The organism is Nocardia sp. NPDC057668, assembly GCF_042799795.1.
GTDB lineage: Bacteria > Actinomycetota > Actinomycetes > Mycobacteriales > Mycobacteriaceae > Nocardia.
In genome coordinates this window covers 1,398,535-1,455,318 of record NZ_JBHVIC010000001.1, presented here as the reverse complement: position 1 = coordinate 1,455,318, position 56,784 = coordinate 1,398,535, and the positions used below count along the sequence as shown (strand labels likewise).

General features: G+C 69.2%; 52 protein-coding genes and 1 tRNA gene (2 of these 53 cut by a window edge). 23 read left to right on the top strand and 30 right to left on the bottom strand.

Going from position 1 to position 56,784, the window contains the following annotated elements; genetic code table 11:
- The 4 genes from ACFVBH_RS06715 to ACFVBH_RS06700 form a co-directional block, all read left to right on the top strand.
- Positions 1-52: the final stretch of an amino acid adenylation domain-containing protein gene (locus ACFVBH_RS06715; RefSeq protein ID WP_379000413.1), read on the top strand. Its footprint begins 4,373 nt before the window's first position; 52 of the gene's 4,425 nt are visible here — the last part of the coding sequence; its start codon lies beyond the left edge, outside the window; it ends in the stop codon at positions 50-52.
- A gap of 150 nt (positions 53-202) precedes the next feature.
- Positions 203-1,189: an SGNH/GDSL hydrolase family protein gene (locus ACFVBH_RS06710; protein WP_354984202.1), complete on the top strand. Its 987-nt coding sequence runs from the start codon at positions 203-205 to the stop codon at positions 1,187-1,189.
- Between the two features lie 54 nt (positions 1,190-1,243).
- On the top strand, positions 1,244-2,785 hold the full coding sequence (locus ACFVBH_RS06705) for a glycosyltransferase family 39 protein (protein WP_354984201.1): 1,542 nt from the start codon (positions 1,244-1,246) through the stop codon (positions 2,783-2,785).
- Between the two features lie 92 nt (positions 2,786-2,877).
- Positions 2,878-3,897, top strand: a complete 1,020-nt coding sequence (locus ACFVBH_RS06700) for an SGNH/GDSL hydrolase family protein (protein WP_379000410.1) — start codon at positions 2,878-2,880, stop codon at positions 3,895-3,897.
- Here the strand turns inward: ACFVBH_RS06700 and ACFVBH_RS06695 are convergent.
- The 4 genes from ACFVBH_RS06695 to ACFVBH_RS06680 form a co-directional block, all read right to left on the bottom strand.
- Entirely contained in the window at positions 3,894-4,817 is a 924-nt protein-coding gene (locus ACFVBH_RS06695) for a cytochrome c oxidase assembly protein (RefSeq protein ID WP_354984237.1), read from the bottom strand. The two genes, ACFVBH_RS06700 and ACFVBH_RS06695, sit on opposite strands and share 4 nt — an antisense overlap.
- A gap of 82 nt (positions 4,818-4,899) precedes the next feature.
- The gene (locus ACFVBH_RS06690) at positions 4,900-5,631 is read right to left on the bottom strand and encodes a DsbA family protein (protein WP_379000407.1); all 732 of its coding nucleotides are present in this window, start codon (positions 5,629-5,631) and stop codon (positions 4,900-4,902) included.
- Positions 5,632-5,857: 226 nt separating this feature from the next.
- Positions 5,858-6,304 carry a hypothetical protein gene (locus tag ACFVBH_RS06685; protein ID WP_379000404.1) on the bottom strand — a complete coding sequence of 149 codons (447 nt, stop codon included), beginning with the start codon at positions 6,302-6,304 and terminating at the stop codon, positions 5,858-5,860.
- A 57-nt stretch (positions 6,305-6,361) separates the two neighbouring features.
- A complete protein-coding gene (locus ACFVBH_RS06680) occupies positions 6,362-7,102 on the bottom strand; it encodes a TetR/AcrR family transcriptional regulator (RefSeq protein ID WP_379000401.1) in 741 nt (246 codons plus the stop codon).
- 101 nt (positions 7,103-7,203) lie between these two features.
- On the opposite strand from ACFVBH_RS06680, the gene ACFVBH_RS06675 reads away from it, so the two are divergent.
- Positions 7,204-8,166 carry an ATP-binding cassette domain-containing protein gene (locus tag ACFVBH_RS06675; protein ID WP_379000398.1) on the top strand — a complete coding sequence of 321 codons (963 nt, stop codon included), beginning with the start codon at positions 7,204-7,206 and terminating at the stop codon, positions 8,164-8,166.
- Positions 8,163-8,981: an ABC transporter permease gene (locus ACFVBH_RS06670; protein WP_379000396.1), complete on the top strand. Its 819-nt coding sequence runs from the start codon at positions 8,163-8,165 to the stop codon at positions 8,979-8,981. The genes ACFVBH_RS06675 and ACFVBH_RS06670 overlap by 4 nt, the downstream gene beginning before the upstream one ends.
- A 7-nt stretch (positions 8,982-8,988) precedes the next feature.
- Here the strand turns inward: ACFVBH_RS06670 and msrB are convergent, their stop codons facing one another.
- The 4 genes from msrB to ACFVBH_RS06650 form a co-directional block, all read right to left on the bottom strand.
- Positions 8,989-9,432 carry a peptide-methionine (R)-S-oxide reductase MsrB gene (msrB, locus tag ACFVBH_RS06665; protein WP_354984194.1) on the bottom strand — a complete coding sequence of 148 codons (444 nt, stop codon included), beginning with the start codon at positions 9,430-9,432 and terminating at the stop codon, positions 8,989-8,991.
- Between the two features lie 38 nt (positions 9,433-9,470).
- Complete coding sequence (locus ACFVBH_RS06660; RefSeq protein ID WP_354984193.1) at positions 9,471-10,772, bottom strand: glycosyltransferase family 87 protein; 1,302 nt, start codon at positions 10,770-10,772, stop codon at positions 9,471-9,473.
- Between the two features lie 113 nt (positions 10,773-10,885).
- Positions 10,886-12,448, bottom strand: a complete 1,563-nt coding sequence (locus ACFVBH_RS06655; protein ID WP_379000393.1) for an alpha/beta fold hydrolase — start codon at positions 12,446-12,448, stop codon at positions 10,886-10,888.
- A 36-nt stretch (positions 12,449-12,484) separates the two neighbouring features.
- On the bottom strand, positions 12,485-13,255 hold the full coding sequence (locus ACFVBH_RS06650; RefSeq protein ID WP_379001617.1) for a pyrimidine reductase family protein: 771 nt from the start codon (positions 13,253-13,255) through the stop codon (positions 12,485-12,487).
- 35 nt (positions 13,256-13,290) lie between these two features.
- Between ACFVBH_RS06650 and zapE the strand changes: the two genes are divergently transcribed.
- Positions 13,291-14,316, top strand: a complete 1,026-nt coding sequence (gene zapE, locus ACFVBH_RS06645; RefSeq protein WP_354984190.1) for a cell division protein ZapE — start codon at positions 13,291-13,293, stop codon at positions 14,314-14,316.
- A gap of 44 nt (positions 14,317-14,360) precedes the next feature.
- A complete protein-coding gene (locus ACFVBH_RS06640) occupies positions 14,361-15,188 on the top strand; it encodes a tyrosine-protein phosphatase (RefSeq protein ID WP_354984189.1) in 828 nt (275 codons plus the stop codon).
- Positions 15,189-15,302: 114 nt separating this feature from the next.
- Here the strand turns inward: ACFVBH_RS06640 and ACFVBH_RS06635 are convergent, their stop codons facing one another.
- A complete protein-coding gene (locus ACFVBH_RS06635) occupies positions 15,303-16,253 on the bottom strand; it encodes an oxygenase MpaB family protein (protein ID WP_379000390.1) in 951 nt (316 codons plus the stop codon).
- A 132-nt stretch (positions 16,254-16,385) separates the two neighbouring features.
- Between ACFVBH_RS06635 and ACFVBH_RS06630 the strand changes: the two genes are divergently transcribed.
- Positions 16,386-17,048, top strand: coding sequence for a TetR/AcrR family transcriptional regulator (locus ACFVBH_RS06630; protein ID WP_379000387.1), 663 nt, complete (start codon positions 16,386-16,388; stop codon positions 17,046-17,048).
- Here the strand turns inward: ACFVBH_RS06630 and ACFVBH_RS06625 are convergent.
- Complete coding sequence (locus ACFVBH_RS06625) at positions 17,045-17,542, bottom strand: GbsR/MarR family transcriptional regulator (RefSeq protein WP_379000385.1); 498 nt, start codon at positions 17,540-17,542, stop codon at positions 17,045-17,047. The two genes, ACFVBH_RS06630 and ACFVBH_RS06625, sit on opposite strands and share 4 nt — an antisense overlap.
- 359 nt (positions 17,543-17,901) lie before the next feature.
- Between ACFVBH_RS06625 and ACFVBH_RS06620 the strand changes: the two genes are divergently transcribed.
- The gene (locus ACFVBH_RS06620; RefSeq protein WP_379000383.1) at positions 17,902-19,533 is read left to right on the top strand and encodes a TlrC/CarA/OleB/SrmB family ABC-F type ribosomal protection protein; all 1,632 of its coding nucleotides are present in this window, start codon (positions 17,902-17,904) and stop codon (positions 19,531-19,533) included.
- Here ACFVBH_RS06620 and ACFVBH_RS06615 read toward each other — a convergent pair.
- Positions 19,514-20,053, bottom strand: a complete 540-nt coding sequence (locus tag ACFVBH_RS06615; protein ID WP_379000381.1) for a GNAT family N-acetyltransferase — start codon at positions 20,051-20,053, stop codon at positions 19,514-19,516. The two genes, ACFVBH_RS06620 and ACFVBH_RS06615, sit on opposite strands and share 20 nt — an antisense overlap.
- Positions 20,050-21,273, bottom strand: coding sequence for an MFS transporter (locus tag ACFVBH_RS06610; RefSeq protein WP_379000379.1), 1,224 nt, complete (start codon positions 21,271-21,273; stop codon positions 20,050-20,052). The genes ACFVBH_RS06615 and ACFVBH_RS06610 overlap by 4 nt, the downstream gene beginning before the upstream one ends.
- 257 nt (positions 21,274-21,530) lie before the next feature.
- Between ACFVBH_RS06610 and ACFVBH_RS06605 the strand changes: the two genes are divergently transcribed.
- Positions 21,531-22,439, top strand: coding sequence for a hypothetical protein (locus tag ACFVBH_RS06605; RefSeq protein ID WP_354984182.1), 909 nt, complete (start codon positions 21,531-21,533; stop codon positions 22,437-22,439).
- 141 nt (positions 22,440-22,580) lie between these two features.
- The gene (locus ACFVBH_RS06600) at positions 22,581-24,470 is read left to right on the top strand and encodes an AMP-binding protein (protein ID WP_379000376.1); all 1,890 of its coding nucleotides are present in this window, start codon (positions 22,581-22,583) and stop codon (positions 24,468-24,470) included.
- Between the two features lie 91 nt (positions 24,471-24,561).
- On the opposite strand, the gene ACFVBH_RS06595 is transcribed toward ACFVBH_RS06600, so the two are convergent.
- The 9 genes from ACFVBH_RS06595 to ACFVBH_RS06555 all read right to left on the bottom strand — a co-directional run bounded on the left by ACFVBH_RS06595 (position 24,562) and on the right by ACFVBH_RS06555 (position 32,284).
- Positions 24,562-25,713 (bottom strand): hypothetical protein, encoded by a 1,152-nt coding sequence (locus tag ACFVBH_RS06595; RefSeq protein ID WP_379000374.1) that lies wholly within the window; start codon positions 25,711-25,713, stop codon positions 24,562-24,564.
- 90 nt (positions 25,714-25,803) lie between these two features.
- Positions 25,804-26,088 carry a hypothetical protein gene (locus tag ACFVBH_RS06590; RefSeq protein ID WP_354984179.1) on the bottom strand — a complete coding sequence of 95 codons (285 nt, stop codon included), beginning with the start codon at positions 26,086-26,088 and terminating at the stop codon, positions 25,804-25,806.
- 104 nt (positions 26,089-26,192) lie between these two features.
- Positions 26,193-26,264, bottom strand: a tRNA-Gly gene (locus tag ACFVBH_RS06585).
- Between the two features lie 142 nt (positions 26,265-26,406).
- The gene (locus tag ACFVBH_RS06580; RefSeq protein WP_354984178.1) at positions 26,407-27,252 is read right to left on the bottom strand and encodes a hypothetical protein; all 846 of its coding nucleotides are present in this window, start codon (positions 27,250-27,252) and stop codon (positions 26,407-26,409) included.
- Complete coding sequence (locus ACFVBH_RS06575) at positions 27,249-28,895, bottom strand: cutinase family protein (protein ID WP_379000372.1); 1,647 nt, start codon at positions 28,893-28,895, stop codon at positions 27,249-27,251. Before ACFVBH_RS06575 ends, ACFVBH_RS06580 begins: the two co-directional genes overlap by 4 nt.
- A 17-nt stretch (positions 28,896-28,912) precedes the next feature.
- Entirely contained in the window at positions 28,913-29,539 is a 627-nt protein-coding gene (locus tag ACFVBH_RS06570) for a hypothetical protein (protein ID WP_354984176.1), read from the bottom strand.
- Entirely contained in the window at positions 29,536-30,396 is an 861-nt protein-coding gene (locus ACFVBH_RS06565) for a hypothetical protein (protein ID WP_354984175.1), read from the bottom strand. Before ACFVBH_RS06565 ends, ACFVBH_RS06570 begins: the two co-directional genes overlap by 4 nt.
- Positions 30,397-30,399: 3 nt before the next feature.
- Positions 30,400-31,227 (bottom strand): hypothetical protein, encoded by an 828-nt coding sequence (locus ACFVBH_RS06560; RefSeq protein ID WP_379000369.1) that lies wholly within the window; start codon positions 31,225-31,227, stop codon positions 30,400-30,402.
- A complete protein-coding gene (locus ACFVBH_RS06555) occupies positions 31,220-32,284 on the bottom strand; it encodes a hypothetical protein (RefSeq protein WP_379000367.1) in 1,065 nt (354 codons plus the stop codon). The genes ACFVBH_RS06560 and ACFVBH_RS06555 overlap by 8 nt, the downstream gene beginning before the upstream one ends.
- A gap of 291 nt (positions 32,285-32,575) precedes the next feature.
- Here ACFVBH_RS06555 and ACFVBH_RS06550 point away from each other — a divergent pair, with 291 nt between their 5' ends.
- Positions 32,576-33,328 carry a hypothetical protein gene (locus ACFVBH_RS06550; RefSeq protein ID WP_379000364.1) on the top strand — a complete coding sequence of 251 codons (753 nt, stop codon included), beginning with the start codon at positions 32,576-32,578 and terminating at the stop codon, positions 33,326-33,328.
- Positions 33,329-34,080: 752 nt separating this feature from the next.
- On the opposite strand, the gene ACFVBH_RS06545 is transcribed toward ACFVBH_RS06550, so the two are convergent.
- Positions 34,081-35,583, bottom strand: coding sequence for a DUF222 domain-containing protein (locus ACFVBH_RS06545; RefSeq protein WP_379000361.1), 1,503 nt, complete (start codon positions 35,581-35,583; stop codon positions 34,081-34,083).
- Between the two features lie 168 nt (positions 35,584-35,751).
- On the opposite strand from ACFVBH_RS06545, the gene ACFVBH_RS06540 reads away from it, so the two are divergent.
- Positions 35,752-37,086: a hypothetical protein gene (locus tag ACFVBH_RS06540; RefSeq protein WP_379000359.1), complete on the top strand. Its 1,335-nt coding sequence runs from the start codon at positions 35,752-35,754 to the stop codon at positions 37,084-37,086.
- Positions 37,087-37,122: 36 nt separating this feature from the next.
- On the opposite strand, the gene ACFVBH_RS06535 is transcribed toward ACFVBH_RS06540, so the two are convergent.
- From ACFVBH_RS06535 to ACFVBH_RS06525, 3 genes are all read right to left on the bottom strand, one after another.
- Positions 37,123-37,875, bottom strand: coding sequence for a metalloregulator ArsR/SmtB family transcription factor (locus tag ACFVBH_RS06535; protein WP_354984236.1), 753 nt, complete (start codon positions 37,873-37,875; stop codon positions 37,123-37,125).
- 427 nt (positions 37,876-38,302) lie between these two features.
- Positions 38,303-40,024 carry an ABC transporter ATP-binding protein gene (locus ACFVBH_RS06530; protein ID WP_379000357.1) on the bottom strand — a complete coding sequence of 574 codons (1,722 nt, stop codon included), beginning with the start codon at positions 40,022-40,024 and terminating at the stop codon, positions 38,303-38,305.
- Positions 40,021-41,877, bottom strand: a complete 1,857-nt coding sequence (locus ACFVBH_RS06525) for an ABC transporter ATP-binding protein (RefSeq protein ID WP_379000355.1) — start codon at positions 41,875-41,877, stop codon at positions 40,021-40,023. Before ACFVBH_RS06525 ends, ACFVBH_RS06530 begins: the two co-directional genes overlap by 4 nt.
- Before the next feature lie 151 nt (positions 41,878-42,028).
- On the opposite strand from ACFVBH_RS06525, the gene ACFVBH_RS06520 reads away from it, so the two are divergent.
- Complete coding sequence (locus tag ACFVBH_RS06520) at positions 42,029-42,799, top strand: helix-turn-helix domain-containing protein (protein WP_379000353.1); 771 nt, start codon at positions 42,029-42,031, stop codon at positions 42,797-42,799.
- A 336-nt stretch (positions 42,800-43,135) separates the two neighbouring features.
- Here ACFVBH_RS06520 and ACFVBH_RS06515 read toward each other — a convergent pair whose 3' ends face one another.
- From ACFVBH_RS06515 to ACFVBH_RS06500, 4 genes are read right to left on the bottom strand one after another with little or no spacing between them, the layout of a single operon-like run.
- On the bottom strand, positions 43,136-44,296 hold the full coding sequence (locus tag ACFVBH_RS06515; protein ID WP_379000351.1) for a PDR/VanB family oxidoreductase: 1,161 nt from the start codon (positions 44,294-44,296) through the stop codon (positions 43,136-43,138).
- Positions 44,293-45,171 carry a metal-dependent hydrolase gene (locus ACFVBH_RS06510; protein WP_354984165.1) on the bottom strand — a complete coding sequence of 293 codons (879 nt, stop codon included), beginning with the start codon at positions 45,169-45,171 and terminating at the stop codon, positions 44,293-44,295. The genes ACFVBH_RS06515 and ACFVBH_RS06510 overlap by 4 nt, the downstream gene beginning before the upstream one ends.
- Positions 45,172-45,217: 46 nt before the next feature.
- Positions 45,218-46,999 (bottom strand): amidohydrolase family protein, encoded by a 1,782-nt coding sequence (locus ACFVBH_RS06505; protein WP_379000349.1) that lies wholly within the window; start codon positions 46,997-46,999, stop codon positions 45,218-45,220.
- Positions 47,000-47,024: 25 nt separating this feature from the next.
- Positions 47,025-47,966: an alpha/beta fold hydrolase gene (locus ACFVBH_RS06500; protein ID WP_354984163.1), complete on the bottom strand. Its 942-nt coding sequence runs from the start codon at positions 47,964-47,966 to the stop codon at positions 47,025-47,027.
- A gap of 230 nt (positions 47,967-48,196) precedes the next feature.
- Here ACFVBH_RS06500 and ACFVBH_RS06495 point away from each other — a divergent pair, with 230 nt between their 5' ends.
- Positions 48,197-48,886, top strand: a complete 690-nt coding sequence (locus ACFVBH_RS06495; protein ID WP_354984162.1) for a TetR/AcrR family transcriptional regulator — start codon at positions 48,197-48,199, stop codon at positions 48,884-48,886.
- A 77-nt stretch (positions 48,887-48,963) separates the two neighbouring features.
- On the opposite strand, the gene ACFVBH_RS06490 is transcribed toward ACFVBH_RS06495, so the two are convergent.
- Positions 48,964-49,665 carry a TetR/AcrR family transcriptional regulator gene (locus ACFVBH_RS06490; protein WP_354984161.1) on the bottom strand — a complete coding sequence of 234 codons (702 nt, stop codon included), beginning with the start codon at positions 49,663-49,665 and terminating at the stop codon, positions 48,964-48,966.
- A gap of 142 nt (positions 49,666-49,807) precedes the next feature.
- Here ACFVBH_RS06490 and ACFVBH_RS06485 point away from each other — a divergent pair, with 142 nt between their 5' ends.
- The 7 genes in view from ACFVBH_RS06485 to ACFVBH_RS06455 are tightly spaced (at most 15 nt apart) and all read left to right on the top strand, a layout consistent with a single transcriptional unit that may run on beyond the window.
- Positions 49,808-50,656: an ABC transporter permease gene (locus tag ACFVBH_RS06485; RefSeq protein ID WP_354984160.1), complete on the top strand. Its 849-nt coding sequence runs from the start codon at positions 49,808-49,810 to the stop codon at positions 50,654-50,656.
- Position 50,657: 1 nt separating this feature from the next.
- A complete protein-coding gene (locus ACFVBH_RS06480) occupies positions 50,658-51,518 on the top strand; it encodes an ABC transporter permease (protein ID WP_354984159.1) in 861 nt (286 codons plus the stop codon).
- Positions 51,519-51,533: 15 nt separating this feature from the next.
- Positions 51,534-52,925 carry an MlaD family protein gene (locus ACFVBH_RS06475; RefSeq protein ID WP_379000345.1) on the top strand — a complete coding sequence of 464 codons (1,392 nt, stop codon included), beginning with the start codon at positions 51,534-51,536 and terminating at the stop codon, positions 52,923-52,925.
- Entirely contained in the window at positions 52,925-53,947 is a 1,023-nt protein-coding gene (locus ACFVBH_RS06470) for an MCE family protein (protein WP_379000343.1), read from the top strand. Before ACFVBH_RS06475 ends, ACFVBH_RS06470 begins: the two co-directional genes overlap by 1 nt.
- Positions 53,944-55,032, top strand: a complete 1,089-nt coding sequence (locus tag ACFVBH_RS06465; RefSeq protein ID WP_379000341.1) for an MCE family protein — start codon at positions 53,944-53,946, stop codon at positions 55,030-55,032. The genes ACFVBH_RS06470 and ACFVBH_RS06465 overlap by 4 nt, the downstream gene beginning before the upstream one ends.
- Complete coding sequence (locus ACFVBH_RS06460; protein WP_379000339.1) at positions 55,032-56,123, top strand: MCE family protein; 1,092 nt, start codon at positions 55,032-55,034, stop codon at positions 56,121-56,123. The genes ACFVBH_RS06465 and ACFVBH_RS06460 overlap by 1 nt, the downstream gene beginning before the upstream one ends.
- Positions 56,120-56,784 carry the 5' portion of an MCE family protein gene (locus tag ACFVBH_RS06455; RefSeq protein ID WP_379000337.1) on the top strand. The gene runs 433 nt beyond the window's last position, so the window shows 665 of its 1,098 coding nt (coding positions 1-665); its start codon is at positions 56,120-56,122; its stop codon lies beyond the right edge, outside the window. The genes ACFVBH_RS06460 and ACFVBH_RS06455 overlap by 4 nt, the downstream gene beginning before the upstream one ends.

Here is a 56,784-nt window from a genome sequence, read left to right as displayed (position 1 = left end):
CGGCGATATCGGCGCCGCGGTGCTGCCGGCGGAACAGGTGGCCGCCGGCTAGCCGAATCGGTCTCCGTCCCAACGGATCACACCGCGTCGAACAGGTAGCCCCCAATTCTTGGGTGAAGTGAATTAATTTCAAAGTTCGAAGTGGTGTTCCCGGACGCGCTAGTGTGCGTGCGGCAAGTTGCGTTGGTGAGAGGTAAATCGGATGTTCGGCGTCGGTGGACGGTGGCTGTTGTGTGCCACGGTGGCCCTGCTCGCGGCCACGGTGCCGAATGCGGGAGTCGTGCGGGCGGATCCCGCTCCCGCGGGACACACGCTGGTGGTACTCGGCGACTCGTACGCCGCCAACCCGGCGTGCGACGCGGTGATCGTGAAGTGCGTCGATCCGGCGAAGACCGGGCTGGCCTCCTGCCTGCGCGGCCCGACCTCCTGGCCGCTCGAACTGGCCGCCCGCATGCGGCTCGAACCGGGCGACGTCACGAACAATTCGTGCTCGGGCTCGACCATCGACACCGGCCCGACCACCGCGAACGGCGAAGAGGTCCGCGGCCGGGACGGTTACACCCTGGCGCAGCAGACCCTGAACGCCGCGCAGAACGGCGCGTTCGGGTCGAACACCGCGGTGGTCGCCATCCAGATGGGCTTCAACGACTCCTGGCCCCGCGACGCCACCCTCGCGCCCGCCGCGAACCTGGTGTTCACCTGCGTCTTCAACGTCGTGCAGGGCTGCGACGAGAACGCCGTCGCCGAGGGCCGCTGGCCGGACCCGGACTCGGTCAACGGCGCCGCGTACGCCGATCGCGTGCGCAAGGTCGTCGACTTCGTCAAGTACTACGCCCCCAACGCCCAGGTCATGCTGGTCGGCTACCCCGAGGTGCTCGCGCCGAACGACACGGCCTGGTGCTTCGACGCCCTCGGCATCGTGCGCTGGGTCCAGCCGCAGGCGCGCGCGATGGTCGAGTTCTGGAACCGGCTGCAGAGCGCCCAGCGCGACGCGGCCGCCCTGCTCCAGATCGGTTTCGTGGACGTGCTCGAGGCGACCGCGGGCCACGGCCTGTGCTCGGCCGATCCCTGGTACACCGACTACCTCGATCCGCGGAACACCCTGTCCGGGTTGCCCTTCCATCCCACCCCGCCCGGGGACGCCGCCGTGGCCGCCACGGTCCACAGCCAGATCACGCGGACCCGCTGACGGTTCGCACTCGCCCGGCGGTCGTGTGCCGCCGGGAGCTCTTTCGGAGATTCGATGACCCTGACCCAGACCGCCGCCCCGGCGCCCGCCGTCGCGCCGCCACGCTTCGCCTGGCGCGGGGTGCTGCTGGTGTCCGGCGTGCTCACACTGATCTGGTCGGTCTCCGCGGCTCGCTTCCAGTACGCGGGCGACGAGCTGTACTACCTCGCGTGCGGGCGGCGGCTCGCGGTCAGCTACGCCGACAACGGCCCACTGGTCCCGCTGATCGCGAGGCTGTGCGATCTGATCGCGCCCGGTTCGGAATTCGCGCTGCGGGTCCCGGGCCTGTTGATGCTCGTGGTCGCCTCGGCGCTCGCGGGCGCGGTGGCCTGTGAACTCGGCGCTCGGGCCCGGCTGCAGATGCTCGCCGCCGCGGGATTCGCCGCGTCCCCATTGGTCTTCGCCTTCACGGTGCTGACCAGCGTCTCGTTCGACATCGCACTGCAGGCGCTGATCCTGTGGCTGCTGATCCGCTGGGTGCGGGTGCGCCGCGACCGGCTGCTCGTCGCCGCCGGGGTGGCCGCGGCGATCGACGTCCAGGACAAATGGCTCGTGCTGCTGCTGGCCGCCTGCGTCGGCGCGGGCGTCCTGGTCGCGGGACCGCGCGAGATCCTGGGCAGGCCGGCCCTGTGGCTGGGCCTGATCATCGGCGCCGCGTCCATGACGCCCGCCCTGCTCTGGCAGGCCACCCACGACTGGCCGCAGCTGGCCACCAACGAGGCCATCGCGCAGGAGAACAGCGCGGCCGTCGCGACGGTCGTCGCCATCATGGTGACCACGGGATTCCTCGGCGGCGGGCTGGGCCTGCTCGGCCTGTACGGCCTGGCCCGGGAGCCGAGGCTGCGCCCGTACCGGTTCCTGCTCATCGCCATCGCGCTCATGCTCGTCCTGGTGGTCGCCGCCCACGGCCGGTCCTACTACGTCGCCGGACTGCTGCCCGCGCTGTTCGGCGCCGGCGCGGCCACCCTGTCCGGACTGCTCGGCGTCCCGGCCACGCGCGTGGCGTGGCGTCGTACATTCGTGACCCTCACCGCCCTGGCCGCGGCGCTGACCGCGTTCGTGGCGCTGCTGCCCTTCCCGCGCAGCTGGATCGTCCAACCGCCGCGGCCGCCGCTGGGCGCGCTGCAGCACTACGGCAACGACTACTGGTCCGACCTGGCCGACGCGGTGCACGAGGTGACCGCGAACCTGCCCGCCGCCGACCGCGCGAATGCCGCGATCGTCGCCTCGTCCTACGGTCAGGCCGGGGCCCTGGACCACTACGGGCAATCCGGTTGGCTCCCACCGGTGTACAGCCCGCACCGCGGGTTCGCCGGATTCGGCCCGCCACCGGACACGACCGGCACGTTCGTGTACGTCGGCCACGAGACCGGGCGCGAGCAACGCGAATTCCTGGCCGCCTTCACCGACACGACACTGGCACGCCGGGTGCACGATCCGCTCGGCATCGGCGGGCAGAATTTCGGCATGGCCATCTGGATCTGCCGCGGCCCACGGGTACCCATGTCCGAGGCCTGGCCCACGCTGACCTATATGGTTGCTCCACCGACACCGTAAACACCGGTGCCGGTGCGACATTCATCGCTGTCGCCTCTTCGCCACGCCCCGGGGGGTGTACGCGGGCGGGCCTGGTAATCGAGGGAATTGCATTGATCAGTCTCAGGACCCGGGGCGTTCGCCCGCGCCGGCTCGGACCGGCCGTCGCCGTCGCCCTGCTCGCCGCGACGGTCTCGATGGGCGCGGTGGGCGCTCCCGGCTCGGCCCAGGCCGACCCGGCCGCCGAGGAGGGGCGCACGCTGGTCGTGCTGGGCGATTCGTTCGCCGCCAACCCCGCCTGCGACGGGGTGCTGGTCAAATGTGAAGGCGACAAGAACGCCTCGGCCTACGGCTGCTCGCAGCGCGACACCTCCTGGCCCGTGCAGTTGAGCGTGCTCATGGGCGTCGCCGGAACCCCGGACTTCGAAAACGCCACCTGCACCAACGCGTCCATCGATACCGGACCGGTCACCTCCACCGGCGAGGAGCTACCGGGCCGCGACGGCTACACCCTGTCGCAGCTGGCCATCAAGGCCGCGGCCAACGGCGCGTTCGGCCCGCGCACCAAGCTGGTCGCCCTGCAACTCGGCGCCAACGACGCGTGGCCGCGCGATTCGGCCACCGCCGCCGACGCGCCGACCCAGCTGATGTGCGCCTTCAACATGGAGCAGGGCTGCGACGTCGACACCGCGGCGGCCCAGGACCGCTGGCCCCGCCTCGACGCCATCACCGGCCAGGCGTACGCCGAGCGCGTACGCAAGGTCGTGGACTACGTGAAGTACTTCGCGCCCAACGCCCGGATCCAGCTCGTCGGCTATCCCGAACTGGCCCCGGCCGATTCGACCACCTGGTGCCTGGACGTGGCCGGCGTCGCCCGCTACGTGCAGCCGCGCGCCGGGGCGATCGACGAGTTCTGGAACCGCCTCGACGCCGCCGAACGCGAAGCGGCCCGGCTGCTCTCGATCGACTTCGTCGACGCCCGCGCGGCCACCGCCGGCCACGGGCTGTGCTCGGCCGACCCGTGGCTGCTGGGCGTGCTGGACCCGAAGGTGAACCTGGTCGGCCTGCCGTTCCACCCGTCCCCGCGCGGGGACGCCGCGGTGGCGGCCGCGGCGTTCGCCGGCGTCGGCTAGCGGCCGCCCGGCCGGGCCGGGGGCCGCACACCGCGGCGCAGCTGATCGAGATAGGCGTTGTACGCGCGCAGTTCGTCGTCACCATGGCGGTCGGCGTACTTCTCGGCGATCGCGTTCTCGCGCGTTTCGTCGCGCCGCCAGCGGATGGCGAACACGATCACCACGATCAGCGCGACGGGTTCGCCGTACGACCAGGCGAGCCCGCCCGCGAACTTCTGATCGGCGAGCACGTCCAGGTTCCAGGCCGCGGGCGGGTCGGTGAACAACCCGATCATCGGCGCCGGGGCCATCATGAGGATGACGCCGATGAACACGTGCAGCGGCATCTCCACGAACAGATCGAAGAACCGGCCGAGGTTCGTCTGCCGCACCGGCAGCGGCCCGGTCGACAGCACCGGCACGACGAACAGGATGCCGCTCGCCAGGAAGAACACCTGCAGCAGCAGATGCCCGCCGAACGATGTCCCGAGCACGTCGAGCACATCGGTCAGATAGACGCCGTAGTAGCTGATCAGGAACACCGTGATGGTGACCCCCGGATGCAGCAGCACCCGTGCGGCCCGGCTGCGTAATCCGTTGAGCGCCAGCGCGACCGCGATCCGGCCCGCGCCCCGCCGCGGGGCGGCCCGCAGCAGCAGCACCCCGGGCGACCCCCAGACCAGCAGCGGCGGCACCACCATGGACAGCGTCAGGTGCGCGAACATGAAGGCGCTGAACACCTTGTACCCGTAGCCCTCGATCCCCAGGCCGGTGACCATCGCCAGCACCAGGCAGCCGCCGAGGAAACACGCGGTCCGCCACCACGGCCACCCTCGCCCGGTCGTTCGTCGTAGCCGGATCACCCCGGCCACGTACATCACCGCCGTGACTCCGGCGAGCACCGGGAGCACCGGCAGCGGTTGCGGGTCCCACGCCAGCATCGCCCCGAATGACGGGGGAGCGGTGGGCAATTCGATGAGGCCGCCGAGATGGCGCAGGCCGCTCACGGCCGAGGTCTCCGCGCTACTCGGCGAGTGCGGCATCGATGGCCCCGATGAATTCGTCGGCGGAACTCGGGCGCAGCTGGACCCCGTCGAGGAAGAAGGTCGGCGTGCCGCGCACACCGAGGGCGCGGCCGTCCTCGAAGTCCTGCCGCACGCGGTCCAGCGTCGCGGGATCGTTGTAGTCGGCCTCCCAGCGTGCGATGTCCAAACCGAGTTCCTGTGCGAACACACGGAATTCGGCGTCCTTGGCGACCCGCTGCTCACCCCAGCGCGCCTGATTGCGGTACATGGCTTTGTACATGCCCTCGAACGCGCCCTGCGCGGCCGCGGCCTCCACCGCCCGGGCGGCCCGCTCGGCGTTGAAGTGCGAGGGAATCGGGAAGTAGCGCACGACGAAGTTCACCCGTCCCGCGTACTTGGTGCGCAGATCCTCCACGAGCGGGAAGGCGGCCGCGCACGCCTCGCATTCGAAGTCGAGGAATTCGACCAGCGTCACCGCGTCGGGTGCCGCGGTGCCGAGCCGATGACTGTTCTCGCGCACCAGCAGTCCCGGCACGTCGGCCGCGGGCACGGGTGCGGCGGCGGGGACGGCCGCCTTGCGCTCATAGTTGATCGAGATGACGACCACGGTCGCCGCGCAGAGCAGGGCGACGATCACCGCCGCGATCATCGGATTCCTGGTGCGCCGAGCGCCCGTCTCGGTTCGGGGAGCGGTGTTTTCGCGCCCGGCGGCACGGAAGATGCGTGACATGGGTGTCCCTACTGCGGAGCTCCGCGTGGCGGAGAAGTGTGGGGGAGGGCGCGGGAAGCGCCGGTGACCGAACGGTTCCGGGGCATGCGCGGATACGGCGCGGCGACCGATGGCCGTCGCCGGCGCGCGGCACACCGCGGTTCACCGGATTCGTGTGGGGGCACGCCGAATTCGCGCGCCCCGGCGTCGGCTCACCCTCGGGGTCGTGCGAAAGGCCCCGTGGTCTCTACGTCCGCAGCACGCAGAGCATGGCCAGGCTGTACGCCCGGCGCGGTCGCCGCCCGGCCGGGATGTCCGGCGCGGCGCGTGAGTGGGCGGGCCGGAACACGACCGGCCCGTACGTCCCGGCGATCAGCAGCAACGCGGCGATCAGCACCGCTACACAGAGGGCGGCCACATCGACCGGCACATCGAAATCCGCTGCGGGCCAATCAACATCGAGCGCACCGCCGCCGACGGCGAGGAGGTCGGCTCCGCTCGGCGGCAACCCCGCATCGGTATCCGCCCCCGAGGCGCCGTGCATGCCCGAGTGCAGCGCCGCGTTCGCGGTCCCCGCCTGATCCAGGCACGGGGAACTCTGCAGCAGCGCGAGCCCGATGAGTACCGCGAGCACGGCGAGCACGCGCACGAGCCCGGCTCGCGCGCTCACCCCGCGATCTCCGCCGCTGCGCACGGCCCCAGGGTAATGGGTGCGCTCGCGGCCGTTGCCCGGGGTGCGCCGCCCCGCCGGCTACCGGGCGCGCTCGTCCACGTACGCCTGCAATCCGTCCAGGATGCGGCGCAGGCCGAAGGTGAAATGATCGAAGGCGCCGAAGGCGTCCTCGGACAGTCCCGCCATCGTGGGATAGTTCCCGGTCGCCATGGCTCGTTCGATGTAGGGGACCTGCGCGGTCCAGAACTCGTCGTCGGTCATGCTGGTCTTGCGTTCGGCGTCCCGCTGATACATCTGGCCGCGGGCCGCGCCGATCACATAGTTGTCGATCATGATGATCGCCGAGATCAGTTCCGGGTCGGGCAGACCCATCGGCGTCAGCCGGGTGACCACGCGTTCGAGGCTCTCGATTGCGCTGGGGCCCAGCACCGGTCGCGTTTGATTGACCTGGATGAGCCACGGGTGATCGCGGTACAGCGCGAGGGTGCCGTGCGCCAGCGCCTCGAGCGCCGCCCGCCACCCCTCGCCGAGGAACTCGGGATCGTAGGGGCGCTGGACCCGGTCGAGCATGAGATCCAGCAGCTCGGCCTTGCCCGGCACGTAGCGGTACAGCGACATCGCGCCCCTGCCGAGTTCGGTCGCCACCCGCCGCATCGTGACCGCTTCCAGCCCTTCGGCATCGGCGACGGCTATCGCGGCCTCGACGATCTGGTCCAGCGTCAGACCGGGTTTGGGCCCGCGGCTGGGCCTGGGCGCGGAATTCCAGAGCAGGTCGAGGGTGCGGCTCAGGTCGCCGCTACCGCTGGCCTCGGTCGTCATGGAGCTCAGCTTAGCCGCTTGGCACCGAACTGGGTACGTTGTACTCTAATTCGGGTACAACGTACTCAGTTTCAGGACGCACAGGTCCAAGGGGAGAAGAAGTGAACGACCACGCCATTCGAGCCGAAGGGCTCGAGAAGCGATACGGGGACAAGCGAGCCCTGGACGGATTCGATCTGACCGTGCGCCGCGGCACGGTGCACGGGTTGCTCGGGCCGAACGGCGCGGGCAAGACCACCGCCGTGCGCATCCTGTCCACCCTGGTGCGGCTCGACGGCGGCCGCGCCACCGTGGCGGGACTGGACGTGGCGACCGAGCCACGAGAACTGCGGGCGCGCATCGGTCTCACCGGCCAGTACGCGGCCGTGGACGAGGTGCTGACCGGCCGGCAGAACCTCGAAATGTTCGGCAGGCTCTTCCATTTGGGCGGCCGGCTCGCCAAGACCAGGGCGGGTGAACTACTCGAGCGCTTCGACCTGACCGACGCCGCGGACAAGGGCGTGGGCGAGTACAGCGGCGGCATGCGCCGCCGGCTCGACCTGGCCGCGTCCATGATCCTCGCGCCGGAGGTGCTCTTCCTCGACGAGCCCACCACCGGACTCGATCCACGCAGCCGCGGCGAGGTGTGGGAATCGGTGCGCGCCTTGGTCGCAGACGGCACCACCGTGCTGCTGACCACGCAGTACCTGGAGGAGGCCGACCGCCTGGCCTCGCACATCACCGTCATCGATCGGGGCCGCGCCATCGCCGACGACACCGCGGACCGGCTCAAGAGCAGCGTCGGCAGCGATCTGCTCGAGGTGGTCTCGCACACCGCCGATCTGCGCCTGATCGCCAAGGTTCTCGACCGCGTGAGCGCGGGCGAGCCCGAGATCGACGAGGCCGCTCACGTGGTGCGGGCGCGCGTCACCGATCGCGTCGCCGCCCTCACCGCGGCCGCCCGGACACTCGAGGACGAAGCCGTACCCGTCGATGACATCGGCGTGCGCCGTCCCAGCCTGGACGACGTGTTCCTGCACCTGACCGGGCACCGCACCGGCGTCGAGACGGAGGCCGCACGATGAGCACACTCGATTCGATCCCCGCCCGCTCCCGGGCCTACTGGGCGGTGGCCGACAGCTGGAACGTGGTGCGGCGCGGGCTGACCCACTATCAGCGCCAGCCGATCAACATCGCCTGGCAGCTCGGCTTCCCGATCCTGTCGGTGCTGCTGTACGGCTACGTGTTCGGCAGCGCCATGAGCGTGCCGGGCGGTGGCGACTACCGCAGCTTCCTCATGCCCGGCATGTTCGTGATGACCATGGCCTTCGGCTTCATCAACACCGCGACGGTCGTGGTCCATGACGCCACGAACGGCGTGATCGACCGCTTCCGGTCCATGCCCATGGCGTCCTCGGCCGTGGTGGCCGGGCGCGGGATCACGGACCTGATCCTGGCCTGCGCGGAACTTCTCATCCTGATGCTCACCGCGATGGTCATCGGCTGGCGGCCCGAGGGCGGAATCCTGGGCGGCCTGGTCGCTTTCGCGCTGCTGCTCTGGTTGCGGTTCGCGCTGATCTGGCTCGGGGTCTGGCTCGGGCTCATGGTGCCGAACCCGGAGGCGGCGGGCGGGCTGTTCGCCGTCGCCTTCCCGCTCACCATGATCTCGAGCATTTTCGTTGCCCCGCAACTGATGCCGAGCTGGCTCGGCGCCATCGCGGCCTGGAACCCGATCTCCTCGACCTCCGCCGCCACCCGGGAGCTGTTCGGCTCCCCGGTCGGCAGCGGTGACACGTGGGTCGAACAGCACGCTCTGCTGATGGCGGTCGTGTGGCCCGCGGTCCTGACCGCGATCTTCCTGCCGCTCGCGGTCCGCAGGTTCCAGGCCCTGAGCCGCTGAGTGCGTGTCAGCCGGCGGAACCGGCCCCCGGCTCCAGGCGCAGCGAGATCGAGTTGATGCAGTACCGCTTGTCCGTGGGCGTGTCGTAGCCTTCGCCTTCGAAGACGTGGCCGAGGTGGCTGTGGCAATTGGCGCACAGCACCTCGACCCGGCGCATGCCGAGGGTGTCGTCGGCCTTGAGGATGACCGCCTCGGACTTGGCGGGATCGAAGAACGAGGGCCAGCCGCAGTGCGAATGGAACTTCTCGCTGCTGCGGAACAATTCGGCTCCGCACGCGCGGCAGGCGTAGACGCCCTCGGTCTCGGTGTCGGTGTATTCCCCGGTGAACGCGCGCTCGGTGCCCGCTTCCCGCAGTACGCGGTACTCGTCCGGGCTCAGCTTGGCTCGCCATTCCTGCGGGGTCAGCTGGATGCGCGGTGCCGGTAGCGAAGTATCAGCGTCGGAACTCATGGTTACACGCTAATACTTCGCGCGGGCGCGTGCCCGAATCAGGTGGTGACGGGTTCGGGAACAGCCGGGCGGGGCTGGTCGGCGCGCACCGGCTCGGGCCGCGGCTCGGGTTCCGGTTCGGGATGCATCCACGCAGGATCCAGGGTCTGCCCGTCGCGCAGGCGGCCTTCGCGGCGCGCCGACAGGTACCGCTCGCCCAGCACGCAGAACACCACGATGAGCAGCAGTCCCCAGCCGAAGGTGGTGCGCAGGTACTCCATGGTGCGCCCGGCGCTCTGCCAGCGGTCCGAGAGCCACTTGTCGTAGGACAGGAATCCGAAGATCGCCACCCACGCCGGCCAGTTGCGCAGCGTCGAGTTCTTCAGCACCACGGTCATGATCATGGGGAACAGGAACATCGAGTAGTACATCTGCCCGAGCGAGCCCAGCAGCAGCGTGCCCGCGATCAGCAGACCCGAGGCGGTGCAGACGAAGAAGACCTCGTCGTCGCGGTAGTACCGGTACAGCAGCCACAGCGAAATCAGCACCAGCACACCCATGGTGATCCGGATGACCCAGGTCAGCCAGTCCGCGACGCCGTAGTATCCGGCGTTGCCGACGATCGCGCTGTTGAAGTAGTCCCGCGATTCGCTCAGGTACGGCAGCGTGTGCTTCCAGAACTGGGTGTAGTCCACGATGAGCGGCCAGGCCGCCAGGTTCAGCACGACCGGAACGCCCAGGGCCGTGATGAAGATCTTCCACTGCCCGCGGGCCAGCGCTATCAACAGCAGCGGCGCGAGCAGCGGGCCCTTCACCGAGATCGCCAAACCCATTGCCACACCGGCCCATAGATCCCGGCGCGCCAGCATGAACCGCAGGAACACCATCATCGCCAGCAGCAGGCAGCCGTTGATATTGGTGAAGATCAGTGTGTTGGTGACGGTTTCGGAGGAGAACATGGCCAGCAGCAGTGCGGGCGCGGCCACCGAGTTCAGCGTGAAGTCGAACATGCGCAGCAGCAGATAGCCGGCCAATATGATCGCCGCGGCGTTGAGCCCGATGAAGGCCCAGCGCGACTTCTCCGGATCGATCAGGGCCAGCGGCGCGATGATCAGCGTCCCACTGGGTGGATAGAGATAGTGCGGATCGACGGAGTCGAAATTGGCGCCGTAGATGGGCCGATGGTTCAGAAACGCCAGCGATGCCTGGTAGACCGGCCGGTAGTCATCGGTGATGTACCCGTTGACGGCCTTGATGATCACGCGGTTCAGCACGGTCAGGACCGCTAACGGCCACAGGGCGAAGTTCAATACCTCGGCGGTGGTACGCGCGGTTCGGGGCTCGAGCTGGCGAAGGAACACTCGGGCACGGTACACCGAAAGGCACGGTCACGGGTGCGCGGACCCGCCGAAACCATGCCGTGGCGCACACCGGACCCGCCGGTCGTAGCCCGGTTGCGGCTTTGCGACCTACATCACGCCGGGCAGGCGGTCCCGTCTGCGGGCAGCGTCGCGTCCTTCAGATAATCGGCCACCGTCTGCTGTGCGCAGCCCGAATGCGCGAAGGTCGGATGTCCCCAGCCCTGCCACACCACGGTCGCCGTGCGCGCGCCGGCCGCGCCGAGCACGCCGGTGACCGACGGGCGGCCGTCGGTTCCGGCCACCGGGTCGGCGTTGCCGCCGAGCACGAGCACCGGTCGCCCGAACTTCTCCGGCAGGCCCATGGGCGCGGCCGCGGGCCACGCCGAGCACGACATCAGATCGATGGCCGCGACCTTGCCGAACACCGGATAGCTCGATCCCCAGGTGGTCAGCATTTCCTTGGCGCGGCCCGGGGTGGCGGGCTGCGCGTTGTCGCTGCACCGGTTCACGTATTCGCCGTCGTTGGCGATGGCCGCGGTCTCGCGCTGCACGAACGGGGTGATCGGCCCGCGGTCGTTGCGCCCGAGTGCGGCCAGGGCGTCGGCGAATTCGGTGATCTGCGCGTTCTGCTGGGTGCGCGGATCGCCCAGGAACCCGTTGAGCGTGGTGACCAGGCTCGAGACGGCCAGGTCGCCGAACGCGCCGTTGCCGGCCCGGTTCACGAGGTCGGCGATGGCCGCGCGCGGATCGGCGCCGAGCGCGCACTTCAGCGCGGCGCAGCGTTGTGCGTACGCGGTCAGCGCGGCCTCGGCCCCCTTGACCCGCTGTTCGGTGCGGCCCACCGCGTCCAGTCCGACCGCCTGCGGTGAATCCAGCACCAGCCGGCCCAGATGCTCGCCGTATTTGCGCGCGTAGCTCAGTGCCACGGCCGCGCCCTGCCCGGTGCCCAGCAGCGCGATCTGATCGACCTGCCAGGTCCGGCGCAGCTGATCGATGTCGTCGGCGGCGTGCCCGGCGTCGAAGGTGCCCTGGGCGGGGGACAGGAAGTCCAGGCACTCGATGGTGGCGTCCTGGCTGGCCTCGGCGACCGCGTCCACCGGATCGGTTGCACCGCGCGTGAATTGGGCCTGCTCGGCGATCTGTTTGCGCAGCTCGGGGGTGAGGCAGTTGACCGGCTGTGAACTGCCGATGCCGCGCCGATCCACCGCGACGATCGGCCGGGTGGCCAGCAGCGGGCCCGCGGGCCCGGCGGCGAGCGCGGCCAGGGTGGCGGTCGAGGCGCGATCCGACCCCGAGGTCAGCACGAGCGGCGCCGCGTCCGCCGGGGTGCGGTCATAGCGAGCGCGCATGGCCGCGGTCCGGAAATTGCCCGACACCGACCCGGCGGCGTCGACCTGGGTGGTGTACTCGGCGCATTCGAGCACGAGCCCCGCGGGCGGCGTGCCGAGCGACAGCAGGTTGAAGCTCGGCACCGTGCAGTCGTGCCAGGACAGTTCGGCTTTGGGCACCTCGGGCGCGGGCGGCGCGGGTTCGCCGGGCGCGGTGGTTTCCGCGACCCCGGCCTGATGCGGCCGTTCCACGGCGACATCCGGCCGATTCGACGGACCGGCGCCACAGGCGGTGGTCACCAGCAGGGAGAGTGTGGACGCCACCAGAGCGGCCCGAGTCCAGCGCATGCGGTACAGCCTGCCAGGTCCGGCGCCCGGTTTCAGCTAGAGGGTGTGTGCGCGCGTCCATTGGGTGAGAATCGTGCCGTCCTCGGCGAAGATCAGCTGGCGGCAGGTCATGGGCGTGGGCATGGCGTTGGGGGACACGGCGATTCGCCGCTCGTTCCCGGCGACCAGCAGGGGAGACACGGTCAGGCACAGCTCGTCGACGGCCCGGGCGGTGATCAGATCCCCGAACAGCGCGGGCCCGCCCTCGCACAGGATCCGGCGCAGGCCCAGGGTTTCGAGGGCCGCGAGCAGCCCGGCCGCGCTCACGGCCGACTCGCCCGCCACCACGATCTCCCCGCCCGCCTCGGCTAGTTCGCGTGTGCGGTCGGCGGGCGCGGCGGCGGTGGTGATGATCAGGGGCCGCGCCCCGGTGTCGGTGAACAGCCGGCTGTGCGGGTCCAGCGCGGCGCGCGCGGTCACCACCGCGATGCGCGGGGCCGCGCCGTCGGCGTCCCCGCCCATCCCGTGGTGGTACAGCCGGGTGCGCAGGTGCGAATCCGTATGCGCCGCCCCGTAATTCTCCGCGCGCGCGGTGCCCGCGCCCACGACCACCACGTCGGCCAGATCGCGCAGGACGCGGAACACCTGCCGGTCCGCCGGCGTGCCCAGGCCACCCGAGCGACCCTCCAGCGACACCGCGCCGTCGATGCTGGTGACGAAGTTGACGCGCACGTAGGGCGCCTGCGGCCCGACGGGGTACGCGTACAGGCGCACGAGGTCGTCGTGGGTGAGATCTGTGAGCTGGATCGCATTGGGCATACGCTGCATGAGGACCGATCTCACCACGTCCGTACGCTGTCCGGGTGCAACAACGCCTCGTCGATCGCCACCCGGAGGTTCCGGCTGACCAGCTGGTGGCCCAGATGGTTCCCCCGCCCACGTTCGATGAGGTCAGTTTCGCCTCCTACATCCCGGATCCGAAGGAGCCCTCGCAGGCCGCGGCCGTGCAGAAGGCGGAGCAATTCGCGAACGCGGTCACCAAGCTGCACAAGGCCGCGGCCAAGAAGCCGCTCTTCGGCAAGAAGAAGCCGGTCTCGGGCATCGGCCTGTATCTGGACGGCGGCTTCGGCGTGGGCAAGACCCACCTGCTGGCCTCGATCTTCCACAGCGTGCCGGGCCCCAAGAGCTTCGGCACCTTCGGCGAGGTCACCAATCTGGTCGGCGCGCTGGGCTTCAACAACACCGTCGATCGGCTGGCCGCCAACAGCGTGCTGTGCATCGACGAGTTCGAACTCGATGATCCGGGCGACACCATGCTGGTCTCGCGGTTGCTCTCGGAGCTGACCGCGCGCGGGGTGTCGATCGTGGCCACCTCCAACACCCTGCCCGGTCAGCTGGGCGAGGGCCGGTTCGCGGCCTCGGACTTCATGCGCGAGATCAAGAAGCTGGGTTCGCTGTTCGAGCCCATCCGCGTCGACGGCCCGGACTACCGGCATCGCGATCTGCCGCCCGCCCCGGAGCCGACCGCGTCCGCGGTGCTGGCCGAGAAGGCCGCCGCCACACCGGGTTCCACGCTCGACGATTTCGACGCGCTGCTCAAGCACCTGGCCACCCTGCATCCCTCGCGGTACAACGCGCTCATCCACGACGTGACCGCGGTGTACATCGACGGCGTGCACACGGTGACCGATCAGGCCGTGGCGCTGCGCGTGGTGGTGCTGGCCGACCGCCTCTACGACGCGGGCACCCCCGTCACCGTGTCCGGCGCCAAGCTGGACCAGATCTTCTCCGCCGAAATGCTGGACGGCGGCTACCGCAAGAAGTACCTGCGTGCCATCTCGCGCCTGCTGGCGCTGTCCCGGTTCGAGGTGCAGGCGGCCGCGTCCTGACGCCCGCCCGGCCACGAGCCGGGAGATCGAGAAAGGGAAGTTGAATGATCCGATCCCGCAAGCTCGGCGCCTCCCTGGTGCTGGCCTCGGCGCTGTCGCTGGGCGCGCTGCCCACCGTGGCCCTGGCTCAACCGCCCGCCGTGGCCACGGTGAACCCGCCGGCCTCGACGAACGCCGTCCTGGTGGACCCCGCGGCCCGCTCGCTGCATCTGCAGGGGGTGGTGAACGCGCGTGACGCCGGCGGCTACCGCACCATCGACGGCCGCACCGTGCGCACGGGTCTGGTCTATCGCACGGGCGAGCTGAGCAAGGCCACCGACATCGATCTGGCCGATCTGTCCGGTCGCGCGGTGAAGTCGGTGCATGATCTGCGCACCGGCATCGAACAGCAGCTCATGGGCGCGGACCGGATTCCGGCCGGCGCGACCGCGTACCACAACGACGTGATCGGCCAGGCGCCGCCGGAGGTCATGGCCTCCACCCTGACCGCGGGCACCGATCTGTATCGCGCCTTCATCACCGCCCCGGGCGCGAACCAGGCGTTCGCGGACGTGCTGCGCGACATCGCGCACAACGACGGCGCGGTGCTGTTCCACTGCACCGCGGGCAAGGACCGCACGGGCTGGACTTCGGCTGTGCTGCTGAGCATTCTGGGCGTGGACCGGGCCACGGTGAACTACGACTACCTGCTCTCGAACTACTTCCGCAACGCCCAGGCCGACGACGCGATGAACGGCGTCGTGCAGTCCGCACTGGACGCCGCCTTCGATCAGGCGAACCAGAGCTACGGCAGCTTCGACAACTACGTGCGCGACGGGCTCGGGCTCACCGATGCCGACGTCGCCGCGCTGAAGGCGAAAATGCTGTCCTGACAGCCGTTTTCGATTCGGCAGTTATCGGTGGACGACTGACGAGGCCCGGCCGGATTCCGGCCGGGCCTCGTTGTTGCCGAGACTCGCTGTGGCGGTTGTGTTTCTGTGGTCGTGCTAACTCGCCTCGGCGATCGGGGTGCGCGTTCCGCGCAGGCTGTACAACTCTCGCGCCCGGGCGGGAGTGATGGTCTCGAGCGTCGCGGGCAGGTCCTTGGACAGGTGCTGCTTCAGGATCTGCCCCGCCATCGGCGCCACGAACGGCGCGGCCTTGATCAGGCCGAACGAGCCGAACAGCGTGAAGAGCCACACGATGAGCTTGACCGGCAGCTTGATCAGCGGATCGACGATGCGAGGCACGTTGTAGCGCCCCAGCTTTCGCATCCACATCGGGGTCAGCGCCGCGGTGGGCAGCGACAGCAGCCGGCTGCCCAGGTAGTAGCCCAGGCCCGCGCCGTTGCGGGGCGAGGTGCGCAGCAGATGGTGCATGCCCTCCTCGGCGCGCACCGAGGTGCACAGTCGCGGCTTGACCTGTTCGAAGTACTCGCGGATGCCCTCGCGGGTGCGCGGCACGTCTTCGGGCTTGCAGGTCTGGAGTTCGGCGGCGATCGCGCATTCCTGCCAGAACCGGGCTTCGTCCGCGGGGCTCAGCTTGCCGGGCCCGTACACCTCGTACGCCTTGAGCACCGAATGCCAGCCGGTGAGGTGGATCCACAGTTGGGTCTCCGGGCTGTTCGCCGCGTAGCGCTTGCCGCTGATCGGCTCGATGCCGGTCATGGGCGCGTGGACCTGCATGAGGTGTTCCGAGGCCTGGATGGCGGTGCGCCCGTCGGCGATGGCGGCGAGCAGGAAGTAGGAGAAGGTGCGGTCCAGCCGGCCGCGCGGATCGCTGTAGATCCCCTGCGAGTCGGCGACCGACGCGGTCAGGAACGGGTCGAAGTGCTCGAGGACGACCGCGCGCTGGAAGCCGATGACCGCGGTCGGTGCGGTCCAGACCTTCCAGCTGGGCGAATCGGGTCCGAAGAACCCGTAGTCGTCCCGGCGCAGTGTGGTCGGGTCGAAGCTCATCGTTGACTCCTTGTGGGGCTGCTCGCCGGACGGGCTGCTCATCCGAAGCGAATACAACGCCACCGTAGCAATTGGTTCGCGGGAATACAACGGTCGCGTAGGATTACCGTCAATCGACCAGTCGAAAGCGGGATGAGGGTGACCGATTCACACACGGCGGAACGGCCGCGGCGTCGTTACGCCCCGCGGCTGCCGCCGCACGAGCGGCGTGCGCAACTGCTCGACGCGGCCTTCGCGGTGCTGAGCCGCGCGGGGTTGCACGAACTCAGCATGGAAGCGGTCGCGCAGGAGGCCGGCGTCGGAAAACCGGTGCTGTACACCGTGTTCAAGACGCGCGCCGAGTTGGTCGAGGCGCTGGTGGAACGCGAACTCGAGCGCGGCCTGGATCAGGTGGTCGACACGCTGCCCACCGATCTGCTGGGCGCGGATCCGGTGCGGGTCGCCTCGCGCACGGTCGCGGCGTTCGTCGGTGTGGTGCTGGAGAATCCGACCCGCTGGCGACTGATCCTGGCCGGCCCCGGCGCCGCGCCGCAGGAGTATCACGCGGCCCTGCGCAGTTCGCGCACCGGCATCTTCGATCAGGCCGAGGCGCTCATCCGCATGGGGGCGGCACTCGATCAGCGCTGGGCGGCAATGGATTCCGCCCTGCTGGCCAACTCCCTGCTCGCCGTGGCGGAAATGCTGGGCGGTCTGGCGATCAGTGATCCCGAGGGCTACCCGCGCGAGCGCCTGGAGGCGTACGTGAGTTCGATCGTGCACCTGCTCGGCGGTGGTGGGCCGCCCGCGGCGGGCTAGGGGCGGTGCTCGCTGTCCCAGCGGTCGAGCAGGGCGGGCATCTCCCGGGCCATCCACACGAAGAACTCGTGCATGTCCCGGACCCGGGCCGCCTGCTCGCCGCGCGGATCGTCGAACAGCTCGAGTCCGCGCTGGGTCATGGCGGTGAGCCCGGCGTACATGCCGGTCTGCTGGCGGGTGAGCTCGGGCAGGATGGCCGGCCGAATCGTGTAGTAGTCGCGCCGATTACCCGGTTTGGTGGCCTTGTCGACCCAGCCCATGGTGGTGAGGGTCTTGAGCGCGCTGGAGATCGAGCCCTTGGACGCCCGCAGCGCGTCGGTGATCTGATTGAACGTCTGCTCGGGCGGATTGCAGACCAGTAGCCATCCCGCCGCCCGCCCGGCCATGCGCACCAGCCCCATGCGCTCGAGCACGAGCGCGAAATCCTCGACGAAGGCCAGCTGCGCGTCGGTGGGAGCGGGACCCTCGTGCGGTTCCGAGGCTGCGCTGGTCATGGGTGGAGCCTTCCTTCCGCCGAACCGGGCTGTGTCGGAGACACGACCTGTTCAGTCTCGACTGAACAGGCAAAACATGTCAACTCGGGGGTTGCCGAGCGCGTTCGAAAAAGGGGTTGACGACCCGGACGCGACTTCGCTAGCTTCGTACACCTCATGCATTTGTTCTTCATTTCGCTGTAATCGCCACGCCGCGTTGAGCTTTGCTCCGCCGCGTTTGTTCACCCCGTGCCTTTGCCGCTCGTGTCTTCGATCGGTCGTTGATTCGACCGCTCGGGTATTCAGCACCGGGCGTTCGCTTTTCGTGCGGGTTCTCTCAGCGATCCGGCGCCGCACCGCGCCGGGAACAGGAGCTTGCCATGCGCACCGCGCAACTCACCCTCTCCGGCGTCACCAAGCGCTACGACGACCGCATCGTGCTCGACGCGGTCACCCTGTCCGTCCGGCCCGGCGACAAGATCGGCGTTGTCGGTGACAACGGATCCGGGAAGTCGACCCTGCTCCGGCTGATCGCCGGTCGCGAACTCCCCGACAACGGCGACGTGATCGTCCAATCCCCGGGCGGGACAGGTTATTTGGCGCAGACCCTGACCCTGCCGCCGACGGCCACCGTGGCCGACGCCATCGATCTGTCCCTCCAGGAGCTCCGTGAACTCGAAAACCGTCTCCGTGCCGCCGAAGCGGCCCTGGTCGCACCGGGGGCACTCGGCAAACGCCTCGAGCGCTACGAGGAGCTGGTCGCCCGCTTCGAAGCGCGCGGCGGCTATGAAGCCGAACTACGCGTCGAGGCGGCGCTGACCGGGCTCGGCCTGCCGGGTCTGGACCGAGATCGACCGCTGGGCACGCTGTCCGGCGGCGAGCGGCGGCGGCTGGCGCTGGCGGGCACGCTCGCCTCCGCCCCGGAACTGCTGCTGCTCGACGAACCCACCAACGATCTCGACCTCGCGGCGGTGGAGTGGCTCGAGCGCGAACTGCGGGCTCATCGCGGCACCGTCGTCGCGGTCACCCACGATCGCGTCTTCCTCGAACGCATCACCTCGGTGGTGTTCGAGGTGGAGGCGGGCCGGGTCTCCCGGCACGGCAACGGCTACGCGGGGTACCTGACCGCCAAGGCCGCCGAACGCCGTAGGCGGCAGTTCGAGCACGACCGGTGGCGGGCCGAGCTGGCTCGCAATCGCCGCCTGGCGGAGTCGAATGTGGCTCGGCTGGCGGCGATTCCCCGAAAACTGCCGCTGGCGAACTTCGCGGCCGGTCCGTTCCGGGCGCGCGGGCGCGCTCACGGGGCCATGTCCCGGGTGCGCAATGCCAAGGAGCGGGTGAGCCGCCTGAGCGCCGAACCTGTTGCCCCGCCGCCGGATCCGCTGCGTTTCGGCGCGGAGCCGATGGCGGCGGGGGAGTCCGCCGCGGCGGTGGTGGCCGAGCTCGATCGGGTCCGGGTGGACGGCAGGCTGTTCCTGGACGGCCTGCGCCTGGGCGCGGCCGACCGGCTGCTGGTGACCGGGCCCAACGGCGCGGGCAAGACCACGCTGCTGCGCCTGCTGGCCGGCGAACTCGCACCGGACGCCGGCGCGGTGACCGTGCACGGGCGGGTGGGCCACCTGCGGCAGGACGAATCGCCGTGGCCGCCGCGGCGCACGGTGCTCGAGGCGTACGCGGACGGCCGCCCCGGCTGCGCCGACGAGTACGCCGAGGAGCTGCTGTCGCTGGGCCTGTTCCGTCCGGCGGAACTGGCGTTGCGCCTCGAGGAGCTGTCCTACGGCCAGCGCCGGCGCATCGAATTGGCGCGCCTGGTCAGCGATCCCGCGGATCTGCTGCTGCTGGACGAGCCGACCAACCACCTGTCCCCGGCCCTGGTCGAAGACCTGGAGCGGGCGCTGGCGGGCTACCCGGGCGCGGTCGTGCTGGTCACCCACGACCGGCGCATGTGCGCCCGATTCCGGGGCAGGCGACTGGAATTGGACGCGGGCGCGGTCAGAAACTCCGCTGCATGACGTAGTCGTGATGCCGCTGGGAGCCGACGAGAAAGGTCTTGGTGCCGGCAATCACGAAGCCGTGTTTGCCGTAAAACCGCTGGGCGCGGGCGTTCTGCTGATTCACGCCCAGCCAGACCGCGGCGCTGCCCTCCGCGCGCGCGGCCTCCAGCGCCGCGGTCATGAGTGCGGCGGCGACGCCGTTGCCGTGGTGACCGGGCAGCACGTACATCTTGCTCAGCTCGGTCACCGGGCGGGTCTCGATCACCGCGGCCACGTCCGGATCGGCGGGCTCGCCGGCGTTGAGCAGTGCGTAGCCGACGATGTCCCCGTCGGACACGGCCCGGAGCACGATTCGAGCGGGGTCCTTCAGGTACTCGCGGAATCGTTCGGCCGAGAGCCACTGCTCGATGAAGGCGGCGATGTCGGCGGGGGTGGATTCCGGCGGGCAGGCCAGGGGAAAGGTGGCGGCGGCGACCTCGCCCAGCTCGGCGGCATCCGGGATATCGGCCCGTTCGACGGTCACTGGAAAGTTGCTCACTTGTCCAGTGAAGCACGCCCGGTTTCCGGTAGCGCGGGCACGGCGGTCACGGTGGTGCGGGCGTGGAAGACCTGCGCGCAGGCGATGAGAATCAGCGCGAACAGCAGCGTCGCCCCGAAGCCGCCGCGCAGGTCGGTGACCGCGGCCAGCGCGCCCACGACGACCCCGCCCACCAGCGTGCCGGCGTAGTTGAACAGGTTGAGTCGCGCGATCACCGAGTCCAGTCCGCGCCCGCTGGTGAGCCGGCCCGCTTCGCTGAAACACAGTGGCGCGATGAGCGGCAACCCGATGCCGGCGACGAGGAACCCGGCGATGGCCACGGCCGGACCGGGCGCGGCCACCGCCACCGCCAGTCCGATCGAGCCGATGATCGAGGCCACCCGCACGACCGCGCGTGGCCCGTAGCGCCGGACCAGCAGGTCGCCGGTGAGCCGCCCCACCAGCGACGCGCCCTGATAGGCGGCCAAAGCCAGTGCGGCGGTGGACGACGAGGCCGCCAGCACATCGGTCAGGAACAGCGCCGACCAGTTGCCGACGGCGAAATCGATCGCGAAGGCCAGCGCCAGCACGATGCCGAAGGCCAGGAACAGGCGTGTGGGAACCGGTGCGGCGGTATCGGTTTCGGCGGGCCCGGACTCGGCCGCGGCCGCCGGCAGCAACCGCGGCCCGGCCGCGAGCGTCACCGCCAGCACGATCGCGGCCGCGATCAGCACCGACACCCGCAGCGACAGCCCGAGCCGTTCGAAGAGCGAGACGCACAGCGCGCCGGTGATCGCGCCCGCACTCCAGGCGGCGTAGAACGAGGACAGCACGAACCGGCCGTAGCCGTGCTGGATGAACACCGCCTGCATGTTGGTTCCGGCGTCGACGATCCCGACGGCCACGCCGTACACCCCGAGCGCGGCGAACAGCACGACCCGATTCGGCGCGAAGGCCACGCCCACACCGGAGGCCGCGATCAGCAGCAGGCCCAGGCGCAGCGCGGTCCGGCTGGACCGGTACACCGCCAGCTTCTCCGCGGCGATGCTGCCGCCACCGGCCAGCAGCGAGATCAGTGCGACCGCGGCTACGATGTCCTTGTCGGTGAGCCCGAACAGATCGCGCTGCTGCGGCAGTTCGGTGAGCACCACGGCCAGGAAGAATCCCTGTAGCGCGAAGGCCGCCGAGTTCGCGGCGCGAGCGCCCCGCAGTTGCGGGCCGGGGGTGAGCGGGTGAATCATCCGGAAAGAGTAGCGACGGCAACGATCGGCGGCATCCCGGGTGGCGATAACAGTCCGTTCGGCACTTGATCACGCCGCGCTCGCGGTTGGGTAACGAATATGGTCGCTTTACCGACCGAGTACACCGGTGCTGCTGCACTCTTGATGTCAGGCGTGGACCGGTGGTTTCCGGGCACTACGGAAGCGGTTCATGATGAAGTGGCTGGGGCGGTGATCGTGTGAGTACGAGGCGAGTGGAAGTTCCACCTGGTCGATCGGTGGCTCTCGCTGATCCGGACCCGAATCCGAAGACCGCCGGGGCTGATTCGCGCGGTCACGCGCCGGAAGACCGCTGCCGCGAGCCGGGGTGCGCGGCGTGTCGCTGGGACGCCCAGCGCTTCAAGTACTGGCTGCGCAGCCGGCTGGCGACGGCCGGGGTCGACGCGCAGGTCGACGTGTCCATCGGCACCTCCACCCCGGATGTGCTGTGGCGCAAGGGCGATCGTGTCTGCGCCATCGAGATCACGACCTCCGCCCCCGAGCTGGCGCGCGCCCGCGCGGTCACCGCCGCGCTGCGCACCAGCGGGTGCACCGAGATCGTGTGGATCTGCCCGCCCGGCTGGTGGATCACCCAGCTGCCCGCCCTGGCCCTGGACGACTTCGCCCCCGAGGCATGCGACTACCGTACGGTGGGCGGCATGCTGGTGGCCGGCCCGGGCGGCGTGGTGTCGCCCGACCAATCCGCTTGCGAGCTGCGAGATTTCATCAGCGACTGGGTCGCGGAAGAGCTCGCCTACGGCTTCCGTGACGAGCACACGGGAGGGTGGGCGACGGTGACCGACTGGGAACGGCACACGCGGACACAGGCGACGGTCATCGCGCGTCAGCGCCAGGAGCTCATGAATCAGCGCACCGCCCTGGCCGTGGCGCGAAAAGCCACCCGCGACAAGGCGAAACAGCTGCTGCGCCTGACCCATCGCCTCGAACGCGCCGAACTCTCCGCTCAGCAGCAGGCCGATGATCTTGCTCAGGCGCGCCGCAAACTGGCCGACCACAACCGCGTGGACGCCACCCTGCGCATCACCGTGGCGGGTCAGAAGGCGGCGATTCAGCACTGGCAGTTGATCAGCTGGTTCGCCCTGCTGATCATCGTCACCTTCATCGCGGCCGGCCTGGTCATCGTCTGACCGATTCGCCGCGTTCGATCACCCTGCCCGGCAGCGTTTTCCGGCGTCGGCATTCCGGAAGACGCTGGGAATGAGGGTGTTTGGCTCTCACCTGTTGGGATATACCCCTCGGCAAAGCTTATGAAACATTAATGTTTCATCATGTTCGACACCGTGTATCAGTCGTGGGCGGAGAATCCGGAGCGTTTCTGGGCGGATCAGGCCGGTGAGCTCGTGTGGACTCGTCGCTGGAATGCCGTGCTGGACAGCGATAACGCACCCTTTCAGCGCTGGTTCCCCGGCGGCTACCTCAATGCCGCGGAGAACTGCGTGGACCGCCACGTCCTCGAGGGCCGGGGCGACACCGCGGCCATCGTGTTCGACAGTCCGCGCACGGGCGCCGCACAGACCATCACCTATCGGCGCCTGCTGCACGAGGTGGCGCGTTTCGCCGGCGTGCTGGACGATCTGCGGGTCCGCACCGGCGACACCGTCCTGATCCACATGCCCGCCGTGCCGCAGACCATCGTCGCCATGCTGGCCTGCGCCCGGCGCGGCATCACCCATGTCGTGGTCCCCGCCGTGCCGGAGTCGGTGCTGCGCGATCGGATCGAACACTCCACCCCCGGCGTGATCCTCACGGCCTCAGCGGGTTTCGAGACCCGCGATCCCACGCCCTACAAATCGACCGTGGACGCTGCCCTGGCGCATTCGGCCCACCAGCCCCGGCACTGCGTGGTGCTGCAGCGCCCGGAGGCCCCGATCGGGCTGACCCCGCGTGATCTGGATTGGTCCCAGCTCATGGCCGTGGCCACCGCCCGCGCCCCGATCCCGGTCGAATCCGGTCACCCGCTCTACCTGCTCTACACCTCCGGCTCCACCGGCAAACCCAAAGCGGTGGTGCGGGATACGGGCGGCTATCTCGCCGGGCTGCGCTGGGCCGTGCGCGATGTCTTCGGCGTCGGCCCCGGTGACGTGTTCTGGACCGACTCGCACCCCAGCTGGGTGATGGGACACTCCTTCACCGTCTACGGCGCACTGGTCAGCGGCTGCACCACCCTGCTGTACGAGGGCTCGCCCACCGACACCCCCGACGCGGGCGCCTTCGCCAGGATCATCGCCGAACACGGCGTCAGCGTCCTGTCGACGACGCCGATGACGCTGCGCCGCATCCGCCGTGCGCCGCACCCCGAATCGGCGAACGCGCACGGTGGTCTCCGGGGCGTCTTCCTGGCCAGTGAACGCGTCGAGCCCGGCCTGCTGGACTGGGCCGAGCGGACCTTCGACTGCCCCGTCATCGACAACTGGTGGCAGACCGAGGCGGGCTGGCCGCTGGCGGCCAACACCCTGGGCGCGGGCCTGCTGCCCGGCAAGCCGGGCTCGGTCACCCGCCCGCTGCCCGGCTGCCGAGTCGAGATCCTCGACGACTCCGGACGCGTACGGCCGCACGGGGTCCCGGGCAACGTGGTGCTGAAGCTGCCGCTGCCCCCCGGCGCGGTGCGCACCCTCTGGCACGATGACGACCGCTTCGTCGCCACCTACCTCAAACGCTTCCCCGGGTACTACGACACCTCGGACGCGGGCTATCTCGACGCGGACGGCTACCTGTGGATCACCGGCCGCACCGACGACATCATCAACGTCGGCGGCGAGAGCCTGTCCGCCCTGGATGTGGAAGAGATCCTCGCCGCCCACCCGCAGGTCGAACGCTGCGCGGTGGTGGCCGCCCCCGACCCGCTCTGCACGCAGGTTCCCGTGGCCTTCGTCGTCCAGCGCCCCGATTCACCGTCCCCGGCCCCCGACCTCGCCGCGGAGCTCCGCCGCGCGGTCACGGACCGCCTGGGGGAGTGGACTCACCTGCGCCGCTTCATCTTCGTGACGACCCTTCCCCTGACCCCGTCCCAGAAGATCCGCCGCGCGACCCTGCGCGAGTCGCTACGCGTCACCCCACCGGATGCCGTGAGTGCCGGCCCGCCCACCGAGGTTCTCGACGACGTAGCTCTTGCGCCCGAGCGCCCGGCCCCCGCCGCGCGCCCGGAACCCGCCGCGTAGCCCGAACCTCACCCACGCGCGGCGCAAGCCCGGCAGTATCCGGGTGGCCCGGCCCAACCGGGTTGAGCCGCGGCGTGTTCGCCGGGCGCCCTCAGCTCCGGGAGAGTTTGAACGGCCCGCGATCCCAGCGCCAGCCGTGGCGCAGGGTGAGTGCGGCCAGATCCAGCAACTCCATACCGGTGTCCGCGCGGTAGCCGCTCAACTCCGCCCAGGACAGTGGACCTTCGGCCAGGCGATTGCGCAGCAGGTTCTCGTGCCGGGTGGCGACCTTGCGCGTGGTCAACTCGGCCACGCCCTGATCGCCCCCGGTCCACACCACCCACCCCCAGTTGTGCGCGTGCGCGTACGCCCGCCCCGCGGCGGCCTTGGCTCGGCTGGCGTGGAATGCCGTGTGCCCCAGCGGGATCACGTCGATCAGCACCACGCGTCCGTCGGTGAACCGCGCCACCGCGGCGGGATGGTGCAGTCGTTCACTGCCGTCGATGTCGTAGGCCAGTTCGGCGGGATACTCCTGGAACGTCTCGACCCGCTCGCTGCCGTCCAGCTGCCGGAACAGCCGCGCCTGCAACCCGGTGTCGAAAGTCGTTTCCCGCCCGAGCTTCTCGGAGTACATGTGCCCGCGCCCGTCATCCTCCAGATCCAGGGTGCGCGCGGCGGTCCCGGGCAGTTCGGCGGGGGAGCCCTCGGCCCATTCCACCCGGCGCAGCCACGGATTCCAGATGTCGGCCGGAATCTCCTCGCGCTGCTGCGGCGGCAGCAGATGCCAGCGACCCTTCTGCTGCCAGCCGGCGATGCGCTGAAACACGAAGCCCGCCATGCGTTTCGCGTCCTGCAGTTCGTGCCCGGCCAGGCGCAGCTTCAGGTATGCCCAGTCCTGGGCGACGATGTCGGTATCGGTGGCATAGGTTTCGGCCAGCAGCGTGCGCACCAGGCGCTCATCGCCCCAGCCCACGGGATAGCGCTCGGCGAAGACGCTCAGATCGGTATCGCCGGTGGCCTGGTGCTGGCGGATCATCTGGCCGATGGCGCGGGTGTAGAGCTGCCGGGCCCGGTCTCGGGAGACGCCGAAGCGGGCGCCCAGCAGGGTGAGGGTTTCGGGATTCTCGCCGTCCAGGCCCAGACGGCAGGTGATGACCGCGCCGTCGCGCGGTCGTTCGACGGCGGCATCGATGGTCAGTGCGGACAGGGCCTCGTTGACGTCCTCGAGTCCGAAGGACGTACTGTCGCGCTCACTACTGCCCACCGCGGCCCCTACCGTTGTTCGCCAGTCTGTTCGACCGAGCCTGAACAGAGCGTAACCGCGGGGGCCGACAGAGCGCGGGAGGTGAGCCGGTTATCCGATCGCCGCGTTCATGATCGTTCCGGCGCTGGTGGCGATCACCCCGCCGATCATGGCGCCCGCGACCATCTTGGGCGAGGCCAGGCCGCCGCCGGACCACTTCTCCCAGGCGAAGCGACCGCCCGCGTAGGTGATGGCCATAACGCCGGACAGCAGGATGAACCACGTGAAGTACCGGACGAGCTTCATGAGCTTGTCGGCCACCGGGGGTGTCTCCGGGGTGGGATTGCTGATCTGGGCGAGCACAGTGTCGTAGAAGGCGCTGAGCGTGGGGGTCACCCTGGAAAGATACCGCGAAAGGCGGTGGACATGCCCGGGAATGTGCGCGAGATCTATTGCGCGGGAGGAACATTCGTCCTTCGTGAGGCGAACTTCAGATTGAGAGCGGATGACGAGATTCGAACTCGCGACCCTCACCTTGGCAAGGTGATGCGCTACCACTGCGCTACATCCGCTTACGCGTCTTCGGGGCCTGAGCCCCTCCGTCGTGCTGGGAAAACATTAGCCGATGAGCTGCCGAACCACCAAAACGCCCGAAATCCGGACATGTCGCCCTCGGCGTGGCAGCCCCCGGAAGCCGGTGCGCGCGTGGCGGATCTACCGGGGCGTGGTGTCCCCCTCGGTGTACGGCAGCACCGCCGAGACCAGCGTGCGATCCCCGATCGCGGTGGTGAGCACCAGCTGCGCGGGCCAGACCTTCCGGCTCTTGTCCGGGTGCGTCTCGGTCACCACCATGACGTGCTGGCTCGCGAACGGCCCGGGCATGATCTGCACGCAGTAGGTGGTGCCCGCCGGAATGCTGTCGATCCCGGCCTGGATCGCCTCGGCCGTGGGCGTGGTGGGCGAGTCCGGCACGAACATCTCCCGTACCCGCTGACCGTTGCGCTCGGTGTAGTAGCGGTTCTGTAGCGCGAGAATGACATCCGGCCCCGAATGGGTGGATCCGGGTCCGTTCCCGCGCACATGCGTGCCCACCGCCTCGTTCGGGCACAGGTCGGGTGCGCCCGCCGCGGCCGGTTGCATCGAGGTGATCGTGGTGGGCGCGGGCTCGAGGGTGGGCATGGCCCGGCTCGGTTCGGGGCCGGTCGCCTTGGCGAACTGCACCGCGACCGCGGCGGTGATGGCCAGCACCGCCAGCACCCCGAGCAGCGGCACCATCCACTGCTGACGCGAGTACGGCTCCCGCCCGCGCGCGGTCAGCGGTGTGCGCCGCTGCGGCGACCCCAGCCGCCGGCGCGGCGGGGGATCGTCGTAATAGTCGTCGTCCTCGTACTCGTCCGCGTAGTCCTCGTACGCGTCATCCACCCGCTGACCGGCGGCCGCGTGCTTCGGTGCGGGCTCGGGCGCGATCCAGTCGGACCAGTCCCCGGTGTACTCGTCATCGTCTCGCGCGGCCCGCCGCTCGCGTGCCGATTGCGCATCGCCGGCGCCGGGGGCGCTCATCGGGTCACCTGCGGTTCGGGTGCGGAGAACAGGGGGTATCCGGTGGTGGGCGCGCCCGAGGTGGTCGGTCCGGCGCTGGTGCTCGGCGCGTCACCGCCCAGCGGGAACTGGCCGCCACCGGGAGCGGTGGTGGTGACCGTGGTGCTCGGCGCGAAATTCAGTCCCAGCGCGGGCTTGTCACTGCCCCCGGACGGCACGCTGCCCGCGGGCGCGGTCTTGGACAGATCGACGGCGGTCGCGGCGAACCAGTGCCCGACGTAGGCGGCCGGGCTCTCGCCGAAGCCCGAACCCTCGGCATTGGCGTAATCGTGCTTGCGAGCGGTATTCCAGTACTTCACCCAGGTGGTGACATCGAGCAGATCCTTGTTGTCGGTCACGTTCTGCACCAGCGCGGTGAACGCTTGGCCGGTCAACTTGCTGATCGTGGTGGGCGGCACCAGATTCGCGACCGCGCCGAGCACCTTGGTGCCCAGTACCGCCAGTCCCGCCAGCGGATTGGCCAGCCCGGCGGTGGCGATCTCGGCGATATTGGTCGCGGTCAGCACCGTGCGGACAACGGACACAACGGAATTGAAGGCAATGGTGCCAATCTTGACCAGCGCCTGGATGGCGCCGGGAATGTCCACGGAGGTATTGCGCGGATCCGAGGCCTCGGCCACGCGCTGGGAGATCGACTTCTGCGGCGTGATCGACAGATCGGTCAGCGACGTGCCGGAGATATCGTTGTTCACCACCTCGGTGAACGTCTTGATCGAGGTGAACGCCACCGCCTCGGCGATCGAGCGCAGCGAAGCGATGGGATCTCCGCCCGAAAGCTCCACCTGCGAAGCGATATTGGCGACCACCCGCACCAGCGGCGCGGCATTGGGCGCATCGCACGCCAGATCGCCGGTGCTGCAGAAATTGGCCACGCGCCCCGCGAGCGTGCCGAAACCGGCCTGCGCCGCACCCGCGGACCCGATGCCCGAGCCCACGGCGGGTTCGGAGGACTGCGGCGGCGACGAAAGCCCCTTCACCTCTTCGCCACTGGTGCCGGGCGCGGCATCGGGCACGGTCTGCCCGGGCTTGCCGGGGAACAGCGCCGCCCCGGCATTGCGCGTCGGATCACCGAACAGCGCCACCGCGGCGATCTTGTCGGCCGAGACCACGCCCTTGCCCGCCCCGACCTCCTGGGCGAACAGCGAGGCGATATGCGCGCCCTGCGAATACCCGGCCAGCGCGATGCGAGTGTTCGAGCACCGCTCGACCACCTGCTTGGCCATGGACTTCAGCCGATCCAGGCCGCCGCTGATCGATTGCATGTACGGCGTCGTCCCGGTGCCGGTGAGCATCGCACCGCCGAAGGACGCCTCGTACGGTACATACGCGCGATCCACCAGGCCGTGCTCGCCCGCACCGGACATCATCGGCCGGAACACCGCCGACAGCATGCCGGTATCGGTGGTCACCGCCGCATCCGGTGAGGACTCACCCGTGCCCTGAATGCCGAGCGCGTACAGCGCGGGACAGGTATCGATGGGTACCTGCGTCTCGGGGGTATCGGCCGCGGCCGCGCCGATGGACGCGGCCGTGAGCACACAGACCACGGCGGCCGTCAGCGCCGAGCGCCGAATTCCGGCCAGGGAGAGCGATTGTCGATTCACCACGCACCTCGTTCAGGTCAAGTACTCGCATTGAGCGCGACGGGTTGCGCGCGGGCGGTGATCCTCGCCCCCGCCGCGCGGGCGGTGGTGAGAATCAGCTCGGCCAGAAGCCGAACCGGTTGCGGTGGAGTGCGAGTGGGATCGCCGTCCTCCAGCGGACTGATGCCGGAGCCGGGCTCCCAGGCCGCCAATTCGTGGGGTTCGAGCGCGCGCCACTGTTCGAGCCAGCCCAGCCGCCAGGACTGCGCGCCCAACTCGAAGGCGAGCGCTTCCACCTCGCGGCGGCGCTCGTCCGCCGGAATCGGCAGCGGCCGTGCGGAATCGGCGACGGTGATCAGGCCGACGATCTCACTCCCGGCCGGCGTCGCCTGTTTCTGGTGCGCGACGAGCGCCCGCTGCAGCGTGTTGAGCCCGCGCATATGAGTGCGCGCCACCAGCACGACCAGCGGTGAATCCATATCCGCGCCGAGCCCGATGCGCGCGGGCCAGCGCTGCCCAGCATCCCCGGCCCAGCTCATGCTCGCGGCGAGACTGCTCACCCCGGCGCCACCGTGCATGCCGATGAGCCAGACCAGCGGCGGGCGCGCAGGCCGATTGGGAACAGCGCGGTGCCACATGGGAACCGGCGCCGCACCGCCCGTCATCGCAGCGCCCCGAGCAGTGCGAGATAGGCATCGCGCGTCTCGGCGGCCAGGCGATGCCACGTGATCTTGCCGCCGGTGGCCAGGTGCATATCGAAGGGAATCTTCACGACTTCGCGCACCCACGAGCCCAGATGCGCGCGCACGTGATCGACTACGGTGGCCGCCGAACCGGGGACCTGCTCGGTCAGCACGATCACCGCATCGCCGACCACGAACTCGCTGAAATTGTCATCCAGCCAGGTCAACGCCGGTTGCAGGCGATTGATGGCATCCGGGCGCGCGGCCACGGTGATCACCAGCCCCACCCGGGGATCGGACAGCAGCGGCGCGGCCAATCGACTCGTCACCGGTGCGCCCGCGTCGAAAACAGCCAGCAGGCCGGCGGTTTCGAGGTGCCGAGCCACCGAGACGAGCGTTTCACGGCGCGGGAAGGCATCCGGGCTACGGGTCAGCACCCGCACACCGGTGGACGTCCGGCCCGCGCACGCCTCCACACTGGACGGGAATTCGGGATGATCGGTGGCCAGCCAGCTCTGCACGGTGCTCACCGGTGCGGAGGTATCGCAGCCGCGCAGCGCGAGATCACCGCCGCCGAGCGTGGAATCCACGGCGACCGGCCAGATCTCGCCCTCGCCGTCCACGGCAGCGGCGGCGGCCAGGCCGAGCGCGGTCGTGGACGCGCCGGAAGAACCGGATCCGCCGAGAATCAGCACCGAGGGCAGCACGGGCCGCACCAGTCTGCCCTGACCACCGCGCAGCGGCACCGAATCCGTGGGTGAGCCGGCCGGACCCGGCTGCATGAGATCACTGAGCGGGGGATCGCTCAATCGGCGAATGAGATCGTGGACGTCGGTCATGGTTCACTGTCCGCTCGCCACAATGGAACTGATGCGCACCTGACCGTCTCGAACGGTGGTGGTGAAGATCTGCTGCCATGACGTCTGTGAGCCATCGGGACGGCGCTCGTCCACGGTGACACTCCAGCGATCGGCGACATTCATGCGAGCCACGCTCACACAGTGCTGCGTACCGGCCGGAACCTGCGCGATGGCATCGCGAGTGGCCTGCTCCGGCGCGGCGAGCGCATCCGGGGTGAGTAGGGCCCGCACCACCGCGGCATCGCGCTGCACGTACCAGGCGTGCTCCAGGCGCAGAATGACACCGGGACCCGTGGTGAGATCACCCAGACCGGAACCACTCACCTGATCCGGCGTATTGGTCTCGCGGCACCAGGACTGCGATCCCGGCCGATCCACCACGGGCGTCACCGACTCGGTCACCGGCACAGCGGCGGGCGCGGCCGTGGACTCCTCGGGCTTGAACTGGAACCACAGCGCGGCGGCCAGCACGGCGAACGCCACCACCGCGACACCGCTCAGCGCGATCCGATCCCGAATCACCTTGTGCCTGCGCGTAATCGCGGCCCGCTCGCGAGCAGCACTGACCAGCGGCGCCATCGGATCCTCGGCGGCCAGATACAACTCCGCGGACGTGCGCGCGCGAGCTTCGCCGTGCGCATCCGGCGCATGACCCGCATCGAGCCATTGCGCCCAGCCCGCAGCTGGATCCGGAGCCGAGTCCGCCTGCGGACCCTCGGGATTCGGCGGCAGAGCCGGCATCGGTGGTCTCGCCGCCGTGACATCCTTCTCTTCGATCACGGCGTCACCCTCTTCGTTCGTGTCAGACACCCGGGGCAGGCTGGATGGAAGCCAGGAAGGCTTCCGGTGTCAGGACGGGCATTTGGGCCACGGCGGAGCGCAGCGAATCAACGGTGGTCACTGCTTGATCGACCACCTGCGCCACCTGAACGGCAGCCTGGTCCACGGCGGTATTGACCTGCTGGACCACCGGGGCGACGGCCTGGACCACGGGTTCGGCGATCTCGACGGGGACGTAGTCGGGGACTACGGGAGCGGCTATGACGGGGGCCGAGACCGGTTGCACGGCAGGCTCGACGGGGGCTGCGACCTCGACCAGGGCAGGATCAGCGGGTGGGGGCTGGGTCGCATCTCCGCCACCAAGCGCGCCACCGGCGAGGGCGGCGAGTGTGCCACCGACGATCACCCCGGACATGCCCACGAGTGCTCCGCCGCCGATGCATCCCGCGATACCGCCGATTACCGCACCCGCAGGTGCGCCGACACCTGCTGTCGGCACTCCGCCGATCAGGCCACCAGCGACAGCTCCCACAGCCGCGCCGACGCCGCAACCAACCGGGGCCAGAGCCATCGTGCCAACTGCCGCCGCACCACTACCGAGTAGTGCTCCAACAGTGCTCGTCGCGGCCAGACGATCGGATTCTTGTTGCGAAAAGCCAAGGCGATCATATGTGGCAGCGATCTGCCACTCGGCCATATCGAGGTATGCCTGAGCCTTGTTTCGCGACTTCAAATCAACGAAGTCCGGCAACTGCACGGTATTCGTCCCGACCCGCAATTGATGCGGATCCGACGGCAGAACCGCAGCCTGATCATTAGGCGCGACCGTCGCCTCCTCAGGCGCAGACTCTTCCTGAGTCTCCGGCTGCACGAGGGTATCGATATTCGGCCGAGTCTGCTGCTGCGGCCGAGGACGATTCGGCGGCGCGACGGGCGGATCCGGAATCCAATCCGCCGGACTGGGCGCGGTATTCACCGCGGGCGGCTCAGGCGTCGTACTCAGCCCGGGCTGTCCTTCACCGGGCACGGCCAGCCCCGGTTGCCCAGGTGCCGCCGCGGCAACTCCCTGGCTCGCTACCAGCAGCATCGGCAGAACCGACCATGCGAGCGAGGTACGTGTAGCGCTCATCTCTACCCCATTCCCCATACGGTCAACACTGGACTCCCCGGCCCGAATCCCCCTGACGGCCAGGCTGTATGCCCGTGACCGACCCCATCGCAGATGATCCCCCGACCCGTGTCACTGTGACCCATGCCGAAACCCCACCACCGTGCGATGATCATGTTCCGGGTTCGATCCTACTCGTAACCACGCTCGCCACAACCGGATACGGGACAGTCGGAACCAATTCTTCCTACTAATCGATCCGACGGCCGTATGATCCCCGTCAACCCCCGTAAGAACCGTGCGCCCCAACATGTCTCGAACAGGCACCGGTTCGCGGAAGGAATTCGCATGTGCGCCAAGTCAGCACACTCCCGGCAATCGCTCGCGCGGCCATCGGCCACCCGGCTCCGCCGCCTCGCAGCGCTACCGATCCTGGCGGCCACCCTGCTCCTCACCGCCTGTGGCAGCGACGGTCCTTCCGGCACGACTCCCACGACCGAAGCCCCGGATCCCTCGCGCCCGCCGGCCGACATCCACTGGGAGTCGTACCAGGGCATTCAACTTCCCATCGGCGCCGACGGCCCCAAGAATCTCGGCACCGCCGCCACGGGCTACACCCACTCGCCCCAGGGGGCAGCGCTGGCCGCCATCAATCACAACGTGCGGCTCTCGCTCGCGCCGGACACCACGTGGCCGCAGATAGCATCGCAGTCCCTCATCCCCGGGCCCGCCAAGGACAACTGGGTTCTCTCGCGCTCGCAGATCTCCATCACGTCGGCCGCCAACCCGGCGCTTGCGCCTCGCATCACGGCATACAAGATCAACAACTATTCGGCGGAGCGGGCGGATCTCACCGTGTATTCCACGTATCCGGATGCTTCCATCACTTCGGCCGAGCAGGTGGTGTTGTGGGTGTCCGAGGACTGGCGGTTGTTGTTGCCGGATCCGGTGGCGAAGGTTCCTACTGTGCACTCGATTTCGGTGATTCCGGAGGGGGTTGTCACCTTGCCTGTTGTGGGGTGAGGGGTTTCGGGGACCGGGGGAGGGGTGGTTCCGCGGGGTGATTATCGGAGCGTTGGGGGGCTGGCTGGGTTGACGAACGACTGGATAACGAGAACCAGCGTGGACCGGTCAGGGGGTCGAGCTGCGGTTCCGGCCCCCTCGGGGAGAGCAGCCTGGATAACGAGAACCAGCGGGGTGCAGATGGGGAGGCCGGGCTGCGGTTCCAGCCCTCCCGGGGCAAAGCAGCCTGGATAACGGAATACCAGCGGGGACCGGTTCGGAGCCTCGACGGCGGTACCGGCCCTACCGGGCTGATAAGAGGGATCTACCACCGGCGGGGGTACAAGCTAGCCTCGAATCGATTACCGCTCACCACGATCACCCTCTAAGGCAGTACCAGCATTCAGCGATGACGGATCTTTGTCTGTAAGTCTCGAGAGGGTTCCCACGGCCATCCAGCCAGGCTGGCAGGGCGAACAGGCTCCCAACGGGGGAGCCGAGGTCGGGTACGGCTGGCGAGGTAACCAGCACTGCCGCGTTGTTCGTGCTTGTTCTCCCGAACCCCGCTGGAAGCCGGAGGGTGGGTTTGGGTTGGGGCTACGTCGGCCACTGGAGTGAACACCGATGCCGTGGAGCCGCACCCGCTGCACGGGCGGGAAGGCCGGGCAGGGCCACAGGTGCGCGCGAGCCCCTGCGGCATCGAAAGCCGAGGAGGCAATGGGCGGAAGCGCTTGGCGCACAGGGGGTCCGGATCGGTACCGGCGGCGATGCCGCTAGCAGAGTCGCCGCGCAGGGATACCCGGCACTCGGGGGTGGTGACGCAAGTTCACACGAGGTCTGCGAGCGGGGTCGATATGGGGTGGCGGGATCCATCCGGTCTTGCCCGGATTATCCGAATCCTGGCCCATAACGACAGTTCCCCACCCGTTCGGGCCGGTGTTGACCTGGGCGTGGCATGAATCGCAGGCGAAGGTCAGGTTCTCGATGTCGGTATCGCCGCCATCGGCCCATTCCTTGATGTGGTGCACGGCCGATCGGCTCGCCGGCGCGTCGCATCCGGGGCGGGTGCAACCCCGCTCGGTCGCGGTCAACGCCAATCGCTGCGCCGGGTTGGCCAAGCGCTGACCACGAGACAGATGCAACGGGCGGCCATCCGAGTCGGCCACCAGCAGGTATCGGGTGCTGTTCGTGGCGACCTCGAGGGCTTCGGTGATCGACATCGTGCCACCGGTCGCGGTCGTTGCGATCCCGATGCGGCGTTCGAGATCCTCGATACTCATCGTGACGATGGTCGAGACCGGCAGCCCGCGATGCGATCCCAGCCTCGACGGCCCCATATCCGGGCGCAGGAAAGTGAGCAGCGCATCGTGATTGCGTTGGGCGGCGGTGCGGTGATCACGCTTGGCTGCCGCACGCACCTTCGCGCGTGCGGCAGCCCGAGCTCGTTCGGCCGGAGTCAACGACGCGTCGTCTACCTCGGTGCCATCGTCGATGGTGTCGCCGTCGTCGAGTTCGGTATCGATGCCGAGTTCAGCGGTGGTCCACGGGCTTTCGGGGTCATCGGGGTTACACATGCCGGGTCGGCCGAGCTTCTCGATCACCGGGATGAACACCGCACCCAGTTGCGGGGTCAGCAATCCCGAGATCGGGTACATGCCATCGATCCGCTGGTTCCCGATCGTGATACCCCGCACCCGCTGGCGGTCCTTGGCTTCGACCAGGCGGCCATCGGGGTCGGTGTAGGCCAGGACTCGAACCCCGAGGGTGGTCACACCCTTCGGGTCACCCTGGCGGGCGTACGCGGTCAGGTGTTGTTCGGCGAGGTCTTTGGCTTCCACGCCCGCGGCATCGGGGATCCGCGCGAGTACATCCTTGATCGCCTTGATGTGGTCGGCGGAAATGTCCCCGGCCCGTTGCGCTTCGGCTACACGCGGCAACACCGGCGGCCGGTGGAACGAGCCTTCCTGCACGGTCGAGAGCAGGTCGGCGTTTCGAACCCGAGCGGCGGCTTCCTGGTGTGAAAGCCGCAGTGTCTCCTGCAGGAACAGGATCGGGCTCTTCACCCCGGCCCGTGCGGGCAGCCCCCGCGCTCCGGATTCGAGCGCACACTGCTGCTTGACCACGTCGAGTTTCCGGAAACTGGTTTCGAGTTCCTGCATGAACTCGATGAACTCGTCATCGGACAACGGAAACATCGGTGATTCGAGCAGGCCTTCCACCGCGGCAGCGAATGCGTGTGCACTCTGCGCGATAGCGGATTCCCTTCCCGAATTCATACCCCCATTCTACCTCTTCATAGCAACCATGAATAGCCCAATTCAATTGTGATACAACAATATTCAGACCAAACGATGATTCGGACACCGATCCTCCTCCTTCGCAAATCCGACCCCGCCGGCCATTAATTCCTGGCCCTCACCGCCCCGAACTCCTAAAGTCGCGCGGTGGTCGCACCCGAGAACAATGATCCCCCCGCCCAGGACCCCGCCGAACTCCTCCGAGCGGCTCCCGACACCCTGCTGGGCATGATCCAGCGCGGTCGCGGAGCCTCCAGAGCTCGAGCCCGCTCGAACCGGCAAGCCGCAGCCACCCACGTTGTCGACTGCATAGTCCACGACCCCCGTTGGGATCACCAGGTCGAGTCCCGAGCGTGGCTGTACGCGACGCTCGTAACGGATCTCGGCATCGACCTCGCGGATTTACGCCCCGCCTATTCCTCCCCGCACGACCCGCGCGGCGACTCCGATGCCTGGATCGTCACCGGCGTCTTCGAATGCCTGGCGCAGCGCGGGATTCCCGGTGCGATAACCGAATTGCGCCGCTACCTCGCCACGGGACGCGATCCACACGTGGCCATGGGGCATCTCCTGCCCTTCGTGGATCATCCCGAAGCCGAAGGACTCCACGACGACCTTCTCGCCATCGTCGATGACGAAGAACTGACATACCTGCTGCGTTCGTCATGGCAATTCCCCGATCTGTCCGCGCATCCGTGGCTGACCTGGCGGCAGTCGAGTCCGCGCACGGAACGCGCCGCTCTTGCCGTGGAACGCGAACAGGCCGAGAGCAAGCGCGACCGGCCGGGAGCCGCGGCGCGAAACGTGAGGCTCCGGGATCGGGCGGTGCGTTTCGCGGTCGAGGCCGGGTATCTGACAGCCGCCGAAGCCCGGTCGCTCGGCGACGAACGATGGACGAGGTTCCTGCTGGACATCGCGTCCGTGCGGCTCACCGACCGGGAACTGCCGCGCGAGGTTCGAATCTGGTTGCGCAGGCAGTTCCGGGAGCTCCGATCGCCCGATGCGCTCACTTGGGCTCGAACAAGCCTTTCCCCCGGCGGCGATCAGCACGACGACGCGCTGTCCATGCTGGCGAGAATCGGTGAGAGCACCGACGCGCCAATGCTGTTCGACCATATGATCTCCGCCGCCGCGGCCGGTGACGAGGGCATCGGGGACCTGTGCGACATAGTCCCGGCCCTCGGCCGGCTGACCTACGCACCCGCGAGATCGCCGATCGAGGAGATCTTCGTCAGCACGCCCTATTCGTATCTGCGTGAGCGTTGCGCGGGGGCATTGAGCACGCTGGCGGCGGACTTCCCCGTGCGGTATGCGATCGAATGCCTGGACGACTGCGAGTCCGGCACCCGAGAGATCGGCATCGCACACGCCGATCTCTCGAATCCCGAAGTCCACGAACGCATCAAATCCATCGCCACTGACGCCTCTGAGGAGCTCGAGACCAGGCGAGCGGCCGTCACCCGTATCGAGCGGGACGTCTGACCCGAGGGGCGGTCGGAGCTCACGGCCGCCCCGGCATCACATGTCCCAGGGTGCCTGCGGCAGTACCGCTCCGGTCTCGAGCAGTGACTTGAGGTTGGCCAGCACGGCGGGCCAGCCGGACGAAATGCCCTGCAGCATTTCCTCGTTCGGCAGATTCTCGTGGGTGACGGTGAGCCGGACTATGTCCCGGTGCGGCTCGATCAGGAACGTCACCACCGACGGATCGCGATCCTCCTCCAGGGAATCCTCGAACGTGACGACCAGGCGCTTGGGGGGATCGGTTTCGAGCACCTTGCCGATCACGTCGATCTTGCCGGTGCCGTCGACGCGGCGATGCTCCCAGGTCGAACCCTGTTGCCAGTCGGACACATTCGCGTGTCCCCAGTACTGGGCGGTGAGGTCCGCGTCGGTCAGCGCCTTCCAGACCTGCTCGGCGCTGGCGCGAATGTAGGTGACGTACACGTAGTTGGCTACGGCCGTGGTCATGGCGTACTCCTCTGCCTGATTCTTGATACCGCGGATCACGTCCAGCCGGGGCTGGTCGAAGACGGAGATCCACCGCATCTCGATGTCGTGGATCGGTGCCGGATTGATGTAGTGCACCCGCTCCCGCCCGCGCCGCAGCACGGTGACGAGCCCGGCGGCCACCAGGATGTCCACGTGCTGCGTCAGGGACTGCCGAGCCATGTCCACGCGCTCGCAAAGCTCACGCAGCGTCTGCCCGTTCTGCTCCCGCAGCCGGTCGAGCACCAGCCTCCGGGTGGGGTCCGCCAACGCCTTGAAAACCATGTCCATGTCGGGTTCGGGTTGCACCCGAAAATAATGCAGGTGTTTACCTGCATATGTCAACACCTCGGAGCATAACCACAGCTGACAGGCGCGCGCGAGAGTCCGCCGCCGTGCCCACCCGCTTGCTCCGAGGGTCGATTCGCTGCCGTCGACCCGCCCCCACGCGACCGCATCCCGAGCCGACGGGAACTCACATCGCGTCGCCCACCCACCGCCGGGGCCACACCGCTATCGGCCCGGTAGGGCTGGAACCGCGACCCACGTTCTCGGCCGGGCAACGCTGGTTCTCGTTATCCAGTCGTTCCGGAACTCAGCCACCTCCCAACGCTCCGATTCCCCGAAAGCCGGGAAAGCCCACCCGACGCCCGACAATGTCGATCCGACGGCTGGGAACGCTGACCCGACGGTCGGGCACCGAAGATCCTCCCTACCCCGCCCGATCCAACTCCGGTGCCATAGCGACCCGCCAGAACTCCGCATACCGCCCACCCCCACACACGAGCTCATCGTGACTCCCCGCCTCCACGACCCTCCCGCCGTCGAGAAACACGATGTGATCGGCGCTGCGCACCGTGCGCAGCCGATGCGCGACAACCACCACGGTGCGCCCCGTCATCAGCCGATCCACGCCCGCGTGCACGGCCCCCTCGTTCATCGGATCCAGCGCCGAAGTCACCTCGTCCAGCAGCACGATCGGCGTGTCCTTCAACAGCGCCCGCGCGATCGAAACACGCTGCCGCTCACCACCGGACAGCAGCGACCCGCCCTCACCCACCTGCGTATTCCACCCATCGGCCAGCCGCTCGATCACCTCGTCGAGCTGCGCCGCACTCGCCGCCGCTCGTACCTCGGCCTCCGTCGCCCCGGGCCGCCCGAGCCGGATGTTCTCCGCGATCGTTCCGTCGAACAGGTACACGTCCTGGAAGACGATCGCGATCCGCGACATCAGGTCGTCCGTGCTCATCGAGCGGACATCCACCCCGCCGATCCGCACCGCGCCGCCGTCCACGTCGTAGAACCGCGCGAGTAGTTGCAGCAGTGTGCTTTTGCCCGACCCGGACGGGCCGACGATCGCGAGCCGGGTACCCATGGGAACGGTGAGCGACAGGTCGCGGACCACCGGCCGCCCACCGCGCCGGAAGGTCACCGCGTCGAACTCCACGTCATGACCGGCAGGACTGAGCGGGGTGCGCGGTTCCGGGAGCGGTTCGGTGCGCAGCACCGCGTCGATCTTCGTCAGCACCGCGCGACCGGAACGGAGCTGGCTCCCGATGTCCGAGAGCGACAGCAGTGGATCCGCGCTGCGGGCCGCCAGCACCAGGATCGCGAGAACCTCTGCCGCGCCGATGCTTCCGCCCACCGCCAGATACGCGCCGAGGGCCAGGAGTGCGGTGAAGACCGCCTGCACCGTGAGCGCCGAGCCCAGCAGGCCGGGTACCGCCGCGCGAATGGAGTTCCGGCTCGCCCGTGCCACCTCGCTCAGGGCGTCGTCGAGCAACCCGAACCGTTCGGCGGTGCGCCCGCCCGCGCGCAACACCGGTTGTGCGCGAAGGTATTCGATGACCCGCGCGGTGGCCTCCCGGTCGCGCTCGTCGCGGTCGGCGTCGGTGGCCGCCATCGCCCGGCCGGTCCGGATCTGGATCAGCACCACGACCGGTGCGGCCAGCAGTGCCGCCAGGCCCAGCTGCCACTGGTAGGCGAGCATGACCAGCACGATGGTCAGCGGTGTCACGCAGGCGGACAGGAACGGTCCCAGGATGTGCGCGATGACGCCCATCGACTGCAGCACCCCGGCGCCGGCCAGCTCGGACACCTCACCCACGCGGCGCGCGGTGAACCAGCCGATGGGCAGACGCGCCAGGTGATCTCCGAGCCGGTGGTAGACCCCGTGCAGTAGCGCGGTGCCGACCCGGAAGCCGGCCAGGTCGCTGCGGTACCGCAGGATCGCGTACACCACGACCGCGAGGGCGAAGGCGATCAGCCAGGGGCGTCCGTCCTCGGGACTGTCGCCGAACAGCGCGCGCAGCAGGGGGACCAGGAACGCGTACGAGAGGCCCTCGGCGACGGCGGTGGCCGTCATCAGCGCCAGGGTGCGCCGCAGCGGCGCCGCGTAGTCGTGGCCGAGCAGGTGCAGGAGCATGCGGATCATCGCGGGTCGCCTTCCCGGCTGTCGTCGTTCGGTCCGTGGTCGGGCACGGCCGGTTCCATAACGTGGTCGCGGAGTGGTCGATCCCGCCGGGCGTGTGCGCCGTGAAGTTCGGCGAATCTGCCCGAACCGGTGCGCAATTCGGCCGGACGACCCTGTTCGACGACCACGCCGTTCTCCAGCACCACCACGGCGTCCGCGTCGGCGATGGTCTCCAGCCGGTGTGCGATGACGAGAATCGTCCGGTCGGCGGCGAGACCGGCCAGTGCCCGTCGCACCGCGCGCTCGGTCAGGGGATCGGCGAACGAGGTCGCCTCGTCCAGCACGAGCACGGGCGTATCGGCGAGCAGGGCGCGGGCGAGGGAAATCCGTTGCGCCTCACCGCCGGACAGGTCCGCATCCGCACCCAGCACGGTCTCGTATCCCTGCGGGAGTTCGAGGATTCGATCGTGGATGTCGGCCAGCCTGGCCACCCGCACCACGTCGTCGAGGGCGGCGTGCGGCGCGGCCAGCGCGATGTTGTCCGCGACCGAGGCGCGCAGCAGCCGCACGTCCTGGAAGACGAACGACACCCGCCGGTACAGTTCCCGGCTGCTCAGCTCGCGCAAATCCACCCCGCCCAGCAGGACCGCGCCGTGCGTGGGATCGAAGAAGCGCGGCAAAAGCTGTACCAGCGTGGACTTTCCGCTGCCGGAGGGTCCGACGAGCGCGGTCACGGTGCCGGGTTCTAGGGTCAGGTCGATGCCGCGCAGGACTTCCGGACCGTCGCCGTACCCGAATCGCACGTTCCGCAGCTCCACGCGATGTCCCTGCGGCACAACGGGTCGCGCGGGTTCGGGAAGCTCGGGGGTACCCAGCACATCCCGGATTCGGCCGAGTGCGCGCCGGGCGGCCTGCAGGTCGTCGAGGCCGTGCCCGAGTGCCGCCACCGGCGCGGTCAGGCCGAGTCCGAGCAGCAGGAACGGCAGCAGATCGGCGGGCGCCAGGGTGCCGCCGGTGATGAACGCCGAACCGCCGATCAGCACGACCAACAGCACGAACGGCGGCGACAATGCCAGCTGCATGCCGGCGGCGATCAGGGACATGCCGAAGACCCAGCTGCGCAGGGTGTCGGTGAAGTCGTCCGCGGCCGTCAGGAACGTGCGGTGGGCGCGCGAACCGCCGCCGAAGGCTTTGACCACCGCGATACCCTGCACGAATTCCACTGCGGCAGAAGTTATCCGGCTCATGGCCGCATCCATCTCGTGTTCCAGGCGCCGGCGGTTCGGCGTCATCATCAACGGCACCAGGGCCAGGGCGAGCACGACGGGAATCAGGGTGATGAGGGTCAGCCGCCAGTCGATGGCGGCGAGGTAGATCAGCGACACCAGCGGGACGACGAACGCGGAGACCAGTTCGCCGGGCGCGTGGGCGATCAGCGGATGCGTGGCGCTGACGTCCTGTCCCACCATCTTCGCCAGTTCGCCGGTCCGCCTGCGCGCGAACCAGCCGATCGGCACCCGGCCCAGCCGATCGGCGAGCCGCCTGCGCAGGTCCAGCTGCACCCGGCTGTCCAGCAGATGCCCGATGCCCGCGGACGCGGCGGTGCACACCAGCCGCACGAGCAGCCCGGCGGCGCCGGCCAGCACGATCAGCCGGACGTGCCCGTGGTCGATGGGCCCGGCGGACAGCAGCGTCCGGCCGAGCTCGACCACGGCCAGCAGCGGTGCGAGACCGGCGACCGCGCCGAGCACCTGGAGCGCCAGCACCGCGGCGAAGCGCCATCGATACGGCGCGAGCAGCCGGATCATGTGCGGCGGCGGGGGATCGGGTGGTGTGACCCGGGCTGTCGGCCGAGCCTGTTCGGTGGTGGTCATCGCGCGTCGTCGCTCTCCTCGCGAACCGGGGCGGCGTGCTCGCATGCCGATCCGATTCGGGTTGTCGTGGGGGAGTGCGACCGCCGTTCCCGCGAGTCCGCGCGCTCCGCCGGGCCGTCCTGCCGACGGCCCCACCGGTAGGCTCGCAGGGGTGACCGTCGGCGCGCTTTCGGAAACCTGCGGTCCGAACAGATTGCCCCGGGTGTGGATTCGCCCCGCCCATGCCGGGTACATCGGGCCCGAGCTCGGGGTCGATCTGCACGCCCCGGCGGTCGCGGTGCTCAGCGTCGGTCTCGACGGGCCGTTCGAGCTGGAGACCGCCACCCACGGGCCGATCACCACCGGCAGCTGTTTCGCACCCGCGCACACCCCGCATCGGGTGACCGTGCCCGGCGGCTGGATACTGCTGCTGTTCGTGGATCCCGCGAGCACGAGCGCCTCGGCCATCGCGGGGGAGATGACGGCGTTCGACGAACCGTACGGGCTCGGTCATCGCCACGAACGCGAACTCGCCGAGCTGTGTGCCGGGCTCGATCCGGACCCGGATCGCATTGTCGCGCGGGCGGTCTCGGGTCCGGCGCGTGTCTCGGATCCGCGCATCGACCGGGTCGCAGCCGGTATCCGCGACAATCCGAACGACACCTACCGCGCCGAGCCGATCGCCGCGTCCCTCGGCCTGTCCACCACGCACTTCCTGCGGGTTTTCGCCCAGCAGTGCGGGACCACCTTCCGCGGCTACCAGCGCTGGGCGCGCATCGTGCACGCGATGCGGTCCGTGGGCGCGGGCCACGACCTGACCCGGGCCGCCATCGACGCGGGCTTCGCGACCCCCTCGCACTTCAGCGAGACGTTCCACGCGATGTTCGGGATCTCCGCCGCGGCGACGCTGCGCACGGGGATCCATTTCGACCTCGGGACGTAGCGCGGCGGCCAGGACGGCGGGGGCACAACACTCTCGTTCGAGGTGCTCTTCCTCGTTCAGGAGTGCCACGGGCGTGGGAGGCGACCGCGGGGGTGCCCCGCGCCCACTGAGCACACGTGCTGTGTTCACCTGTCCGTTGTCGTCAGGGTGTGCGCTTCCTTGGGGGTGTGAGTCGCCTGTTGTGAGGGCGTGGGCGGCCCGTTGTGAGGCGTGGGTTTGCATGGGAGGGGCGTGAGCCGCCCATCGGCAGCGCGTGCGTTTCGTGGGTGGGGGCGTGCGTCTCGCGACGATTGCCTGTGGCGCGCACGGCCTATCGAAGGTTGCCGATGACGCGTGCTACAGGTCCAGCACCAGCCGCCCACCCGCACACCGGGAGACGCAGATGAGGATGTCGCCCGCGGCGCGCTCGTCCGGGGTCAGGGCGGTGTCTCGGTGCTCGGGTTCGCCGTCCAGCGTACGAACCAGGCAGGTGCGGCAGAAGCCCTGGCGGCAGGAGTAGGCCGTGTCCGGGCGGACCGCGAGCACGGATTCGAGAATGGTGCGATCGGCCGCCACCTCGACCGTCTCGCCGGTGCGCGCGAGGACGACGTCGAAGGGCCTGCCGTCGACAACCGGTGGGGCGGAGAACCGTTCGGAGTACAGGGCGATCTCGGGGCGGTGGCGCAGCGCGTCGGTGATCGTCGCGGTCATGGCGGCCGGACCGCAGCAGTAGACCGCGGCGCCGGGGCCGACGCCGCCCAGCAGTGCCGCCGCGTCGGGCAGGCCGTGGATGTCGTCGGTGCGGACCGTGACGCGGTCGCCGAACTCGCCCAGTTCGCGCAGGAACGGCAGGGTGTCGGCCGCCCGGCCGGTGTAGATCAGGGTCCAGTTCGATCCGGCGCGCGCGGCGGCCCGCACCATGGGCAGGATCGGGGTGATGCCGATGCCTCCGGCCACGAAATGCACTCGGGTGCCGGCGTTTCCGGGCGGCACGAAGGGGAACGCGTTGCGCGGCCCCCGGATCGTGACCCGGGTGCCCGGTGTCAGCGCCTCGTGCACCTCGCGGGATCCGCCGCCGCCATCCGGGATGCGGCGCACCGCGATTCGATAGCTGTTCGCGTCGCGCGGGTCGCCGCACAGCGAGTACTGGCGCAGCCGGCCGGAGGGCAGTTCCACATCCAGGTGCGCGCCCGGCATCCACACCGGCAGTTCCCCGCCGTCCGGTGCGGCGAATCGGATGCCGACCACGTCGTTGTCGCGGGCTTCGATCCGGCGCTCGGTGACGACCACCTCGATGCGGCGATCGTTCTCGGGGGCGGGCGGGGCGTGCCGGTGCACGCGTTCGATCCAGCCCAGGCGCGTGTGGAGGATCGCCGAGAGGGTGCCCATCAGCAGATCGCTCCGACGGCGGCCGTAGAGCGGCGCCGGAATGCGCTGTGCCGGTGCCGAATCGAGCCGTGCGGGATCCGGCTGTCGCGGTGCCGGATCCGACTGCCGCGGCGCGGTGTTCGTGCTCATGCCGCGAGCCGGGCCGCGGGCGAGGTCGCCAGGTACGCGACGGCCTGCGCGGTCGAGCCCATGTTCTCCGGGCTGTAGCGCGGATTGAACATGCTGAGCATGCCCCACAGCAGGGACGGCACCCCGGGCAGCGCGCCGCGCAGCATGGCGCCCAGGATGCGCACGATGAGCCGGGGGTAGCCCAGGTTCGGCAGGCCCGGGTCCTGCCGGACAAGGAATTTGGTGCCGCGCAGCATCAACAGGATGAACGTCGGGAAGGCCACGACGATCGGCAGGGTGCGGCGCAGGTAGCCCATCTCGAAGTAGCCCGCCACGTCGTGGGCCACGTTGCGATGCTCGACCTCCTCGGCGCCGTGCCAGCGGAACAGATCCGCCATGCGCGGATCCGCGCGATGCTTCTCCAGATCGGCGTTCAGCACCCACACGCCCAGCCAAGCGAAGAAGTGCTCGAGCACCGCGATCACGTTGAGCCGCTCCAGCAGTCGCTGATGACGGGCCGTTTCGTCGCCGGTCTCGGCCGGTCCCAGCAGCTTGCGGAACAGGAACTCCATCTGCCGCAGGTAGGGGCCGGAGTCGAGGCCGTGCACGGCCAGCACCTCATCGAGCACCTTGTTGTGGGTCTCGGCGTGCATGGACTCCTGCCCGATGAAGCCGAGCATCTGTTCGCGCAGCTTCTCGTCGCGCACCAGCGGCAGCGCCTCGGTGAACGTGCGGCAGAACATGCGTTCGCCCTCGGGGAGCAGCAGATTGAAGGCGTTGATCACCATGGAGGCGACGGGTTCGCCCGGCATCCAGTGCAGCGGGGTGCCGGTCCAGTCGAAGGTGACGTTGCGGGCCTGCAGGGCGACTTCGCCCGGTTCGGGTGTCTTGCTCATGGGTGATGGCTCCGTATCCGGCTGTGACGGTGGTGATTCCGGCGAGTCAGCGGCTCGCGGCGGGGACCGGGCGGGCCGACGGGTGTCCGGCGCGCAGGAATTGCCCGGCGCCCCAGGCTGTTCCGAGGCCGTCGGCGAACGTCCCGGCGCGGTAGACCGGCTTGCCGTTGACGATGGTCGCGGTGACGGCCCGGTCGTTGCGGTTGACCATGCGATCGAGGCCGAACTCCGGCATGGCCGTCTCGTGCAGCCCGTGCACCGCCGAGTCCAGTCCGGCCGGATCGACGATGGCGATGTCGGCTCGGTCGCCCTCGCGCAGCAGCCCCGCGTCGATCCGATACCACCGCGCGAGTTCACCGGTCAGCCGGTGCACGGCGCGTTCGACGCTCAAGAACGGCTTCCTGCCGTCCTGGGCGCGCAGTACCCGCTCGAGCAGGCGCAGGTGGTAGTTGTAGAACGCCATGTTCCGCAGGTGCGCTCCCGCGTCGCCGAAGCCCATCTGCACGCCGTCGTTGGCGGCGAGCTTGTCCAGGTACTTGGGCCGATCATTGGCGATCGTGGTGCGCCAGCGCAGTTTCGGGCCGTACTCCACCACCAGGTCCAGGTAGGCGTCGACCGGATGCACGCCGCGCTCCTTGCCGACCTGCCCGATGGTCTTGCCGATGACCGTGGCGTCGGGGCAGCCGATGATCTCCGCGTCGAAGAAGTCGCGGTGCCAGATGCGCGGGCTGAACTTGTCGTCGTATTCGCGCCGGAAGCGTCGCCGGTAGCCCTCGTCGCGCAGCAGTTCGTTGCGCTCGACCTGGTCCTTCAGGTGCAGTGCCGCGGCGCCCGCCCCGAACTCCTCGAACACCACCAGGTCGATGCCGTCCGCGTACACCGTGAACGGCACCGGCAGATGCTGCCAGCGGAAGTCGGTGCGCGCGAAGCGATTCAGCAGCGGCGCGGCCCAGAGCATGAAGTAGACCAGGGGCGGATACGCCTTGGAATCGGCCGCGGACAGCAGCGAGGTGCGCAGTTTGGGCCGGCCGAACAGGCCCGAGCTGGCCCAGAAGTACTTGTAGATGTTGGGCCGCAGGTCGATGGTCGGCGCGCTCTGCAGCACCCGGCGATTGCGGCGCAGCACCCGGTTCAGCGCGCGGACCTCCTTCCCGCGCGCATAGGTCGAGGGCAGCGACCGGGACCGGTGGACCTCGCCGTCGATCTTGTCCAGCTTGTTGGACATGGACGAGAGCCCCAGGAAGCCCTCGTCGATGGCCTCGCCGAGCAGCAGCTGCATGCGCTCGATCTCGGCGGCGCTGGGCCTGGTGTCGCGGGTGACGGCGCGATCGAGACCCAGCACGTGGGTGCGCAGGTCCGAATGTCCCAGGAAGGCGGCGATATTCGGGCCGAGCGGCATCTCGTCCAGGGCTTTGGCGTATTCGCCCGGCCCGCTCCAGGTGCGGCGCTCGCCGAGCGTGCGGTGGACCGCCTCGCGCGGCACCGCCTCGACGCGGCTGAAGATGTCGGCGCAGTCGTCGTTGGACGCCAGGATGGTCGAGAGCGAGCAGTTGCCGATCACGACGGTGGTCACCCCGTGCCGAAGCGATTCCGAGAGTTCGGGTTTGACCAGCATCTCGGCGTCGTAGTGGGTGTGCACGTCGAGGAATCCGGGCATGACCCACTGCCCGGCGGCATCGATCACCTCGGTGTCCGGGCCGGGCGTCAGCGGATCGGCCGAGACCTTGACCACGATGCCGCCGCGAATGCCGAGATCGCGGGTCAGCCCGGGTGCGCCGGTGCCGTCGAACCAGGTGCCGGCGGTGATGATGAGATCGAAATCGTCCATGGCGGTGCTGCTTTCTGCCGCGCGGTCAGCGCGAGTGGGCGTCGATGAAGGCGGCCGCGGTCCGGGCCAGGTAGGCGGGATCGCTGAACGGCAGCCAGTGTCCGTACGGGGCGTCGTGCCGCACCAGCGTCGAGACCCAGCGGCCGGTGTCGTCGTACCCGGCGGGGCGGACGGCGATATCGCGGGTGTTCACGAGCAGTTGCACCGGAACCTCGGTGCGGCGCTCGCGCGGGTGGCGCAGGCGCGCAACGATGTTCGCGCGATAGAAGCGCAGGCCCGAGATCATGTCCGCGCGCAGGGTCGGCGCGAGGTGCACCTGATCGGGGGCGGTGCCCTCGACGATGCGCAGGAACAGCTTCCAGATCCGCGCGGATCCGAAGACCCGGAAGAACAGCGCCGGGAGCACCGGAATCATGAAGAACACGGTGTAGGCCGAGGAGATCATCTGGGTGATCGGGCCCCACGCGTTGCGCGGGGTCGGGCGCGCGAGCCGGGTGCGCATCCAGGCGCCCAGGTGATCGAGGTTCGGGCCCGAGACCGAGGTGAACGAGCGCACGCGGCGTTCGGCTCCGGGTTCGCACACCGCTTCCCAGATCTGCACCGAACCCCAGTCGTGGGCGACCACGTGCACGGGCCGGTCGGGGCTGAGTACGTCGATGACGGCGAAGAAGTCCCGGGCGAGCTCCTCGATCCGGAAGGCCGCGACCGTGCCCGGGACGGTCGACTCGCCGTAACCGCGGGTGTCGTAGGCGATGACGCGGTACTTGTCCGCGAGTTCGGGGATGACGCCGTCCCACAGGTGGTGGGTGTCGGGCCAGCCGTGCACCAGCACGACGGGTTCGGCGTCGGAGGCGCCGTATTCGAAGACCGCGATGCTGATGTCGCCGTTGCGCACGGTCGACCGGCGGTCCGGGACGCGCGTCGCCCGCGGTGCGGGAGCGGTGGAATCTGCGAGCTGACCCGGCATCGGAGTCCTTCCGGGCGGGTGCGCGCACACCGCCGAGTACTGTCGGTTCGAAAATGTAGTACCAGCGGTACTTCGATGAGTGTCACGATCTCGGCGAGCAAAGTCAACGTGGGCCGGAACAATGGCGGATACGGTCGTACCGGCGGTATCGGGGAGCGGCCCCGGAGCGAGGCGCGGGTCGCTAGAATCCCGACGGTGAGAGCACGCCCCGTCCGAAGAAGGTTGCCGCTGTGAGGTCGTCCGGGCGTTCGAGCCCCCGCGCGCTGACGCGTGACGAGGTCGTGCAGGGCGCGATCCGGGTCATCGGCCGCACCGGGCCGTACGCCTCCATGGGCGCCATCGCCGAGGAGATGGGCGTCGCGAAACCGCGCCTGTACCGGCTGTTCTCGGACAAGTCGGATCTGGACCGCGCCATCGCCGACTGGATGGTGCGCGAGATCTACCGCTCGATCACCCCGGATATCTCGCTCATGATGCAGCCGCCGCGGGCAACCGTGCGCCGCTTCCTCGAGGCCTACACCGAGACGATCGCGAAGTACCCCAACCTCTTCCGCTTCCTGGCCCTCACCCAGGTCGCCCCGCCCACCGACGGCCCGGGCCTGCCCCTGGACGTGGGCCGCCGCATGGCCGATCAGCTCGCCGAACGCGGTGCGGGCCTGCTCGCGGCGGTCGGCCTCGACACCGACGGTGTCGACTACCTGACCCGCGGCCTGGTCGGGTTCGTCGTCTCGGTCACCGACCTGTGGCTCGGCGCGGACGGTACCCCGACCCCCGAACGCACCGCCCAGTTCGTCGACCGCACAACGGAATCGGTGTGCGCGCTACTGGGCGAGTTCCTGCTGAGCAAGAACGTGGTCGCGGACCCGGATACCCCGGTGGTCGCCACGCTCGCCGCGATCAGCCAGAGTCGCCCGGACTGATCGGGAGGTGGTTCGGCCGGTGGCTCGCGGCCGCGGTCGCTCCGGGAGGCGGCGATCGTGCGGAAAACCGCTCCGGGTCAGCCCTTCTCGTCCGGATCAGGGTCCGCGCCCTGCTGCGGCACCGTGCGCAGCAGCGCCCGGACCGTGCTGCGCAGGCGTTCGGGCGGGAACTCGGCGGGATTCGACAGCACCATCCGGCCCAGCACCTCCACGAAGCCGAGCATCACGGTGCCGATCAGTTCGACATCGGCGTTCCTGGGTCCGCCCCGCAATTCCATTCCCACGCGCAGTAATTCGATGCAGCGGGTCAGGAGCTGATCGCGGGCCGCGGTGAGCAACTCGCTGTAGTCGGCGGGCGCCCCGTCCGCGTGCATGAGGATGAGCCGCCAGCGCATGGGGTCCGCGGCGACCGCCTCGAGGAAGGCCATGACCGCGCCGGTGTACTCCTGATCGGGATCGGACCCGCGCAGTTCGGTGGGCAGCGATCCCAGGACCTGGTTCATGCCGCGCGTGTGCTCGCGATGCAGCAGCGCGCCGACCAGTTCCGGCGCGGTCGGATACAGCGCGTACAGCACGGGTTTGGCGACCCCGGCCTCCTTGGCCACGGCCTGCATGGTCAATTGCGCGAGCCCGTCGCGGCCGACCACGCGCAGGGCGGCGTCGAGCAGTTGGGTCCGGCGCTGCTCCGGGGGCAGGCGCGGGGCGTTGCGTCGCCGGGGGCGCGCGGCCGCCGGGGGTGAGATCTCCCAGACGCCGGCCGACTTCTTCTGCACGGTCACTCGCAAATCATCGCTCGAGACTCTTGGCGACCTGGATCACATATTGGTACTGTCTCATCCACTAAGTCTACGCGAGCGTAGAAATACAGTTCTACGCCCGAGTATTAATTGGGAAACGTGCTTTGCCAGGGGAGGCGACACAGTGACCACGTCAGCCGTACACACGGCGGATAGGGATCGCGTCATTCGGATCGCGATCGACTATTGGCGCTCTCACCCGCAGCGATCGGTGGAAACGCTCGGCCGCCAGACCGTCATGGCGGCCCGCGCGAGCACCGAGTTGGTGACCTCGGTGGCGGCCCGGCGCTTCCCCTATCGGGAGTTCATCAGACAGTGCGCGTTCATGGCCAACGTGTCGGCCGTTCCGACCCTGCTGGTGGCGATTCCGATCGCGGTCGTGGTCGCGATCCAGGTCGGCTCACTGGTGAGCCAGGTCGGCGCGACCACCTTCATCGGCGCGGTGAACGGCCTGGGGATCATTCGCCAGGGCGCGCCCCTGGTGACCTCGCTGATGATCGCGGGCGCGGTCGGCTCGGCCATCTGCGCGGATCTGGGCTCGCGAACCATCCGCGAGGAGATCGACGCCATGAAGGTCATGGGCGTGGATCCGATCCGCCGCCTGGTCGCCCCGCGACTCGCCGCCGCGGTGCTGGTCAGCATGCTGCTGTGCGGGTTCGTGGTCTTCATCGGCTTCGCCACCGGCTACCTGTTCAACGTCTATATCCAGTCCGGCACCCCCGGCTCCTACATCCGCACCTTCGCCTCGTTCGCGGTGGCGGTGGACCTGGTGGTGGCGATATTCAAGGCCGCGGTCTTCGGCGCGCTCGCCGCGATCATCGCCTGCGACACCGGGCTCACCACCAGGGGCGGTCCGGGCGGGGTCGCGAATTCGGTGAACTCCGCGGTCGTCAGCTCCGCCATCATCCTGTTCGGAACCAACGTCATCATCACCCAGATCTACAACACCGTGCTGCCCTCGAAGGTGCTCTGAGATGGCGAATTACGTTCCGCCGGCGCTGCGTCCGGCCCAGCGCGCCGCCGCCGCGCTGCGCGGACCGGCCCAGTTTCCGGTGCGCCTGGGCCACCAGGCCACGGTGTTCCTGGCGGCGCTGGCCGCGATTCCCTTCGTGCTGCGCCACTATCGCAAAGAGGTGCTGCGCCTGATCAGCGATGTCACCTGGGGCAACGGGTCGCTCGTTGTCGGCGGCGGCACCGCGGGCGTGGTGCTGATCCTGTGCGGCTTCGGCGGCGCGACGGTCGGCATGGAATCGCACAGCGCCCTGGATCTGCTCACCATGAGCCCGCTCACCGGGGCCATCTCCGGGTTCGCGACCACCCGTGAACTCGCGCCGCTGCTGGCGACCCTGGCCTTCGCCGCGCAGGCCGGGTGCCGTTTCACCGCCCAGATCGGTTCCATGCGCATCTCCGAGGAGATCGACGCCCTGGAATCGATTGCCATCCGGCCGCTTCCGTTCCTGGTGACCACCCGCATGCTGGCCGCCGCCGTCGCCATCCTGCCGCTGTACAGCATCGGCCTCGCCACCGCCTATCTCACCACCAAGTTCACCGTGCTGGTGCTCGGCGGCACCACCGCGGGCACCTACGACCACTACTTCCACCAGTTCTTCGACAGCACCGACATCGCCTACTCGGCGCTCAAGGTCATCGCCTTCACGATGCTGGCCACCTTCATCCAGTGCTACTACGGGTTCGTCGCCGCCGGCGGACCCGAGGGCGTCGGGGTGGCCGCCGGTCGCGCCATCAAGGTCACGATCATCGCGGTGGTCTTCGCCAATCTGCTTCTCACCATGACCATCTGGGGCATCAACCCCGGCATTCGCATCTCCGGCTGAACGGAACACCCCACGATGACAATGCTTCTCGACCCGAGCGGACGCGGCCCCACGGCACAGCGCCTCGGCGTCGCGGGCGTGGCGGTACTGGCGCTGTTCGCGCTGGTCCTCGGGCTCTTCACACTGCGCTTCCAGGGCGCGTTCGACAGTGCCGTGCGGGTGGTCGCGATCATGACCAGCACCGGCGACGGGCTCCCCGCCCGCGCGGACGTCAAATTCCGCGGCATGCTGGTCGGCGTCGTCGACTCGGTCGACATCGCCGCCAAGGGCAAGCGGCAGCAGGTCCGGATGGACCTCGAACCCGCTGCCGCGCAGTCGATTCCCGGTAACGTGACCGCCCGCGTGGTACCCGCGAACATCTTCGGCGTCACCGCGCTGGAACTGCTCGACAACGGCCCCGCCCCGCGCGGGCTGCGTTCGGGTGCGACCATCGCCGAGGACGCCGCCTCCGCCACCACCGAACTCCAGACCACCCTGACCACCCTGCGCACGGTGCTGGCCGAGATCCAGCCCGAGAAGCTGGGCCGGGTCCTGGGCACCCTGGCCGACGCGCTGGAACCCGGTGCGCGCGTGCCGGGTTCGACCATCGAACGGCTCGACCGCTGGATCACCGAGGTGCACGCCATCCCCGAGATCGGCGGACTGCTGGGCGATCTGGGCGCGGCCGCCACCGCCGTGAGCCGATCCACCCCCGACCTCGTCGACGCCCTGAACGAATCGGTCACCGCGGCGCGCACCCTCGTGGACCGCCGCACGAATCTGGTGGCGCTGCTCAGCTCGGCGGGCACCGCCCTCGACGCCACCAACTCGCTGTTCGCCCGAAATCCGAATTCCGGCAAGGAACTCGTGTCCGGACTGAACGAGACCTTCGGCGCGCTGGCCGCCGACCCGGACGCCATCGGGGTCACCATGGCGAACCTGAACACGGCGCTGAGCAGGCTGGCCGGGGTGTTCACCTACGGGCCCGCCGAACAGATGGTCTGGTCCATCGATGTCTCGTTCACCCCGTTCCGTCAGTACACGGCGGCGGACTGCCCCCGCTACGGCGCACTGGCGGGTCCGCGCTGCGGGTCGGCACCGGAAAGCGCCGCACCGCAGGAGTTTCCGGCGCAGCTGCTGCCGCGTGGCAACGGTGAGGCGCCGGTTGCCGCCCTGCCGGGCCTGCCCTCGATCCCGGGTCTGCCCGCGGTGCCGGGGTTGCCGTCCATCCCCGGTCTGCCCTTCCCGTTCGCGCCCCTGCCCGGTGCCGCGCAACCCGCCGCCGGCCCGATCACGCTCAGCGGGCCCGACGCGCTCCGCGCGCTGACGGGCGGGACGCCCAACGCCGCCCAGGCGATGCTGCTGACCCCGCTGCTGGCGGACGGCTCGCTCACCGTCGCGGCGCACCCGGCGGAAGGAGCCCGGTGATGAAAACGCGTTCGGCCACACTCGGTTTCGCGGTGTTCGTGATCGCGTCCGTCATCGCCACCTACACCATCTGGTCGACCCTGCAACGGTCCGTTCCCGGCGACACCCGCCGGTACTCGGCCGTCTTCGACGATGTGCTCGGCCTGCGCGTCGGCGACGACGTGCGGGTGGCGGGCGTGCGGGTGGGCCGGGTCGAGGAGATCGGTTTCGATCCCGCGCGCAAGGCCCGGGTCGTGCTGACGGTCGAGGCGGACCAGGACCTGCACACCACCACCCGCGCCTTGATCCGCTACCAGAACCTCATCGGGCAGCGCTATGTGGAGCTGGCGGCCGGAGCGGGTGCGGCCCAGGTGCTTTCGGAGGGCGCGACGATTCCGCTCGAGCGCACCGAATCCTCCTTCGACGTCTCGACCCTGCTGGCCGGGTTCGAACCGCTGTTCAGTGTGCTGCAACCGGATCAGGTGAATTCGCTGTCGCAGACCCTGGTGCAGGCGCTGCAGGGTGACGGGGTGTCGCTCAGCGCCCTGATCACCCAGGCCGCCGGTCTGGCCGCCACGTTCCAGCAGCGCGATCAGATCCTGGGCGAGGTGATCACCAATCTCAGCAGCGTGCTGGCGGGCCTGGCCCATCGCAGCGGCGAGCTGGAAACCCTGATCGCGCAATCCAATGCGCTGGTGAGCGGGCTGTACGAACAGGGCGAGACCCTGAAGAACGCCGTCACCCTGGCCGCCGGCTCGACGACCTCGCTCACCGATCTCATCCTGCGGGTCAAACCCGGCATCGCCCAGGCTCAGGCCGACGCGGCCACCGGCGTGCAGCTGCTGCTGTCCAACGGCGCCCGCCTGGACACCGCCGCCGCCGAATTGCCGTTCGTACTGGCGGGATTGGCGCGCATCAGCGGCGACGGCGCGTACATCAACTCGTATATCTGCTCGATCGACGTATCGCTGTGGGGCATTCTGCTGCCGCCCGGGCTGGTATCGCAGATCGGCGGCAACAGCCATTCGGAGGTGTGCCGATGAGGCAACGCATGGCACGGCTGGTCGACCCGTTCGACCGGGCGCTCACCCGCTTCGGGCTGCCCCCGGTATCGCGGATGTGGGCGGCGATCCCGAGCTTTCGGCAGAACCGGCACTGGTGGCTCGGGGTGGGCGTCGGCGCGACCATCCTGGCGCTGCTGGTGGGATCCGGCGTCCTGTCCCGCCTGCACCTGGGACAGGACACCGTCTACGCCGAATTCGCGCAGGCCGGCGGACTGCGCACGGGGGACAGCGTCGACATGTCCGGCATCCAGGTGGGCACGGTGAAATCCGCCCGGATCGAGCGCGGTCACATTCTGGTCGGCATGGCGCTGGATCGCTCGGTGGAACTGGGCGCGGACGCCCGCGCCGCCATCAAGATCTCCACGATTCTCGGCAAGGTCCACATCGCCCTGGAACCGGGGACCGGAAACGAGCTGCCCGGCAACCGCATTCGCCTGGATCGCACCTCGGTCCCGTACAACCTGTCCAAGGTCGTGGACGATCCCACCTACAAGAACTCCTTCGAGCACCTCGAACGAGTCGATCCCGAATTGCTGCGGCAATCCCTCGACGCGGTCACCCGCCAGCTCGGTGACTCGCCCGAGCTCACCGCCCAGGCGCTGGACAGCGTCGGGGCGCTGGCCAAGGTCATCAGTGACCGGCGCGACGAGGTCGATTCGCTGCTGAAGAACATGAGCCAGGTATCGCAACTGGTCTCGGACAACCAGAACAGCGTGCTGCTCCTGCTCACCCGCGGTGAAGCCGTCGGGGAGGCGGTGACCCGGCGGCAGGATCTGCTGCGGGTGCTGCTGGACAACATCGCCGCGGTGTCGAAAGCGCTGCGGGACATGGGCGCCGAGAACGGCGGGCAGCTCGGGCCGCTCATCCAGAACCTGAACACCATGTCCGAGGGACTGGTGAAGAACAGGGAGAATCTGGACCGGCTCTACCGGACCATGCCGGTCACGCTGCGCCAGTTCAACAATGCCTTCGGCAACGGCCCGTACGGCGACATCTACCTGCCCTGGCTGATGTTCCCCGACAACTGGCTGTGCCTGCCGGGCGTGGTGGAGGACTGCCGATAATGCGACGCCTACACCTGCTCACGCTGCTGAGCGCGGTAGCCATCCTGAGCACGGGATGCACGCTGCCCCAGGCCTTCACCTCCTTGCCCGGCAGATTCCTCGGCGACCGCATTCGGATCAGCGCCGATTTCGAGAACACCGCCGGGCTCTACGCCGGCAACGAGGTCGCCATCCTGGGCCTGCCGGTCGGCACGATCGACGCCATCACCCCGCGCGGACCGTACGTGGAGGTCCGCATGAGCCTGGACAAGGGCGTGGAGGTCCCGGCCGACGCGCTGGCCGCGCTCGTCTCCCCGCAATTGATCACGAACCGGCACGTCGAGCTCACCCCCGCCTACACCGGCGACGGCCCGCTGCTGGCCGACGGCGCCCATATTCCGGTGGAGCGCACCAGAACCCCGGTCGACCTCGATCGGATCCTGCGCAATTTCGAACAGCTCGGGCAGTCCCTGCGCGGTAGCCCGACCGACGGCCCCATGGCCAGCCGGACGCTGTTCCCGATGCTGGACGGCAACGGCGACAAGATCCGCCGGACCCTGGACTCGCTGTCCTCGGCGCTCGAGGTCACCCTCGCCAACAAGGACCAGATCTCCACCACCATCGTGAAACTCAACGAGATCACCCAGATCGTGGCCGACAACGACCGGACGGTCCGGGATTTCAGCGCCAGCCTCACCGAACTCATGACCCTGCTGCGTGATCAGGCTCCCGGCCTGCAAGCGGTGCTGAGCCAGCTCGACGAATTCATCACCAACACCAGCACGGTGGTGGCCGAGAACCGGGAACCGCTCATCGCCGCCCTGAACCGGCTCACCTCGGTCACCGGCCAGATGCGCGAGAACGCCGGCGGGCTCACCGAACTCGTCGACATCGCGCCGCTGTTCTTCCAGAACTTCGCCGCCGCCACCAGCACCGAACAGGGCGCGCTGCGCCTGCACCTGCTCACCGACAAATCGCTGCTGGACGGTGAGGCACTGGCACTCTTCTGCGAACGCGTGCAGCTGCGCGCCGACGGCTGCCGGACCGGTCGCACGATGGACTTCGGTCCCGACTTCGGCCTGACCGCCGCGCTGCTGGGACTGACCCGATGAGGGCCCGGCGCGCACTACCGCTGACGGCCCAGGCCGCACTGTCGCTGCTGGCCACGCTCACCCTCGCCGGGTGCGCGGTGACCGTCGACAACGTCCCGCTGCCCCAACCCGGCATAGACGGACCCACCTACACGGTGCACGCGGTGTTCGACAACGCCCTCAACCTGCCCGAACGGGCGCACGTGAAGATCGGCGGCACCGATATCGGCATCGTGACCGGCATCGGAACCGCCGGCTACCTGGCGACCATCGACCTGAGCATTCGATCGGACATCCGGCTCCCGGCCGGAACCCGCGCCGAACTGCGCCAGGCCACCCCGCTCGGCGACATCTTCGTCGCCCTCACACTGCCCGAAACCGATGCCGGCACCGCCGAATTGAACGACGGCGACACCATCGACCGGTCGCACACCTCGGCCGGGGCCTCGGTGGAGGAACTCATGTCCTCGGTCGCCATGCTGCTCAACGGCGGTGCGCTGGAACAGGTCGCGCGCATCACCACCGAGATGAACTCGATCGTGGGCGGTCGCGGTCCGCAACTGTCGCACCTGCTGGTCGAACTGACCTCGGTGCTGGGCGCTCTCGATCAGCGCACCGACCAGCTCGACAGCGTCCTGGTCGGGCTGTCGGGCCTGACCGCGACGCTGAGCGCGCGCAAGGC

What these genes read in the sequence shown, in the direction of transcription:
- ACFVBH_RS06710 (WP_354984202.1), top strand. Translation starts at nt 203, where the DNA reads ATGTTCGGCGTCGGTGGACGGTGGCTGTTGTGTGCCACGGTGGCCCTG.
- ACFVBH_RS06705 (WP_354984201.1), top strand. Translation starts at nt 1,244, where the DNA reads ATGACCCTGACCCAGACCGCCGCCCCGGCGCCCGCCGTCGCGCCGCCA.
- ACFVBH_RS06695 (WP_354984237.1), bottom strand. Translation starts at nt 4,817, where the DNA reads ATGCTGGCGTGGGACCCGCAACCGCTGCCGGTGCTCCCGGTGCTCGCC.
- ACFVBH_RS06690 (WP_379000407.1), bottom strand. Translation starts at nt 5,631, where the DNA reads ATGTCACGCATCTTCCGTGCCGCCGGGCGCGAAAACACCGCTCCCCGA.
- ACFVBH_RS06680 (WP_379000401.1), bottom strand. Translation starts at nt 7,102, where the DNA reads ATGACGACCGAGGCCAGCGGTAGCGGCGACCTGAGCCGCACCCTCGAC.
- ACFVBH_RS06670 (WP_379000396.1), top strand. Translation starts at nt 8,163, where the DNA reads ATGAGCACACTCGATTCGATCCCCGCCCGCTCCCGGGCCTACTGGGCG.
- msrB (WP_354984194.1), bottom strand. Translation starts at nt 9,432, where the DNA reads ATGAGTTCCGACGCTGATACTTCGCTACCGGCACCGCGCATCCAGCTG.
- ACFVBH_RS06655 (WP_379000393.1), bottom strand. Translation starts at nt 12,448, where the DNA reads ATGCGCTGGACTCGGGCCGCTCTGGTGGCGTCCACACTCTCCCTGCTG.
- ACFVBH_RS06650 (WP_379001617.1), bottom strand. Translation starts at nt 13,255, where the DNA reads ATGCAGCGTATGCCCAATGCGATCCAGCTCACAGATCTCACCCACGAC.
- ACFVBH_RS06640 (WP_354984189.1), top strand. Translation starts at nt 14,361, where the DNA reads ATGATCCGATCCCGCAAGCTCGGCGCCTCCCTGGTGCTGGCCTCGGCG.
- ACFVBH_RS06635 (WP_379000390.1), bottom strand. Translation starts at nt 16,253, where the DNA reads ATGAGCTTCGACCCGACCACACTGCGCCGGGACGACTACGGGTTCTTC.
- ACFVBH_RS06630 (WP_379000387.1), top strand. Translation starts at nt 16,386, where the DNA reads ATGAGGGTGACCGATTCACACACGGCGGAACGGCCGCGGCGTCGTTAC.
- ACFVBH_RS06625 (WP_379000385.1), bottom strand. Translation starts at nt 17,542, where the DNA reads ATGACCAGCGCAGCCTCGGAACCGCACGAGGGTCCCGCTCCCACCGAC.
- ACFVBH_RS06620 (WP_379000383.1), top strand. Translation starts at nt 17,902, where the DNA reads ATGCGCACCGCGCAACTCACCCTCTCCGGCGTCACCAAGCGCTACGAC.
- ACFVBH_RS06610 (WP_379000379.1), bottom strand. Translation starts at nt 21,273, where the DNA reads ATGATTCACCCGCTCACCCCCGGCCCGCAACTGCGGGGCGCTCGCGCC.
- ACFVBH_RS06600 (WP_379000376.1), top strand. Translation starts at nt 22,581, where the DNA reads ATGTTCGACACCGTGTATCAGTCGTGGGCGGAGAATCCGGAGCGTTTC.
- ACFVBH_RS06580 (WP_354984178.1), bottom strand. Translation starts at nt 27,252, where the DNA reads ATGAGCGCCCCCGGCGCCGGCGATGCGCAATCGGCACGCGAGCGGCGG.
- ACFVBH_RS06570 (WP_354984176.1), bottom strand. Translation starts at nt 29,539, where the DNA reads ATGACGGGCGGTGCGGCGCCGGTTCCCATGTGGCACCGCGCTGTTCCC.
- ACFVBH_RS06565 (WP_354984175.1), bottom strand. Translation starts at nt 30,396, where the DNA reads ATGACCGACGTCCACGATCTCATTCGCCGATTGAGCGATCCCCCGCTC.
- ACFVBH_RS06555 (WP_379000367.1), bottom strand. Translation starts at nt 32,284, where the DNA reads ATGCTGCTGGTAGCGAGCCAGGGAGTTGCCGCGGCGGCACCTGGGCAA.
- ACFVBH_RS06550 (WP_379000364.1), top strand. Translation starts at nt 32,576, where the DNA reads ATGATCCCCGTCAACCCCCGTAAGAACCGTGCGCCCCAACATGTCTCG.
- ACFVBH_RS06545 (WP_379000361.1), bottom strand. Translation starts at nt 35,583, where the DNA reads ATGAATTCGGGAAGGGAATCCGCTATCGCGCAGAGTGCACACGCATTC.
- ACFVBH_RS06535 (WP_354984236.1), bottom strand. Translation starts at nt 37,875, where the DNA reads ATGGTTTTCAAGGCGTTGGCGGACCCCACCCGGAGGCTGGTGCTCGAC.
- ACFVBH_RS06530 (WP_379000357.1), bottom strand. Translation starts at nt 40,024, where the DNA reads ATGATCCGCATGCTCCTGCACCTGCTCGGCCACGACTACGCGGCGCCG.
- ACFVBH_RS06525 (WP_379000355.1), bottom strand. Translation starts at nt 41,877, where the DNA reads ATGACCACCACCGAACAGGCTCGGCCGACAGCCCGGGTCACACCACCC.
- ACFVBH_RS06515 (WP_379000351.1), bottom strand. Translation starts at nt 44,296, where the DNA reads ATGAGCACGAACACCGCGCCGCGGCAGTCGGATCCGGCACCGCGACAG.
- ACFVBH_RS06510 (WP_354984165.1), bottom strand. Translation starts at nt 45,171, where the DNA reads ATGAGCAAGACACCCGAACCGGGCGAAGTCGCCCTGCAGGCCCGCAAC.
- ACFVBH_RS06505 (WP_379000349.1), bottom strand. Translation starts at nt 46,999, where the DNA reads ATGGACGATTTCGATCTCATCATCACCGCCGGCACCTGGTTCGACGGC.
- ACFVBH_RS06500 (WP_354984163.1), bottom strand. Translation starts at nt 47,966, where the DNA reads ATGCCGGGTCAGCTCGCAGATTCCACCGCTCCCGCACCGCGGGCGACG.
- ACFVBH_RS06480 (WP_354984159.1), top strand. Translation starts at nt 50,658, where the DNA reads ATGGCGAATTACGTTCCGCCGGCGCTGCGTCCGGCCCAGCGCGCCGCC.
- ACFVBH_RS06475 (WP_379000345.1), top strand. Translation starts at nt 51,534, where the DNA reads ATGACAATGCTTCTCGACCCGAGCGGACGCGGCCCCACGGCACAGCGC.
- ACFVBH_RS06470 (WP_379000343.1), top strand. Translation starts at nt 52,925, where the DNA reads ATGAAAACGCGTTCGGCCACACTCGGTTTCGCGGTGTTCGTGATCGCG.
- ACFVBH_RS06465 (WP_379000341.1), top strand. Translation starts at nt 53,944, where the DNA reads ATGAGGCAACGCATGGCACGGCTGGTCGACCCGTTCGACCGGGCGCTC.
- ACFVBH_RS06460 (WP_379000339.1), top strand. Translation starts at nt 55,032, where the DNA reads ATGCGACGCCTACACCTGCTCACGCTGCTGAGCGCGGTAGCCATCCTG.